The 56899-nt window shown below is 72.8% G+C and carries 47 protein-coding genes, 1 pseudogene and 1 riboswitch (1 of these 49 cut by a window edge); of the genes and pseudogenes, 31 read left to right on the forward strand and 17 right to left on the reverse strand.

Features of this window, described 5'->3' with window-relative positions:
* Nucleotides 1-308: 308 nt before the first annotated feature.
* On the reverse strand, nt 309-1718 hold the full coding sequence (locus tag AC0ZLC_RS31150; protein WP_476755287.1) for a uracil-xanthine permease family protein: 1410 nt from the start codon (nt 1716-1718) through the stop codon (nt 309-311).
* 222 nt (nt 1719-1940) lie between these two features.
* Here AC0ZLC_RS31150 and AC0ZLC_RS31155 point away from each other — a divergent pair, with 222 nt between their 5' ends.
* The gene (locus tag AC0ZLC_RS31155; protein WP_476755288.1) at nt 1941-2402 is read left to right on the forward strand and encodes an acyl-CoA thioesterase; all 462 of its coding nucleotides are present in this window, start codon (nt 1941-1943) and stop codon (nt 2400-2402) included.
* Here the strand turns inward: AC0ZLC_RS31155 and AC0ZLC_RS31160 are convergent.
* Nucleotides 2362-3573 carry an MFS transporter gene (locus tag AC0ZLC_RS31160; protein WP_476755289.1) on the reverse strand — a complete coding sequence of 404 codons (1212 nt, stop codon included), beginning with the start codon at nt 3571-3573 and terminating at the stop codon, nt 2362-2364. The genes AC0ZLC_RS31155 and AC0ZLC_RS31160 overlap by 41 nt on opposite strands.
* A gap of 132 nt (nt 3574-3705) precedes the next feature.
* Between AC0ZLC_RS31160 and AC0ZLC_RS31165 the strand changes: the two genes are divergently transcribed.
* From AC0ZLC_RS31165 to AC0ZLC_RS31210, 10 genes are all read left to right on the forward strand, one after another.
* Nucleotides 3706-4914 (forward strand): ROK family transcriptional regulator, encoded by a 1209-nt coding sequence (locus AC0ZLC_RS31165; RefSeq protein ID WP_476755290.1) that lies wholly within the window; start codon nt 3706-3708, stop codon nt 4912-4914.
* Nucleotides 4915-5232: 318 nt separating this feature from the next.
* Nucleotides 5233-5363, forward strand: a riboswitch (FMN riboswitch).
* Nucleotides 5364-5519: 156 nt separating this feature from the next.
* Nucleotides 5520-6155, forward strand: a complete 636-nt coding sequence (locus tag AC0ZLC_RS31170) for a riboflavin synthase (protein WP_476755291.1) — start codon at nt 5520-5522, stop codon at nt 6153-6155.
* On the forward strand, nt 6152-6796 hold the full coding sequence (locus AC0ZLC_RS31175; RefSeq protein WP_476755292.1) for a nicotinamide mononucleotide transporter family protein: 645 nt from the start codon (nt 6152-6154) through the stop codon (nt 6794-6796). The genes AC0ZLC_RS31170 and AC0ZLC_RS31175 overlap by 4 nt, the downstream gene beginning before the upstream one ends.
* Nucleotides 6793-8082: a bifunctional 3,4-dihydroxy-2-butanone-4-phosphate synthase/GTP cyclohydrolase II gene (locus AC0ZLC_RS31180; RefSeq protein ID WP_476755293.1), complete on the forward strand. Its 1290-nt coding sequence runs from the start codon at nt 6793-6795 to the stop codon at nt 8080-8082. The genes AC0ZLC_RS31175 and AC0ZLC_RS31180 overlap by 4 nt, the downstream gene beginning before the upstream one ends.
* A gap of 45 nt (nt 8083-8127) precedes the next feature.
* Nucleotides 8128-8613, forward strand: a complete 486-nt coding sequence (ribH, locus tag AC0ZLC_RS31185; RefSeq protein WP_358852666.1) for a 6,7-dimethyl-8-ribityllumazine synthase — start codon at nt 8128-8130, stop codon at nt 8611-8613.
* Nucleotides 8614-8647: 34 nt separating this feature from the next.
* Entirely contained in the window at nt 8648-8920 is a 273-nt protein-coding gene (locus AC0ZLC_RS31190; RefSeq protein ID WP_121404457.1) for a phosphoribosyl-ATP diphosphatase, read from the forward strand.
* 53 nt (nt 8921-8973) lie between these two features.
* Entirely contained in the window at nt 8974-9831 is an 858-nt protein-coding gene (gene hisG / locus AC0ZLC_RS31195; RefSeq protein ID WP_476755294.1) for an ATP phosphoribosyltransferase, read from the forward strand.
* A gap of 20 nt (nt 9832-9851) precedes the next feature.
* Nucleotides 9852-10307, forward strand: a complete 456-nt coding sequence (locus AC0ZLC_RS31200; protein WP_476755295.1) for a PH domain-containing protein — start codon at nt 9852-9854, stop codon at nt 10305-10307.
* Nucleotides 10308-10540: 233 nt separating this feature from the next.
* Complete coding sequence (locus AC0ZLC_RS31205) at nt 10541-11875, forward strand: hemolysin family protein (RefSeq protein WP_476755296.1); 1335 nt, start codon at nt 10541-10543, stop codon at nt 11873-11875.
* Nucleotides 11872-12960 (forward strand): hemolysin family protein, encoded by a 1089-nt coding sequence (locus AC0ZLC_RS31210; RefSeq protein ID WP_476755297.1) that lies wholly within the window; start codon nt 11872-11874, stop codon nt 12958-12960. The genes AC0ZLC_RS31205 and AC0ZLC_RS31210 overlap by 4 nt, the downstream gene beginning before the upstream one ends.
* A 208-nt stretch (nt 12961-13168) precedes the next feature.
* On the opposite strand, the gene AC0ZLC_RS31215 is transcribed toward AC0ZLC_RS31210, so the two are convergent.
* Complete coding sequence (locus AC0ZLC_RS31215) at nt 13169-13885, reverse strand: TetR/AcrR family transcriptional regulator (protein ID WP_476755298.1); 717 nt, start codon at nt 13883-13885, stop codon at nt 13169-13171.
* Nucleotides 13886-14062: 177 nt separating this feature from the next.
* Between AC0ZLC_RS31215 and AC0ZLC_RS31220 the strand changes: the two genes are divergently transcribed.
* A complete protein-coding gene (locus tag AC0ZLC_RS31220) occupies nt 14063-15691 on the forward strand; it encodes a CocE/NonD family hydrolase (protein WP_476755299.1) in 1629 nt (542 codons plus the stop codon).
* Nucleotides 15692-15932: 241 nt separating this feature from the next.
* Here the strand turns inward: AC0ZLC_RS31220 and AC0ZLC_RS31225 are convergent, their stop codons facing one another.
* Nucleotides 15933-17795, reverse strand: coding sequence for an AAA family ATPase (locus AC0ZLC_RS31225; protein ID WP_476755300.1), 1863 nt, complete (start codon nt 17793-17795; stop codon nt 15933-15935).
* A 435-nt stretch (nt 17796-18230) separates the two neighbouring features.
* On the reverse strand, nt 18231-18884 hold the full coding sequence (locus tag AC0ZLC_RS31230) for a uridine kinase family protein (RefSeq protein WP_476755301.1): 654 nt from the start codon (nt 18882-18884) through the stop codon (nt 18231-18233).
* 275 nt (nt 18885-19159) lie between these two features.
* On the opposite strand from AC0ZLC_RS31230, the gene AC0ZLC_RS31235 reads away from it, so the two are divergent.
* The 5 genes from AC0ZLC_RS31235 to AC0ZLC_RS31255 all read left to right on the forward strand — a co-directional run bounded on the left by AC0ZLC_RS31235 (nt 19160) and on the right by AC0ZLC_RS31255 (nt 24580).
* A complete protein-coding gene (locus tag AC0ZLC_RS31235; protein WP_476755302.1) occupies nt 19160-20116 on the forward strand; it encodes a hypothetical protein in 957 nt (318 codons plus the stop codon).
* 55 nt (nt 20117-20171) lie between these two features.
* A complete protein-coding gene (locus tag AC0ZLC_RS31240) occupies nt 20172-21713 on the forward strand; it encodes an amino acid permease (RefSeq protein WP_476755303.1) in 1542 nt (513 codons plus the stop codon).
* A gap of 232 nt (nt 21714-21945) precedes the next feature.
* Nucleotides 21946-23298: a peptidase C39 family protein gene (locus AC0ZLC_RS31245; protein WP_476755304.1), complete on the forward strand. Its 1353-nt coding sequence runs from the start codon at nt 21946-21948 to the stop codon at nt 23296-23298.
* 273 nt (nt 23299-23571) lie between these two features.
* Entirely contained in the window at nt 23572-23718 is a 147-nt protein-coding gene (locus AC0ZLC_RS31250) for an SCO1431 family membrane protein (protein ID WP_358852656.1), read from the forward strand.
* 166 nt (nt 23719-23884) lie between these two features.
* On the forward strand, nt 23885-24580 hold the full coding sequence (locus tag AC0ZLC_RS31255) for a TetR/AcrR family transcriptional regulator (RefSeq protein WP_476755305.1): 696 nt from the start codon (nt 23885-23887) through the stop codon (nt 24578-24580).
* Nucleotides 24581-24631: 51 nt separating this feature from the next.
* Here AC0ZLC_RS31255 and AC0ZLC_RS31260 read toward each other — a convergent pair whose 3' ends face one another.
* A complete protein-coding gene (locus AC0ZLC_RS31260; RefSeq protein ID WP_476755306.1) occupies nt 24632-25891 on the reverse strand; it encodes a glycoside hydrolase family 18 protein in 1260 nt (419 codons plus the stop codon).
* Nucleotides 25892-26268: 377 nt separating this feature from the next.
* On the opposite strand from AC0ZLC_RS31260, the gene AC0ZLC_RS31265 reads away from it, so the two are divergent.
* On the forward strand, nt 26269-27441 hold the full coding sequence (locus AC0ZLC_RS31265) for an acyl-CoA dehydrogenase family protein (RefSeq protein ID WP_476755307.1): 1173 nt from the start codon (nt 26269-26271) through the stop codon (nt 27439-27441).
* Here the strand turns inward: AC0ZLC_RS31265 and AC0ZLC_RS31270 are convergent.
* Together AC0ZLC_RS31270 and AC0ZLC_RS31275 are read right to left on the reverse strand one after the other, a co-directional pair.
* Entirely contained in the window at nt 27404-27673 is a 270-nt protein-coding gene (locus AC0ZLC_RS31270; RefSeq protein WP_388790033.1) for a hypothetical protein, read from the reverse strand. The two genes, AC0ZLC_RS31265 and AC0ZLC_RS31270, sit on opposite strands and share 38 nt — an antisense overlap.
* A 232-nt stretch (nt 27674-27905) precedes the next feature.
* A complete protein-coding gene (locus tag AC0ZLC_RS31275; RefSeq protein WP_476755308.1) occupies nt 27906-28343 on the reverse strand; it encodes a hypothetical protein in 438 nt (145 codons plus the stop codon).
* A gap of 264 nt (nt 28344-28607) precedes the next feature.
* Here AC0ZLC_RS31275 and AC0ZLC_RS31280 point away from each other — a divergent pair, with 264 nt between their 5' ends.
* The 4 genes from AC0ZLC_RS31280 to fxsA all read left to right on the forward strand — a co-directional run bounded on the left by AC0ZLC_RS31280 (nt 28608) and on the right by fxsA (nt 32740).
* Entirely contained in the window at nt 28608-29048 is a 441-nt protein-coding gene (locus AC0ZLC_RS31280) for an Lrp/AsnC family transcriptional regulator (protein WP_476755309.1), read from the forward strand.
* 66 nt (nt 29049-29114) lie between these two features.
* Nucleotides 29115-30737 carry an amidohydrolase gene (locus AC0ZLC_RS31285; RefSeq protein ID WP_476755310.1) on the forward strand — a complete coding sequence of 541 codons (1623 nt, stop codon included), beginning with the start codon at nt 29115-29117 and terminating at the stop codon, nt 30735-30737.
* A 572-nt stretch (nt 30738-31309) separates the two neighbouring features.
* A complete protein-coding gene (locus AC0ZLC_RS31290) occupies nt 31310-32101 on the forward strand; it encodes a polyprenol monophosphomannose synthase (protein ID WP_476755311.1) in 792 nt (263 codons plus the stop codon).
* 72 nt (nt 32102-32173) lie between these two features.
* Nucleotides 32174-32740 (forward strand): FxsA family membrane protein, encoded by a 567-nt coding sequence (gene fxsA, locus AC0ZLC_RS31295; protein WP_476755312.1) that lies wholly within the window; start codon nt 32174-32176, stop codon nt 32738-32740.
* Between the two features lie 152 nt (nt 32741-32892).
* On the opposite strand, the gene AC0ZLC_RS31300 is transcribed toward fxsA, so the two are convergent.
* The 3 genes and pseudogenes from AC0ZLC_RS31300 to yczE all read right to left on the reverse strand — a co-directional run bounded on the left by AC0ZLC_RS31300 (nt 32893) and on the right by yczE (nt 34460).
* A complete protein-coding gene (locus tag AC0ZLC_RS31300; protein ID WP_003977404.1) occupies nt 32893-33267 on the reverse strand; it encodes an RNA polymerase-binding protein RbpA in 375 nt (124 codons plus the stop codon).
* Nucleotides 33268-33639: 372 nt separating this feature from the next.
* A pseudogene (locus AC0ZLC_RS31305) lies at nt 33640-33801 on the reverse strand (glycerophosphodiester phosphodiesterase family protein); the annotation flags it as partial.
* On the reverse strand, nt 33798-34460 hold the full coding sequence (gene yczE / locus AC0ZLC_RS31310; RefSeq protein ID WP_476755313.1) for a membrane protein YczE: 663 nt from the start codon (nt 34458-34460) through the stop codon (nt 33798-33800). The gene yczE and the pseudogene AC0ZLC_RS31305, both read right to left, overlap by 4 nt.
* Nucleotides 34461-34565: 105 nt before the next feature.
* Between yczE and AC0ZLC_RS31315 the strand changes: the two genes are divergently transcribed.
* The gene (locus AC0ZLC_RS31315) at nt 34566-36065 is read left to right on the forward strand and encodes an SCO1417 family PLP biosynthesis transcription factor (RefSeq protein ID WP_476755314.1); all 1500 of its coding nucleotides are present in this window, start codon (nt 34566-34568) and stop codon (nt 36063-36065) included.
* A 75-nt stretch (nt 36066-36140) separates the two neighbouring features.
* Here AC0ZLC_RS31315 and AC0ZLC_RS31320 read toward each other — a convergent pair whose 3' ends face one another.
* Nucleotides 36141-37808: a hypothetical protein gene (locus tag AC0ZLC_RS31320; protein ID WP_476755315.1), complete on the reverse strand. Its 1668-nt coding sequence runs from the start codon at nt 37806-37808 to the stop codon at nt 36141-36143.
* Between the two features lie 37 nt (nt 37809-37845).
* Nucleotides 37846-38040, reverse strand: a complete 195-nt coding sequence (locus AC0ZLC_RS31325; RefSeq protein ID WP_358852643.1) for a hypothetical protein — start codon at nt 38038-38040, stop codon at nt 37846-37848.
* A 334-nt stretch (nt 38041-38374) separates the two neighbouring features.
* Here AC0ZLC_RS31325 and AC0ZLC_RS31330 point away from each other — a divergent pair, with 334 nt between their 5' ends.
* From AC0ZLC_RS31330 to AC0ZLC_RS31345, 4 genes are all read left to right on the forward strand, one after another.
* Nucleotides 38375-38767 (forward strand): ankyrin repeat domain-containing protein, encoded by a 393-nt coding sequence (locus AC0ZLC_RS31330; RefSeq protein ID WP_476755316.1) that lies wholly within the window; start codon nt 38375-38377, stop codon nt 38765-38767.
* A gap of 301 nt (nt 38768-39068) precedes the next feature.
* Nucleotides 39069-40487, forward strand: coding sequence for a HEAT repeat domain-containing protein (locus AC0ZLC_RS31335; RefSeq protein WP_476755317.1), 1419 nt, complete (start codon nt 39069-39071; stop codon nt 40485-40487).
* Nucleotides 40488-40624: 137 nt separating this feature from the next.
* Entirely contained in the window at nt 40625-41749 is a 1125-nt protein-coding gene (locus AC0ZLC_RS31340; protein WP_476755318.1) for a glycosyltransferase family 4 protein, read from the forward strand.
* The gene (locus AC0ZLC_RS31345) at nt 41746-43002 is read left to right on the forward strand and encodes a glycosyltransferase (RefSeq protein WP_476755319.1); all 1257 of its coding nucleotides are present in this window, start codon (nt 41746-41748) and stop codon (nt 43000-43002) included. The genes AC0ZLC_RS31340 and AC0ZLC_RS31345 overlap by 4 nt, the downstream gene beginning before the upstream one ends.
* A gap of 80 nt (nt 43003-43082) precedes the next feature.
* On the opposite strand, the gene AC0ZLC_RS31350 is transcribed toward AC0ZLC_RS31345, so the two are convergent.
* The 3 genes from AC0ZLC_RS31350 to AC0ZLC_RS31360 are packed head-to-tail and all read right to left on the reverse strand — an operon-like array spanning nt 43083 to nt 45324.
* Nucleotides 43083-43955: a 5-oxoprolinase subunit C family protein gene (locus AC0ZLC_RS31350; RefSeq protein WP_476755320.1), complete on the reverse strand. Its 873-nt coding sequence runs from the start codon at nt 43953-43955 to the stop codon at nt 43083-43085.
* The gene (gene pxpB / locus AC0ZLC_RS31355; RefSeq protein WP_476755321.1) at nt 43952-44569 is read right to left on the reverse strand and encodes a 5-oxoprolinase subunit PxpB; all 618 of its coding nucleotides are present in this window, start codon (nt 44567-44569) and stop codon (nt 43952-43954) included. The genes AC0ZLC_RS31350 and pxpB overlap by 4 nt, the downstream gene beginning before the upstream one ends.
* Nucleotides 44566-45324, reverse strand: a complete 759-nt coding sequence (locus AC0ZLC_RS31360) for a LamB/YcsF family protein (protein WP_476755322.1) — start codon at nt 45322-45324, stop codon at nt 44566-44568. The genes pxpB and AC0ZLC_RS31360 overlap by 4 nt, the downstream gene beginning before the upstream one ends.
* A gap of 229 nt (nt 45325-45553) precedes the next feature.
* On the opposite strand from AC0ZLC_RS31360, the gene AC0ZLC_RS31365 reads away from it, so the two are divergent.
* From AC0ZLC_RS31365 to AC0ZLC_RS31375, 3 genes are all read left to right on the forward strand, one after another.
* Entirely contained in the window at nt 45554-47080 is a 1527-nt protein-coding gene (locus AC0ZLC_RS31365) for a hypothetical protein (RefSeq protein ID WP_476755323.1), read from the forward strand.
* A gap of 736 nt (nt 47081-47816) precedes the next feature.
* The gene (locus AC0ZLC_RS31370; RefSeq protein WP_476755324.1) at nt 47817-48695 is read left to right on the forward strand and encodes a hypothetical protein; all 879 of its coding nucleotides are present in this window, start codon (nt 47817-47819) and stop codon (nt 48693-48695) included.
* A gap of 39 nt (nt 48696-48734) precedes the next feature.
* Entirely contained in the window at nt 48735-53399 is a 4665-nt protein-coding gene (locus tag AC0ZLC_RS31375; RefSeq protein ID WP_476755325.1) for a hypothetical protein, read from the forward strand.
* Between the two features lie 260 nt (nt 53400-53659).
* On the opposite strand, the gene AC0ZLC_RS31380 is transcribed toward AC0ZLC_RS31375, so the two are convergent.
* Nucleotides 53660-54373, reverse strand: coding sequence for a hypothetical protein (locus AC0ZLC_RS31380; RefSeq protein ID WP_476755326.1), 714 nt, complete (start codon nt 54371-54373; stop codon nt 53660-53662).
* A gap of 434 nt (nt 54374-54807) precedes the next feature.
* Here AC0ZLC_RS31380 and AC0ZLC_RS31385 point away from each other — a divergent pair, with 434 nt between their 5' ends.
* A protein-coding gene (locus AC0ZLC_RS31385) for a sensor histidine kinase (protein WP_476755327.1) crosses the window boundary here: on the forward strand, nt 54808-56899 show its 5' portion. It continues 836 nt past the right edge of the window; only the first 2092 of its 2928 coding nucleotides appear in the window; its start codon is at nt 54808-54810; the stop codon falls past the right edge of the window.

Consider the following 56899-nt stretch of genomic DNA (forward strand, 5'->3'; position numbering starts at 1 on the left):
CACGAACCGCTCATGCAGAGCGTCCAGCTCACCCGCCCACAACCTGACACCAGCAAGGTCCCCACCCATAACCACCCCAACGAGCGAGATGGCCAGCAGTCACGGCAAGCACCGTTGCAGTACTAGGGCCTGTCGTTTGGATCAGGCCGGCGTCGCGGGGTCTGGCGCGCACATCTGCGGCGTTGTCGTCGGTCGCCGACGCTCCGCGTCGACTCCCTCCTGCGCCTTGCAGCTGCACGCGCCAGACCCCGCTCGGGTCGATCAGGACGAACCGTCGGTCACAGCCGGCCTGATCCAAACGACAGGCCCTAGGAGCCGGCGTGCCGGGCCTTCGCGTCCGCGGCGGAGCCCTCGTCGTAGGAGGAGGTGCCGGAGTCGAGCAGCGGCTCCTGGGTCTTGAGGTGGGCCGGTGCCATGGCCCGCAGGGCGTGGTAGCCGGTGATCACGACGAGGGTGCCGAGCGCGATGCCGCTCAGCGAGAAGGTGTCGGTGAACGTCAGGGTGACGTTGCCGACGCCGATGATGATGCCCGCGGCGGCCGGCACCAGATTGAGCGGATTGCGCAGGTCCACGCCCGCGTTGAGCCAGATCTGGGCACCGAGCAGGCCGATCATGCCGTACAGGATGACCGTGATGCCGCCGAGGACGCCGCCGGGGATGGCGGCGACGACCGCGCCGAACTTGGGGCAGAGGCCGAACAGGAGCGCGAAACCGGCGGCGGCCCAGTAGGCGGCCGTCGAGTAGACACGGGTCGCGGCCATCACGCCGATGTTCTCCGAGTAGGTGGTGTTCGGCGGGCCGCCGACCGCCGTGGAGAGCATCGAGGCGACACCGTCCGCGGAGATCGCGGTGCCCAGCCTGTCGTCCAGCGTCTCGCCGGTCATCTCGCCGACCGCCTTCACATGGCCGGCGTTCTCGGCGACCAGCGCGATCACCACCGGCAGCGCGACCAGGATCGCCGACCACTGGAAACTCGGGCCGTGGAAGGACGGCAGACCGACCCAGTCCGCCCGGCCGACCCCGGAGAGGTCCAGGCGCCAGTGGTCGGTGATCTTGCCGCTCGCGTCCGCCGAGTGGATCCGCCCGAAGACGCGGTCGAAGACCCACGAGACCGCGTAGCCGAAGACCAGGCCGAGGAAGATCGCCACGCGGGACCAGAAGCCGCGCAGGCACACCACGGCCAGTCCGGTGAACAGCATGACCATAAGCGCCGTCCACTGGTCCTGCGGCCAGTACGTGGTCGCCGTCACGGGTGCCAGGTTGAAGCCGATCAGCATGACGACCGCGCCGGTGACGATCGGCGGCATGGCCGCGTGGATGATCCGGGCCCCGAACCGCTGCACCGCGAGACCGACCAGGAACAGCGCGGCGCCGACCACGAACACCGCGCCGGTCACCGTGGCGCTGGTGCCGCCCTGCGCGCGGATCACCGCGGCGACGCCCACGAAGGACAGGGAACAGCCGAGGTAACTGGGCACCCGGCCACGGGTCGCGAGCAGGAAGATCACCGTCGCGACGCCGGACATCATGATCGCGAGATTGGGGTCGAGCCCCATCAGCACCGGTGCGACGAAGGACGCTCCGAACATGGCGACCACGTGCTGGGCGCCGAGCCCGGCCGTGCGGGGCCACGACAGCCGTTCGTCGGGGCGGACCACCGCTCCGGGTGCGGGCGTGCGCCCGTCACCGTGCAGTTTCCAGCGCACGCCGAGATCCATGGTGAGGCTTCGCTTTCTTCGTCCGTGAACGTGTCCGGACCATTGTCACGGCTGTCCGGCGGTACACGGTCACGCGGTCCCACGGCCCGCCGCGGACCCGCGGCGACGAGCAGCCGGACTCGGCAGCGGGCTGACCTGCACCGCACCGGAGGACAGCCCTGAGCGGTTGCTTAGTATGGAACGGTCCCACCGCCCCGTCCGGCACTCTCAGGAGCCCCGCCCGTGACCGTCGAAGCACCACCCGCCACGCCCGCACCCATCGACGGCCGGCTCGTCCCCGTCACCGTCCACTTCGACGACCTGGACGCGCTCGGACTGCTCCACAACGCCCGTTACCCGGTCATGGTCGAGCGCGCCTGGACCGCGCTGTGGCAGGAGCGCGGCTTCGGCTTCGACGGCGACTGGGAGGCGGCGGGCGACTTCTGCAACGCGGTCAGGGAACTGCGCATCAGCTACGACGCCCCGGTGAACCGGCCCGGCGCGTACGCCGTCCACCTCTGGCTCGAACGGCTGGGCACCACCGGCCTCACGTACGGCTTCCGCTTCTGCTCGGCCGACGGTGCCGTGACCTACGCGCACGGCAGCCGGGTCCTCGTCCGGCTCGACGCCGGCACGCTGCGCCCCACCCCGTGGAGCGAGCGGTTCAGGGCCGTGGGCCGGGAACTGCTTCGCTCGCGGGACTGACCTGCGCCGTCCTGCGGTCGCCGGCGCGCAGCACGCCCGCGAACACGACGAGCGCCAGAGCCAGCACCGTGACCAGACCGAAGGACACCATCAGGCTGGTCGCCTGGGCCAGCGTGCCGATGGCGCTCGGCGCGACCAGCCCCGAGGTGTACGTGATGGTGGCGACACCCGCGATGGCCAGGCTGGGGTTGGGGCCGCTGCGCCCCGCCGCCGCGAACGCCAGCGGCACGACGACCGCGATCCCGAGGCCCATCAGGGCGAACCCGCCCATCGCCGCGGCCGGGTTCCCCGCGAAGACCACCAGCAGCCCGCCGAGCGTGGCGAGGACGCCCCCCACGCGCACGGTGCGCACGGCGCCGAAGCGGTCCACGACCGCGTCGCCCGCGAGTCGCGCGATCGCCATGGTGAGCGTGAAGCCGGTGGTGGACGCGGCCGCGAGTCCCGCCGAGGTGCCCAGCTGGTCACGCAGGTAGACCGCCGACCAGTCCAGACTCGCGCCCTCGGCGAACACCGCGCAGAACCCGACCGCGCCGATGAGCAGCGCCGACCTGGGCGGCAGCGCGAACCGCGGCGGCGGTTCCTCGTCCTCCGTGGGCTTCAGGTCGAGCACCCACTGGCAGGCGACGAGGCCCAGCACGGTCAGCACCGCCGACGCCAGCACGTGGTGCGCACGCGCGTCCGAACCCAGGTGCGCGGCGAGCGTGCCGGCCGCCGATCCGATCAGGGCACCGGCGCTCCACATGCCGTGCAGCCCCGACATGATCGACCGGTCCATGCGGTTCTCGACCTCGACCCCGAGGGCGTTCATGGCGACGTCCGCCATGCCGGCCGTGGCGCCGTACGTGAAGAGGGCCAGGCACAGGGTGAGCAGGTTCGGCGCGAGGGCGGGCAGGACCAGGGACAGCGTCCACAGGGCGAGCAGGCCGCGCAGCGCCGTACGGGCACCGAAGGTGTGGCTGATCCGGCCGGCGAGCGGCATCGCGACGGACGCGCCGACGGCCGGGAAGGCGAGCGCGATGCCGAGCTGGCCCGCGCCGATCGAGGCGTGGTCCTGGATCCACGGCACCCGTGTCGCGAAGGAGCCGACGACCGCGCCGTGCACCGCGAAGACGGCGGCCACGGCATACCGTGCCCGCTTCAACTCGCGCTTGCTGTAGACCACTTCACTCATTCTGCCGCCGTCCCTCCCGGACGTCCTCCCGCGCTGTCGCCGTAAACTATCAGGAAGCCTGCCTGATAAATAGTCGATTCAGGGCCCGGTGGCCCGGGGCCGTGTGCCCTCCCTATCTGGAAGGATCCCGGCATGCCCGCATCTCCGAGCACCGCCCGGGCCATGAACGACCGGCTCGCCCTGCGCCTCCTCCAGCAGGAGGGCCCCCTGACGGCGAACCGGCTGAAGCAGCTCACGGGACTGTCCCGGCCCACCGTCGCCGACCTGGTCGAACGTCTCACCGCCGCCGGACTGGTCGCGGTCGTGGGGGAGTCCGGGGAGCAGCGGCGCGGCCCGAACGCGCGGGTGTACGGGATCGTCGCCGACCGGGCCCACCTTGCGGCGCTCGACGTGCGCACCGAGGGGGTGACGGTCGTGGTCGCCGACCTGCTCGGCGTGGAACTCGGCCGGGCGTCGGTCCCTATCGCCGGTGACGCGGGCACGGGGGCCGCCGTGGAGCAGGCGGTCGCGCTGGTCGAGCGGACGGCCAAGGAGGCGGGCGCGGAACGGCTGCACACGGTCGGCATCGGCGCGCCCGGCCTGATCGACCCGGCCACCGGTGAACTGCGCGACTCCTCCGGGCTGCCCGAGTGGCACCGCCGCCTGGTCGCGGCCCTCCAGGAACGACTGCCGGCCCGCGTCCTGGTGGAGAACGAGACCAACCTCGCGGCCCTGGCGGAACAGCGCGACGGCGCGGCCCGCGACCGGCGGACCTTCGTCCTGCTCTGGCTCGGCCTCGGCACCGGCGCCGCCGTCGTCCTCGACGGGGCCCTGCGCCGCGGCGCCTCCGGCGGCACCGGTGAGATCGGCTTCCTCCCGGTCCCCGGCACCGGGATCCTCCCCTCGGCGACGGACTGCGAGGGCGGATTCCACTCCCTGGCGGGGTCCGCGGCCATCGCGGCGCTCGCGGCCGGGCACGGCATCACGGCGGACGCCGCCGCGCACGAGCCGCACGCGGCGGCGCTCGTCAGCCGGGCCGTGGCCACCTCACAGGCTGCGGAGTCCGCGCGCTTCCTGGACGTCCTCGCCGACCGGATCGCCATCGGCGCCGCGTCCGTCATCGCGGTGCTGGACCCCGGCTGCGTGGTCCTCGGCGGTGAGACCGGGCAGGCGGGCGGGGACGCGCTGGCCTCCCGGGTCGCGCGGCGGCTCGTCCGGATGTCGCCGCTGCCGACCGAGGTGCGGGCCGGGGCGCTGGGCGGCGGAGCGGTTCTGCGCGGGGCGCTCCTGACGGCCCGCGACGGCGCGCAGGACGAGGTGTTCGCCCCGGGGGCCCGCCCGCGGACCCCCCTGCCGCACTGACGCGCCCGCTCCGGCCCGCCGACGCCGCGGCGGGCCGGAGCGGCCCGGGTGGGGAGACCCGGCGGCGGGGCAAGGGCCTCCGTCACCGCCGCCGGGTCGCTGTGGGGGCGGGCTCGACGAGGTCGTGATCGCCGACCCTAAGAGGACTAGACCAAAGCGTCAATAGGTATGGACCAATGCGGGCCGACCTCGCCGTACAGCCGTTCACCTGCCCGGGTACACGCAGACAAGTCCAGGGAAACCTCCTGTGAGCCAGCCCACAGGGACTCACCCGTCTGGACGTCGATCAGGCGTGGCACACTGGCCCTGTACCAGAAGCAGCGCACTCCGGGGTCGGTGTAATTCCGAACCGGCGGTTACAGTCCGCGACCCGGCCGCATCCAGTGGCCGGTTGACCAGGTGAAATTCCTGGACCGACGGTGAAAGTCCGGATGGGAGGCAGTGCGCGGCGGGCGGGCATCATGCACGCCGCCGTAGTAGGTCTGTGCCGTTTCCGAGCGGCCGGGCCTCCGTCCGGCGTCGCCCCTGATGTCGTCGTCCGTTGATTCTGTCGTCATCGACAGGCCCCGGAGTCCGTGCCCCAAGAGGCAGGGAGGACCCGGGAAGTGTTCACCGGAATCGTCGAAGAGCTGGGTGAGATCACCGCCGTCGAGAACCTCGGCGACGCCTCCCGCTTCAGGCTCCGCGGACCAGTAGTCACCCAGGACGCCAAGCACGGCGACTCCATCGCGGTCAACGGCGTCTGTCTGACGGTCGTGGACCACGAGGGCGACGAGTTCACCGCCGACGTCATGGCGGAGACCCTCGACCGCTCCAGTCTCGGCGCCCTGTCCGTCGGCTCCCGCGTCAACCTCGAACGCCCCACCGCCGTGGGCGCGCGTCTCGGCGGGCACATCGTGCAGGGCCATGTCGACGGCACCGGCGTCGTCCTGGAGCGCAGTCCCTCCGAGAACTGGGAGATCGTCAGGATCTCCCTCCCCGCGGACCTCTCCCGCTACGTGGTCGAGAAGGGCTCCATCACGGTCGACGGCATCAGCCTCACCGTGGTCGACGCCGCCCCCGACCACTTCACCGTCAGTCTCATCCCCACCACCCTCGCGCTGACCACGCTCGGCCTCAAGCAGGCCGGCGACCCGGTCAACCTGGAGGTGGACGTCATCGCCAAGTACGTCGAGCGGCTGCTCGGCGCGCGGGCGGACCAGCCGGCCGCACGGCCCGGCGTCCAGGGGGCGGCATCGTGAACTGGCTCAACTCCGAGGCATTCACGCTCCTCGGCCAGCACATCAGGTGGTCCGACATGATCGGCAACACGATCGGTCTGATCGCCCTCGCGCTCGGCTGGCGCCGCTCGATATGGACCTGGCCCGTCCAGTTCCTGTCCGGCGTCATCCTCCTCGCCGCCTTCGCCACGGCCCACCTCTCCGGCAGCGCCGGGAAGCAGCTCGTGGTGATGGCCGTCGCCCTGTGGGGCTGGTGGCAGTGGAACCGCGGCCGGGGACAGGCACAGGACGGCTCCGTCGCCGTACGCTTCGCCACCTGGCGCGAGCGCGCGTACCTGGCGGGCGGCGCCGCGGTCGGCACCCTCGCGGTCGGCGGCCTCTTCACCGCCTACCCGACGCTGTCGTGGGACCCGTGGCCCGACGCGTACATCTTCGTCGGCACCATCATCGCCATGTACGCCCAGGCGCGCGGCATGGTCGAGTTCTGGTTCGCCTGGCTGCTGGTCGACCTGGTGGGCGTCCCGCTCAACTTCGCCAACGGCTTCGCCTTCTCCGGTTTCGTCTACGTCGTCTACGGCGCGCTCGTCCTGTGGGGCCTGCGCGACTGGTGGCTGCGCTCCCGTCGGAGCCCGCAGCCCACTCTCGAAGGAGCCCCGGCATGACCACGGCGCCCGTCTGGTACAGCACCGACAACATCGAGGACTTCGCGCTCGACCCCGTCGAGCGGGCCATCGCCGACATCGCGGCCGGCCGCCCGGTCGTCGTCGTCGACGACGAGGACCGCGAGAACGAGGGCGACCTCGTCATCGCGGCCGAGAAGGCGACCCCCGAGATCATCGCCTTCATGATGAGCGAATGCCGCGGACTGATCTGCGCGCCCATGGAGGGCGAGGAACTGGACCGCCTCCGGCTCCCGCAGATGGTCGACGACAACACCGAGTCGATGAAGACGGCCTTCACGGTCTCCGTCGACGCGAGCGGCGCCCACGGCGTGACCACCGGCATCTCCGCGGCCGACCGCGCCACCACCCTCCGGCTGCTCGCGGACGGCCGTTCCGAGGCCGGCGACTTCGTGCGCCCCGGCCACATCTTCCCGCTGCGGGCCCGGTCCGGCGGCGTCCTGGTCCGCAACGGCCACACCGAGGCCGCCGTCGACCTCGCCCGCCTCGCCGGCCTGCGCCCCGCCGGCGCGATCGTCGAGATCGCCGGCGAGGACGGCCACATGCTGCGCCTGCCCGAGCTGATCCCCTTCGCCCGCAAGCACGGCCTGACGATCATCTCCATCGAGGACCTGATCGCCTACCGCCGCACCGCCGAGCCGACCGTGCGCCGCGAGGCCGAGGTCCAGCTGCCCACCGCCTTCGGCGAGTTCACCGCGTACGGCTACCGCTCCACCGTGGACGGCGTCGAGCACGTCGCCCTCGTCCACGGGGAGATCGGCGAGGGCGAGGACGTCCTCGTCCGCATCCACTCCGAGTGCCTCACCGGCGACGTCTTCCACTCGCTGCGCTGCGACTGCGGCCCGCAGCTGGAGGCGTCCCTGCGCGCCATCCGGACCGAGGGCCGCGGAGTCGTCGTCTACCTGCGCGGGCACGAGGGCCGCGGCATCGGCCTGCTGTCCAAGCTGCGCGCCTACGAACTCCAGGAGCGCGGCCGGGACACCCTCGACGCCAACCTGGAACTGGGCCTGCCCGCGGACGCCCGGGACTACGCCGCCGGCGCGCAGATCCTCCAGGACCTCGGCGTCCGCAGCCTGCGCCTGATGACCAACAACCCCGAGAAGAGCGAGGCACTCGTCCGGCACGGCCTCGACGTCGTCCGCCGGGAGCCGATGCCCGTACAGGCGGGCGAGCACAACCTCCGCTACCTGCGCACCAAGCGGGACCGGATGGGGCACGACCTGCCCTGGCTGGACACGGCCGCCGTGTCCGCCTGCAACAGCCAGTAACAGCACGAGAAGCACAAGAGCACGAACAGAACGCTGAGGAGAGACGTGAGCGGCAAGGGTGCACCCGAACTGTCCGTACGCAACTGCGGGGACCTGCGCGTCGCGGTCATCGCGGCACAGTGGCACGAAAAGGTGATGGACGGCCTCGTGGACGGCGCGCTGCGCGCCCTGCACGAGCTGGGGATCGACGAGCCGACCCTCCTGCGGGTCCCCGGCAGCTTCGAGCTCCCGGTCGTCGCGAAGGTCCTCGCGGGCCGCGGCTACGACGCGATCGTCGCGCTCGGAGTCGTCATCCGCGGCGGCACCCCGCACTTCGAGTACGTGTGCCAGGGCGTCACCCAGGGACTGACCCAGGTCTCCATCGAGACCGGCGTCCCAGTCGGCTTCGGCGTGCTGACCTGTGACACCGAGGAGCAGGCGCTCGACCGCGCGGGCATCGAGGGCTCCCGCGAGGACAAGGGGCACGAGGCCGTCACCGCCGCCGTGGCCACAGCGGCCACGCTGCGCTCGGTGTCCGAACCCTGGCGCTGAGGCACGGACGCTTGCGCGTAGGGTAGGCAGCACCATGTCCAAGAAGACTTTCGAGGAGCTCTTCACCGAGCTCCAGCACAAGGCCGCCAGCGGCGACCCCGCCACTTCCCGCACCGCCGAACTGGTCGGGAAGGGGGTTCATGCCATCGGCAAGAAGGTCGTCGAAGAGGCCGCCGAAGTGTGGATGGCCGCCGAGTACGAGGGCAAGGAAGCAGCCGCCGAGGAGATCTCGCAGCTGCTCTACCACGTCCAGGTGATGATGGTCGCCCGCGGCATCACCCTCGACGACGTCTACGCCCACCTCTGAGCCGTACCCCGCTCCCGCTCCGTACGCACGAACGAACGAAGGAAGCCGACCTCATGCTGCGCATCGCCGTCCCCAACAAGGGTTCCCTGTCAGGCCCTGCGGCGGAGATGCTGCATGAGGCCGGCTACCAGCAGCGCCGGGAGTCCAAGGAACTGCGCATCGTCGACCCGGTCAACGAGGTCGAGTTCTTCTACCTCCGCCCCCGCGACATCGCGATCTACGTCTCCTCCGGGCGCCTCGACATCGGCATCACCGGCCGCGACCTGCTCATCGACTCCGGGGCCAACGCGGAGGAGATCCTCCCGCTCGGTTTCGCCCGCTCCACCTTCCGCTTCGCCACCAAGCCCGGCACGGCCGCCACGGTCGAGGACCTGACCGGCATGACCGTCGCCACCTCGTACGAGGGCATCGTCGACAAGTACCTCGCCGACAAGGGCGTCGACGCCTCCGTGGTCCACCTCGACGGAGCCGTCGAGACCGCCATCGAACTCGGCGTCGCCGAGGTCATCGCGGACGTCGTGGAGACCGGCACCTCGCTGCGCAACGCGGGCCTCGAGGTCTTCGGCGAGCCGATCATGAAGTCGGAGGCCGTCGTCGTCCGCCGCGTCGGCGGCGACGTGGACGAGAACGCCGAACCGAAGGTCCAGCAGTTCCTGCGCCGCCTGCAGGGCGTCCTGGTCGCCCGGACCTACGTGATGATGGACTACGACTGCCGCGCGGAGCACCTGGAGCGGGCCGTCGCGCTCACCCCGGGTCTGGAGTCGCCCACCATCTCGCCGCTCCACAACGAGGGCTGGGTCGCCGTCCGCGCCATGGTTCCCGCAAAGGAGGCCCAGCGGATCATGGACGACCTGTACGAGCTCGGCGCGCGGGCCATCCTGACCACCGCCATCCACGCCTGCCGGCTCTGACCGGAGGACGGACCACACCCATGACGGACCTGCCCGTCCTCCCCGTCACCTTCCGGCCGTCCCGCACCCGGGCCGTGCTGCTCACCGCGGGCGTCGCGATCCTCGTGGTGATCACCACCGTCGCGATGCTCCTGGAGCAGCTCAGCCCGGGCGAGCGCCTCAGCTTCGTCCTCACCGGGGCGCTGCTGTGTGCCGTGCTCGTCCTGCTCGCCCGGCCCAAGGTGGTCGCCGACGAGAGCGGGGTCACCGTCGTCAACATCGTCAGCAGGCGGCGCCTGTCCTGGCCGGAGATCATCCAGGTAAATCTCCGTCCCGGCGACCCCTGGGTGTTCCTCGACCTCAGCGACGGCACCAGCCTGCCCGCCCTCGGCATCCAGCCCGGCATCGCCAGGCAGCGGGCAGTCGAGGACGCCCGCGCCCTGCGCGCGCTCGCCGAGACCCGCTCGGTCCACGACCCCGGGCAGCCGGAGGGGTAGACCGAGAGCCGTTTCACAGGCAATCGGGGCCGACTCGGGGATCCTCCCCTGACGTACCGGCCCGTGTCTTGATTAATCTGGTGACGGAGGCGTTTTCGTTGCGCCTCCGCCCCTGTGGTGCCGACCGGCTCCCAGGGGCTCCTGCTACCCGAGGAGTGATTCCCTCCAGCGATGGACGGATCGTCCTGTAGTACCTGCGCCGCCCCCTCCCGACCCAGCGAGGCGGCGGCATCATGACCATCCCCCTGCTGCTCCTCGGGGCGGCGTTCCTGCTCATTCTCGCCAACGGCTTCTTCGTCGCGGCCGAGTTCGGGCTCGTCACCGTGGACCGCCCCGACGCCGAGCGCGCCGCGGCCGCCGGCGACCGCCGGGCCCGTACGGTCGTGGACTCGCTCAAGGAGCTGTCCTTCCAGCTCTCCGGCACCCAGCTCGGCATCACCATCACCTCGCTCGTCGTCGGCATGCTCGCCGAACCGGCGCTCGCCGAGCTGCTGCACGGGCCGTTCACCGCGATCGGCGTCCCCGAAGGCGCCGTCCCCGGCGTCGCGGTGGTCGTCGGCATGCTGTTCGCCTCGGCGGTGCAGATGGTCATCGGCGAACTCGTGCCCAAGAACTGGGCGGTGTCCCGTCCGCTGCAGGTCGCACGTTTCGTCGCGCGCCCGCAGCACGTCTTCTCCGGCCTGTTCCGTCCGGTGATCGCCGCGCTGAACACGGTGGCCAACCGGCTGGTGCGCGCCCTCGGCGTCGAACCCGCCGACGAACTGGCCTCCGCCCGCACCCCCGGCGAGCTCGTCTCGCTGGCCCGGCACTCGGCCCGGGCGGGCGCCCTGGAGCAGAACACCGCCGACCTCTTCGTGCGCACCCTGTCGCTGGGCGAGCTGACAGCGCAGCACGTCATGACCCCGCGCGTGAAGGTCAGCGCGCTCCAGTCCTCGGCGACCGCCGAGGACGTCGTCAACCTCACCCGGGCCACCGGCCTGTCCCGCTTCCCCGTCTACCGGGAGCGGATCGACGAGATCGTCGGCATGGTGCACCTCAAGGACGCCCTCGCGGTGCCCGCGCACGACCGGCTGCGCACCCCCGTCGGCCGGATCGCCCAGGCCCCGCTGCTCGTCCCGGAGACCCTGCCCGTGCAACCCCTCCTCAAGCAGCTCCGCAGTCAGCAGCCGATCGCCGTCGTCGTCGACGAGTACGGCGGTACGGCCGGCGTGGTCACTCTGGAGGACATCGTCGAGGAACTCGTCGGCGAGGTCCGTGACGAGCACGACGCCAAGGACCTGCCGGAACTCGCGGTGGCGCCGTCGGAGGACGGACGGCCCGCGTGGGACGTCGACGGCAGCTGCCGGGTCGACGTCCTCCAGCGCATAGGCCTCGTCGTGCCCGAGGGCCCCTACGAGACCGTGGCCGGACTGGTCGCCGACCTGCTCGGCCGTATCCCGGCCCCCGGCGACAAGGCGGAACTCGACGGCTGGCGTCTGTCGGTCCGTCAGGTCGGCCATTACCGCGCCGAGCGCGTCCGGCTGGTGAGGACCGCGGACGCCGCGGTCGCCGCGGAGGGCGTCCGATGATCCTGCTCCAACTCCTGTTCGCCGTTCTGCTCGTCCTCGCCAACGGCTTCTTCGTCGGCGCCGAGTTCGCGCTCGTCTCCGTGCGGCGCAGCCAGATCGAGCCACTGGGCACCGCTCGCGCCCGCCAGGTGCTGTACGGCCTGGAGCGCCTGCCGCAGATGATGGCGGCCGCCCAGTTCGGCATCACTGTCTGCTCGCTGACCCTCGGCGCGGTCGCCGAGCCGACCGTCGCCCATCTGCTGGAGCCCGCCTTCGAGGCGGCCCGGCTGCCCGAGGGAATGATCCACCCCCTCGGTTACGTCATCGCGCTCGCCCTCGTCGTCTTCTTCCACCTCGTCATCGGCGAGATGGTCCCGAAGAACCTGGCGATGGCGGCGCCCGAGAAGACCGCGCTGTGGCTGAGCCCGGGACTGGTCGCCTTCGCGCGCCTGTGCCGGCCGGTCACCGTGGCCCTCGGCGCCTGCGCGCGCGTGATCCTCCGGCTGTTCCGGGTCGAGCCCAAGGACGAGGTCGAGGCGGTCTTCACGAGCGAACAGCTCAACCGCCTGGTCGAGGACTCGGGCCAGGCCGGACTGCTGGAACCCGAGGAGCAGGAGCGCCTGGAGGACGCGCTGGAGCTGGGCTCCCGCCCGGTCACGGACGTCCTGCTGGACGCCGGCTCCCTGGTGACGGTGGGCCCCTCGGTCACCCCCGGCCAGGTCGTCGCGCTCACCGCCCGCACGGGCTACTCCCGTTTCCCGGTGGCCGCGGAGAACGGCGCCTTCATGGGCTATCTGCACGTGAAGGACGTGCTCGACCTCGAGGAGTCCCAGCGGGCGGTGCCGCAGCACGTCTGGCGTCCCATGACGACGCTCCGGGCGGAACTCCCGCTGGACGACGCCCTGACGGTGATGCGCCGCGCCGCGACGCACCTCGCCCAGGTCGCCGACGCCTCCGGCAAGGTGCTCGGCCTGGTCGCCCTTGAGGACGTCCTGGAGCTCCTGGTGGGCGAGGTCCGCGACCCTGCCCACCGCGACGCTCCGCAGGCCGCCCGCGTCACGGACCCGCGGCTGAGCGCGCCCCAGGAGGAGGCCCTGGCGAGCTGACACACGCGAAGACCGGAGGGGCTGGATTCTCACGAGAGAACCCAGCCCCTCCGGCGTTCGACGGGTGTGAGTAGTCGAGGTACAGGAAATCCTGGTGGGACGGATCTTGCTGGAGTTCCCCAGCGGTGCGGTGGGGCGGCATCAAGGCGTTCGCAGAACTCTCGCACCTGGTCATTCGTGAGAACGGGCACGGTGCGGCGGAGCGGGATCAGTCGGTGTCCAGGCCGTCGACCAGGCGGTTGAGGAACCGGGTGAAGGTGGCTTCGGGGGTGAGGGGGCGTCCGGGGGCGGCGAGGGCTTCGGCGAGTTCCGGGTGACGGCCGTCCGCGGCGACAGCGGCGAGGTAGCGGGCTTCGGCTGCGACTCGGTCGGGGGACTGCAAGGCCGCGGTCCCCGCAATCTCATGGGTGACGTGCCCCGCCACGAATGCGGTGAGTTGGGCGAAGACCTCCAGCTTCGCCGCACCGTCCAGCCCGGTGGGCCGCAGGGCGGCAAGCGCGCGTTCCAGGAAGGCCAGGGTGTTGGGGCCGGGGGTGCGGCGGCCGGCCAGAGCGGCGGGCAGCCAGGGGTGTCGCAGCATGTGGGCGCGCTGGAGGTGAGCGATGGCTTTCAGCTCGGCACGCCAGTCGCCGGTGGGCGTGTTCTCGGCCGGCAGTTCGCCGCTGACGTGGTCGACCATCAGTTCCAGCAGCGTCTCCTTGTCGGGGGCGTAGCTGTACAGCGACATGGCGCCGGCTCCGACCTCCGCGGCGACTCTCCGCATGGTGACCGCTTCGAGCCCCTCCGCGTCCGCCAAGGCAACCGCTACCGCCGTGATTGCCTCTCGGCTGTACGAGGGCTTGCGGCCCCTGCGGGGCTGGGCGGAACTCAGCCAGAGCTGCTCGGGGTCGACGCCTGGGGTGCCGGCCTTGCGTGAACGCGGCATGGCCCACCCTCCCTCCGTTGATCGAGGCGGCCCTTGCGGGTCGCATCCAACCATGGTTTATTCTCGTACATCGTACGGATAAACAGGAGGGGAACGATGGCAGCACGCACGCACGGTCCTGGGGCGAGGCCGACCTGGGCACCGCCTTCCGGTAGGCCGCCACTGGCCGCACGGATCATGAGGGCGACCTGGCGCGGCCTCCCGGTCAAGCGGCACGATGTCGGGTGGGAGCCGGGGCTGCCGGTGCTGGCGGCCGACGGTAGCCCGCTGATCACGGACCACTACTTCCCACGCGCCGAGGGTGACTTCCCCACCCTCTTGGTGCGCTCGCCCTACGGCAGGGGCCTGCCGTGGTCCCCCATGTACGGCGTGCTCTTCGCCGAACAGGGCTTCCACGTGGTGCTGCAGAGCTGCCGCGGCACCGGTGGTTCCGGCGGCGAGTTCGACCTGTGGCGCAACGAGGCCGCCGACGGCCGGGCCACCGTGTCCTGGCTACGCGAGCAACCCTGGTTCAACGGAACACTGGGGACCGTCGGCCCCAGCTACCTGGGATACGTGCAGTGGGCCCTCGCCGTGGACCCGCCACCGGAGCTGAAGGCGATGGTGGTGCAGGTGGGGCTGCATGATCCTCACGCACTGTTCCACGCACATGGCGCGCTCCGCCTGGAGAACGCTCTCGCCGTCGGCGTCGGTATGACGTACCAGCACCAGGGGATGGCACCGTTCGTGAGGGCGACCCTGCGTCTGCAGCGACGCCTGCGTGATGTCACCACCGCGCAGCCGCTGCGCGGGGCCTACGTGTCCGCCCTCGGGGGCCATGTGCCCTGGCTGGACGGCGTGATGTCGCACCCGGATGCCGAGGACGCGTACTGGCGCGGTGCGTCGTTGGCAGCGGCGGCGGAGCGGCTGACGGTGCCGACCAGTTTGATCACCGGGTGGCACGATGTGCTGGGCGACCAGACCTTCGAGCAGTACCGCCGACTACGTGAGGCCGGGTGCGAGACCGCCTTGCTCGTCGGCCCCTGGACCCACACGTCCGCGCTGCAGCAGGGGTGGCCCGAGGTGTTCGCCGAGAGCCTCGCCTGGCTCCGCGCGCACCTGTACGCCGATCCCTGCGACCTCCGTCCCACAAGGGTGCGCGTACACGTCGGCGGCGAAAACGACTGGCGGGACATCGACGACTGGCCGCCGGCCACGGTCGTCAGCCCGTGGTTTCCCACCGCACAGGGGTACCTCACCCAGCAGGCTCCCACGGAATCCGCACCACTCATGTCGTTCCGCTACGATCCGAGCGACCCCACCCCCTCTCTCGGCGGACCGCTGCTCTCCCGTACGGCCGGTCCTCGCGACAACAGCACCCTGGAGACGCGGGACGACGTACTGACCTTCACCGGCCCGCCGCTGACCGAGCCCCTGGACATCCTCGGCCCGGTCTCCGCACGGCTGAGCATCTCCACGGACACCGGCCACGCCGACGTCTTCACCCGCTTGTGCGACGTGGACACCCAAGGCCGCTCCGTCAACATCTGCGACGGGCTGGGCCGCCTGCGGACGGCCGGGCAGGATCCGTCGCAGATCACTGTGCCGATGAGTCACACCGCCCACCGCTTCGCCGTGGGTCACCGCATACGCTGGCAGATCAGCGGAGGCGCCCATCCGCGCTACGCCCGCAATCCCGGCACCGGGGAGTCGCCGGTGGACGCCACCACCTTCACACCGGTGCGCATCACGCTCCATGCGGAATCAGCACTGATGCTTGCGGCACTTGCCCACAGTTCCGGGCCCAGCCGCACGGGGAACAGCTGACAGGCCAAGCCTCGACGGGTGTTGGAGAACACCGCCCGCTTCCACGTCGCAGGCACCGGCTCGGCATCGACTTCGCCCGGCAGCAGCGGCCGGTCCTGACCCGGCGGCGCGACAGTGGGGGCAGGAGGCGTACCGCCTTCAACGGGCGCCGCCCGGCCGGGGACGCGTCCAGTGCGTCCGACTCAGCACGAGAGGGGCGGAGGGCCGAAGGCACGCGAGCGCAAGCCGGGCCCCCGGGGCGTCACAGGGCTGAAGGATCCTGCGGCCCCCGCCCGGACAGCACCTCCCCGTACGCCTGCATCAGATCCGGCAGCCGCAGGGTCGACAGGTCGTCGCGCGACAGGCTCCCGGGGTACCCCGTGAGCCGCAGATCGCGGTACGCGCAGCTCTTCTCGTACAGCGTGCGCAGGAACCGCCCGTTGCCCAGCTCGTCGATCCAGCCCTGGTCGACCACGTGCCCGCTGATGGAGCGCAGTTCGTCCAGCGCCTCCTCGTCCCAGACGTCACCGTTGTCGGCGGCCAGCACCTCACCGATGGCGGTCAGTTCGAGGGGACGGTACGAAGGGAAGTCGACGCGGGTCGTGAAACGGGAGGACAGGCCCGGGTTGGCGGCGAGCAGGCGGTCCATGCCCTCCGGATAGCCCGCCAGGATGACGACGAGGTGGTCGCGGTTGTCCTCGGCACGCTTCAGCAGCACCTGAAGGGCCTCGTCGCCGTACGCGTCGCCCTTGCCGTAGCCCGAGTTGGAGAGCGAGTACGCCTCGTCCACGAACAGGACGCCGCCGATCGCCGAGTCGATCAGTTCGTTGGCCTTGACGGCCGTCTGGCCGAGGTACTCGCCCACCAGGTCGGCGCGCTGGGCCTCCACCAGATGGTCACCGCCGAGCAGTCCGAGGGCGTAGAAGACCCGGCCCAGGATGCGGGCCACCGTGGTCTTGCCGGTGCCCGACGGGCCGGAGAAGACGAAGTGGCGCTTGGGCGGCTGCACGGGTAAGCCCTGACCGGCCCTGAGCCGGGCCATGTTCAGCTGCGCGGACAGTGCCTTCACCTGGCGCTTGACCGGTTCGAGGCCGACCATTCCCTCGAGCTCGGCGAGCGCCTCCTCCAGGAGTGCCGGATCGGTCGGTCCGGTCGGCGGCGGCTGCACCGGGATCACGGCCTTCTCCCGCACCGCGTCCCGCTCGGGAGGCAGCACCCCCGAGGGCGGCGGATCCGGCTCCGAGAGCTTCAGCTCCCGTCCCTCCGCACCGAAGAGTGGGTCCACACCGTCCGGCCCCTCCAGCACGTCCTGTCCGGCCCCGGCGAGGGTGACCGCCGCGAAGTCGGCCGCGTCGTCGTACCCGTCGCCCTCGGAGATCGCCGCCAGCCGTGCCGAGGTGTCCATGAAGGCGGGGTCCACCCGGTGCACCGCCCGGTACAGCGGCAGGGCCGCGGCCGACCGCCCGGTGCCCTCGTGCGCCCGGGCCAGCCAGTAACGCAGTTCCTTGCGCTGCGGCTGCTCGCTGCGGCAGCGCATCAGCGCGGACGACAGGAGCGGCTCCGCGTGCCCGTACATCTCCAGCCGGACCCGGGCCATCCCGCCGAACAGGCCCGCCTCGATGCCCAGCATGGGGTCGTCGATCAGCGGATCCGTGTGCCGGACCAACTGCTCCCAGTCCTTGACCAGATAGGCGCGGCAGGCGTGCAGGAAGCGCACCTGCGGGTCGGCGTCGACGGGCGGCAGGCTCGCCAGCGCCCGGTCCAGCTCCGGGACATGGCGGCCGTCGAGCCAGTGCGAGGCGTGCGCCAGCAGCAGATCGCGCGGGCTCTCCAGCACCGGCTGCACCCACCAGCCCAGCCAGTACCAGGAGTTGAGGGTGCGCCGGTGACGGGAGCGCTGTTCGCCGAAGCGGTCCCGGTGGCGGAACATGCGCAGCAGCGCGGTGGTCGTGTCCACCCGCAGCGCGTGCAGTCCGAGCCAGCCGTCGGCCATCCCGGGATCGATCCGGACCGCGGCGCGGAACTCCTCCTCCGCCTGCGGGTAGGCGCCCATCGTGTAGGCGTCGACGCCTCGCAGCCAGGCGAGGTCGGCCGGGGCCGGTGGGCCCTGCGTGCCGAAGTCCATCACGTCCCCCACAAACCGTGCCCCCGATGGGTGTGCCGACGGGCCGGTGCCCGCCGACAGCCTTCGTCGAACCGCTGTGCTGCGGACGGGAGTTGACCCGGTGCGCAGAGCAGCCGTCCGATGGTCGCACCGAAAGGCATCGTACCTGCGGGGCAGTGGTGGGCCGTAGGGTGCCGCACGCTCCGTTCTGCGAGGCGGGAGCGGACGGGGCGCACTCGCTCTCGGTGACCCAGGGTGAGCAAACAAGGGTTCGCAGCGGGTGGAAACCCGGTCCGGGGCAGAACGAAGCCCCCGATCACGGGGGAACAATCGGGGGCTTCGCGTCTGAGGGCAACCTCGAAAGGCCGCACATTCAGAACGTAAGACCTGTACGGCCCCTGGGTCAAGCCGAGTTGGGGCACTCGGACAGGTTCGCCCGTAAGGGTCTTCACAAGTTCAGCACACAGCGGACGGTCCGTCACCGTGAGTGAGGATCCGGGCGGGTCCGTCGGTCCCGGCAGGCCCCGGGAGCACCTCGTATCCCCGCGGGCACTGTCGTACCAGGAGATCTGCGAACGGCCGTGCGGGGTCCTCGGTGAAGTGCCGGCGTTCCGCCTGGACCCATCCGTCCCAGAACGCCTCCTGTGCCTCCCCGTCCCGTACTCGCCCACGGGCCCAGGCCTCCTCGCGGGGCAGCTCCATCCACAGCAGCCCCGCCAGACGGGAGCGCAGCGCCCGGCGCCCGGCGCCGACCCCCTCCAGCAGGACGACGGGCGCGGGCGGGAGCGTCCGGGCGGGTCCGAAGTGCCGCGCGTGCCAGTCGTAGGGGCGGTAGTGCGCCGTCTCGCCGCGGCTCAGGGGGCCGAGCACCTCGCGATCAAGTCGCCCGGTCCAGGCGAAGAGCTCCTCGTGGGTGGCGATGTCGTCGAGGTGCAGGACGGGTGCGTCGCCGAGCGCCGCCGCCAGCCGCCCGGCGAAGGTCGTCTTCCCGGAGCCCGCGTGTCCGTCGACGCCGAGCAGGCGCACGGGACCGCAGGAGGGCGGCAGCAGGCGGATGCGGGACGCGAGGTCGTCGATGGTGGTTCCCGGGGCGGATCGAGGGAGTGGCATATTCCAGTCGCACATTCTACAGCCGTCGATACCGGTTGAATCCGGAGGAATGCGGATGGTGTCGAATTGAACGAATCGGCGTCCGTCCATTCCCGTGGGCCTTCGCGACAGGACGGGTACAACCTGCCTTTTCGGAAGTGGCGTTCCTGTCCTGCTTGATGCTGAGTAGTGTTCGGTTTGCTGTCCGTGCGGGGCCGGCCGGGCCCTTGACCGAAATTCAGCACGGGCGGCACAGGAGCACCGCTGTGGTGTAGTACGGGGACGGACAGGGGAACATGACCACGGGGTTATTCGAGGGGCAGTACGTGTGGCACCCGGCGGCCGACGACCGCAGGCTCGCGAGTGTGTGCACGGACGTGCGGGCCGGCCGCTATCTGAGTGCGCACGAGGCACTGGCCGAGTCGCGCCGGGACTTCGGACTGCGCGCCCATCGCTCTCTGGTGCTGGCGTCGGAGGCCGCCGACTCCGATCTCGCGGAGCGCTGGCTGGCCGAGGAGCCGACCCCGGAAGCCGGCCTGCTGTGGGCGCGGGTCGCCGTCCTGCGGGCACTGCGCGCCGCCGACGCCCGGGACGAGCGGGCCGAGGCGCTGGAGCGCATCGCCGTGACCGCCTGCGACCGGGCCTCCGCGATGGCGCCGTACGACCCGACGCCTGCGGTGGCGAAACTGGCCATGGCCCGGCTGCACGAGATCCGCGAACCCGCCCCGCAGGGACTGCTGACCGCGCCGCCCGGCCCCTGGCAGCTCTTCTCGCACATCCTGCGGCTCGACCCGTGGAACCGTGAGGGCCACCACCGCTTCCTGGCGTTCTTCTTCACCCGCCACGGCGGCTCGGTGAACGCGGCCTGGGACGTCGCGGCCTTCCTGAGCCAGCGGGCGCCCGCCTCCTCCCCGCTGCGACTGCTGCCGCTGGTCGCCCTGGTCGAGAGCTACGACCCCTCCCAGCTCCTGGCCGACCGGGTCTGGGAGCAGCCCCAGTGGCGGTCCACGGCGCTCGGCATCTACCAGAACTGGCTTCCGCACGTGACGGGCTACCAGTTCACGCCGGTGATCGACCTGGCGTACCTGGCGCACGCGCTCTTCATGGCGCAGCGAGAGTTCGAGGCCCGTGCCGTCTTCACGGCCATGGGCCCTTACGCGTCAAGGATGCCCTGGTGCGTGTTCGGCGACCCCGAGGAGCAGTTGTCCCGCGCCCGGCGGTCCTGTGGGCTGCCCGTGCCCGGAGCCGCCTGACCCGCCCTTCCCCGTCCACCCGGCAGATCTCTCTTCCCCCAGGAAAGGTCCGGTTGTGTCAGAACGGATAACGGCCCCTCGCACGAGAGCACGCGGCCGTGAGGTCCCCGCGGAGCTCGACGACGACGCGACGCTGCATGCGATGGGTTATCCGAGAAAGCTCACGCGTCGATTCAAGGCGTTCGACAATTTCGCGATCTCGTTCACCATCATCAACATCATCTCGGGTATCTTCTCGGCTTTCGGATTCGGAATGAACGCGGGCGGACCGCGCATTCTCGTATTCGGCTGGATCGGGGTGTCCGTCATGGTGCTCTTCATCGGCGCCGCCATGGCAGAGGTCGCTTCCGCCTATCCCACGAGCGGCGCCCTCTATTTCTCCGCGGGCAAACTCGCCAAACGGCACAAGGGCGCCTGGTCCTGGTACACGGGCTGGCTGAACTTCGTCGGCCAGGTCGGCGGAACGGCCGCCACCGGATACGCGGCCGCCACCTTCATCCAGGCCTTCATCGCGCTGCAGTGGTCCTCGTACGAGCCGACAGCCCACCAGACGGTCCTGATCACGGCGCTGATCATCGTGCTCCAGGGGCTCGCCAACACCTACACGGTCCAGGTCGTCGCGCTGCTCAACCGCATCTCGGTGTGGTGGCTGCTGATCGGACTCGTCGTGATCGTGAGCACACTCGTCGTGATGCCCGACGATCACCAATCGGCGTCTTTCGTCACTCATTTCGCGAACAACACCGGTTTCACCAACGGGCTTTACGGGGGCATGCTCGGTCTGCTGGTCACCAGTTGGACCTTCACCGGCTTCGACGGCAGCTTCCACATGTCCGAGGAAACGGTCCGGGCCACCGTCAACGCGCCGAAGGGGATCATGCGGGCGATCGGCTATTCGGCGATCACCGGACTCGTCCTCATGCTCGCGCTCGTGTACAGCGTCCAGGATTACGACCGGGTCGCCGGCTCCTCGGCGCCGCCCGTGCAGATCCTCCTGGACGGACTCGGTGAGGGTACCGCGAAGGTGATCCTGCTGATCGTGATCGGCGCCATGCTCTTCTGCGGTCTGGCCAATCTGACCAGCAACACCCGGCAGATCTTCGCCTTCTCCCGGGACGGCGCGATGCCGGGCTCGCGCTGGTGGCACTCGGTCTCGCCGCGCACCCGTACCCCCGTGAAGGCCGTCTGGCTGGCGGTCGGCTGCTCGCTCGCCCTGGTGCTGCCCGGCTGGTGGTCCCACACCGCGTTCACCGCGATCGTCAGTGTCAACGTGGTGGGGCTGTACCTCGCCTACGCCGTGCCGATCTTCCTGAGGCTGCGGCTCGGCGACGAGTTCCGGCCCGGCCCCTGGAACCTCGGCCGCTGGAGCAGGCCCGTCGGCATCCTCGCCGTGGTCTGGATCCTGCTCAGCAGCGTGCTGTTCATGCTGCCCCAGGCCTCCCCGATCACCGTCGACACCTTCAACTACGCCTCCATCGCCCTGGCCGTGGTGCTGGTGATCGCCACGGTGTGGTGGTTCGCCACCGCGCGCCGCCGCTTCCAGGGGCCGGTCAGCTACGGCCGCCCCGACGAGGTCGCCGCCATGGACCTCATCTGACCCCCCGTCGGGGGCCCCGGCGCACGGCACTCCTGTGCGCCGGGGCCCCGGCGCGTCCGGCACGCCCAGGGCGGCCGGCTCGGGGACGCGCAGGTCGTGCCAGTGGTCCCGACCAATATTGGTGGGCGCGGCGAGGCCCGAAGTGCTGGCAGAAGCCGGCCTCCGGCATCCATAGTTGGGCCACAGCCGTGCTGTTGAACCGCCCCTTCCGGACAACTGGGGGTCACCACCCATGACCAGAGCTTCCGAACCGTCCCGCAGAACCGTCCTCGCCGCAGCCGTCGCGGCGGCGGCCGCCGGGGCAGCGGGACCGGCTGCCGCCGCCACTCCGACGCGCTCGGCGAAAGCCCCGAACAGCCTCGTGGACCTCCACGCCTGGACCTCGTACCCCGACTGGCGCTCGGGCGCCGCCCGGGGCACCCGCGCGGTCGCCGGCGCCCGTCCGGGGCTGGAGATCGCCACCCCGGCCGGCACCACCGACTACACCGACCCGCACACCCAGAGGACCGCCGCCTGGGAGTACGCGACCTGGACCTCCCCGGTCCACCGGCTCACCGTCCCGGCCACCGAGGTCATCGCGTCCTGGAACGCGCACACCCCGGCCGGCACCTGGCTCCAGGTCGAGCTGACGGGGACGTACTCCGACGGCGCGGACACCCCCTGGTACGTGATGGGCCGCTGGGCCGCCGGCGACCAGGACATCAGGCGGACCTCGGTCGACGGCCAGAGCGACGGCAGGAGCAGCATCTGGACGGACACGTTCGCCGTCGACGACACCGCCTCCGGCCTGCGCCTGGTCTCCTACCGGCTGCGGCTGACGCTGTACCGGACCCCGGGCACGCAGCACACGCCCACCGTCTGGCGGGCCGGGGCGATGGGCTCCGACGTCCCCGACCGCTTCACCGTCCCGGCCTCCACGCCCGGCCTCGCCCGGGAGCTGCGGGTCCCGCGGTACTCGCAGGAGATCCACGCGGGCCAGTACCCGCAGTACGACAACGGCGGCGAGGCCTGGTGCAGCCCCACGTCCTCGCAGATGATCATCGAGTACTGGGGACGCAGGCCCACGGCGGAGCAGCTCGCCTGGGTGGACCCGTCCTACGCGGACCCGCAGGTGTGCCACGCGGCCCGCTACACGTTCGACTACCAGTACGACGGCTGCGGCAACTGGCCCTTCAACGCAGCCTACGCGGCGACGTACAAGGACCTCCAGGGTGTGGTGACCCGCCTCGGCTCGCTCACCGACCTGGAGACGCTGATCGCCGCCGGCATCCCGGCCATGACGTCCCAGTCGTTCCTCAGGACGGAGCTGACCGGCGCGGGGTACGGGACCTCGGGCCATCTGATGACGGTCATCGGCTTCACCGCCGACGGCGACGTGATCGCCCATGACCCCGCCTCCCCGAGCGACGACGCGGTGCGCCGCGTTTATGCCCGGAGGGAGTTCGAGAACATCTGGCTCCGTACGAAGCGCTACAACGCGTCCGGGAAGGTCGTCTCCGGCACCGGTGGCGTCTGCTACCTGTACTTCCCGGCGCACCCCACCGCGCGTCAGCGCAAGGCGCTGACGGCGGTGGGCGTCCGCTAGAGCCCCGGGGCGGCCCTCTTCACCACGCGAGGGGGCCACCCGCTCGACGGCGGCCGGCCACCGCGGTGGCTGCCCGGACGGGCCGGTCATGGCCGTGTGAGGAGACGCACAGCCCCGCGCGCCGTGGTGGAGTCCCGGGCCTTTGGCACCTCGCCGGTGCGTTCGCGTGACCAAGCTCTCTACCGCGAGGGGCCGGTCCGGTGGCAAGGTGGTCGGGTCGGCGGGGAGCCGGCGGGGCGGGGATCCACTGCAGCACTACGTGAGCGAGAAGCCATGACCGCGACCTCCGCCACCACGGCCCCTGTCCGCGCCCGCACCGGCGGCCCCGGGGAAGACGGGCCGAAGATCCTCGAGCACGCCCTCGGGTGGACCCTCGTCGTGGTCCTGGCCATGCTGGTCGCCCAGCTCGGCCTGCTGTGACCCGAGCCGGCCGGCGGTGAGCCGAGCCGGACCGCGCCTGTCGTGCAGCCCCTCGGCCCAACGCCCGCGCAGGGCGACGGAGTTGTCGATCCGAGTCGAACAGGCAGGTGACGGGGGTCTGCCATACTGCCGATGTCCCGCCGGCAGTTGGAGACCAGGGCCGACATTGAACAGCAGCCGACAGCGCGGCCTCGACCGCCCACGCACGCGCGGCACCGACCGCTCGGTGGCACGCCGCGCCGAACTCATCGCTGTCGGAAGGAAGTTGTTCGCCGACCGGTCCTACGACGCGCTGTCGATGGACGACATCGCCAAGCAGGCGCAGGTGGCGAAAGGGCTGATCTACTACTACTTCCAGTCCAAGCGCGGCTACTACCTGGCCATCGTCGAGGACGCGGTGGCCGACCTGACAGCACGCGCGGCCGACGGCCTCGGCCTGCCCCCCGAGCAGCGCGTGCACCGCACCGTCGACGGTTACCTCCGTTTCGCCGAGCACCACCAGGCCGCGTACCGCACGATCATCAGCGGCGGGGTCGGTTTCGACGCCGAGGTGCAGGCCATCCGGGACGGCGTCCGCGAGGCGATCATCACGACGATCGCCGAGGGAGCCTGGGGCCCCGCCCGCACGGACCGGGCCGGGAGCGGAGGAGGCCGGCAGCGGGTCCGGCCCCTGCCCCGGGCGGCACTGCTCGCCTGGCTGTGCAGCGTCGAGGGGGCCACCCTGGACTGGATCGACCGGCAGGACCTGACCCGCGACACCATGCGCGAACTGCTGGTGAAGATGCTGGGCGGCGCACTGCGGGCCGTCGAGGAACTGGACCCCTCGTACGTGGCACCCGCGCCCGCCCGCCGGGACGGCTGACCAAGGGGCGGGAGCCGCCGGACCCCCGCCCCAAGTTCTGTGCCCGATCGATCAGTTGATCGCCTTGATCAGCTCACCGTTCGAGGTGTCTCCGCTCAGCTCCCAGAAGAAGGTGCCTCCGAGACCCTGCGCGTTCTTGTAGTTCATCTTCCCGGCGATGGTCGACGGGGTGTCGTAACTCCACCAGTTGCTTCCGCACTTCGCGTACGCCGTGCCGCCGACCGTGCCGGTCGCCGGGCACTTCGCCTTGAGCACCTTGTAGTCGTCGATGCCCTGCTCGTACGTTCCCGCCGCCGGGCCGGTGGCCGAGCCGCCGGGGGCCGACTGGGTGACTCCGGCCCAGCCGCGTCCGTAGAAGCCGATGCCGAGCAGCAGCTTGGCGGCCGGGACACCGAGGCCCTTGAGCTTCGCGATCGTCGCGGAGGTGTGATAGCCCGCCTTGGGGATCCCCGTGTAGGAGGTGAGCGGGGAGTGCGGAGCCGTGGGACCGGTCGCGTCCCAGGCGCCGAAGAAGTCGTACGTCATCGGGTTGTACCAGTCGACGTACTGGGCGGCGCCCGCGTAGTCGGCCGCGTCGATCTTGCCGCCGCTGGTGGCGTCGGCCGGGATAGCCGAGGTGAGGAGACTGCCGCCGCCGAACTTCGCGCGCAGCGCCGCCATCAGGTTCTTGTAGGCCGCCCTGCCGCTGGTGTCGCAGCTGAGGCCGCAGGTGTTGGGGTACTCCCAGTCGATGTCGATGCCGTCGAAGACATCGGCCCACTTGGAGTTCTCGACCAGGTCGTAGCAGGACTGCGCGAAGGCGGCCGGGTTCTTGGCGGCCTCCGTGAAGCCGCCCGACCAGGTCCAGCCGCCGAAGGACCACAGGACCTTGAGATTCGGGTGCAGCTTCTTGAGCTTGCGCAGCTGGTTGAAGTTGCCGCGCAGCGGCTGGTCCCAGGTGTCGGCGACGCCGTCGACGGACTGGGCGGCGGTGTACGCCTTGTCCGTCGCCGCGTACGCGTCGCCCATGGCGCACTTGCCGCCGGTGACGTTGCCGAACGCGTAGTTGATGTGGGTCAGTTTGGCGGCCGAGCCGGACGTCTCGATGTTCTTGACGTGGTAGTTCCGGTCGTACACGCCCCATTCGGTGAAGTAGCCGACGACCTTGGAGCCGGCCGCCGCGGCGGTGGTCTCCCCGGCGGTGGTGGCGGTACCGGACTCGCCGGCCGCCGCGGCGCCCGCGCCGGCGAGCAGTCCGGCGCCGAGGGCGGCGCAACACGCGGCGGACAGGAGCGCCCGGAAGCGGGCGCGGGTGCGGTGCGGTCTGAACATCGTTGCTCCTCGTGGGGGAGGGGAACGTGTGGGGGCCGTGCTGCCGGGTCTGCGGGCGGGCCTGGGCCGCCGCGGGGACGTCCGGTCGCCGACCTCCTCGTACCGTTTGGCATGAACGCGGTGAGGCGTTGCGGGAACAGTAGGAGGACTAGACCAGTGCGTCAATGGTTCGGACCAATTTCCCCATCTTTTAGTAAGCGGTCGTTAACTGGTGACTCGGTGCCTCCGATCGGGCATACTCACAGCGCCACAGCCGCTGATCAGCACCTTCCGCGACCCGGACGGGCAGCATCGGCTGGGCACTGTGAGACCCGGTGGACCCGCCCCATCCCAGGCGTGCGTCCGCCGCTGTGCCCGACAGGGAGGAGAGCGTCGACATGCCCGACCGCGCCCCGCAGCCGGTGGACCGGCAACTGCCCACGGACGAGGCCCGGGATCTGATCTCGCTCGTCCGCGACATCGCCCAGCGTGAGATCGCGCCCGGGGCGGCCGAGGAGGAGGACGCCGGGCGGTTCCCGCGTGACGTGTTCGGACTGCTCTCGGAATCGGGCCTGCTCGGACTGCCCTACGACGCCGAGCACGGCGGGGGCGACCAGCCGTACGAGGTCTACCTCCAGGTCCTCGAAGAGCTCGCCGCGGCCCGCCTCACGGTCGGCCTCGGCGTCAGCGTCCACTCCCTCGCCTGCCACGCGCTCGCGAACTACGGCACCAAGGAGCAGCGGACCGAGCATCTGCCCGCCATGCTCGGCGGCGGTCTCCTCGGCGCCTACTGCCTCTCCGAGCCCTCCTCCGGGTCCGACGCGGCTTCCCTGCGGACCAAGGCCGTCCGGGACGGCGACGACTGGGTGATCACGGGCACCAAGGCCTGGATCACGCACGGCGGGATCGCCGACTTCTACACCGTGCTGGCGCGCACCGGTGGTGAGGGCGCCCGGGGCATCTCCGCTTTCCTCGTGCCCGGCGTCGCCGAGGGGCTGAGTGCCGCGCTGCCCGAGAAGAAGATGGGCATGAAGGGCTCGCCCACCGCCCAGGTCCACTTCGACGGCGTCCGGGTCGGCGACGACCGGCGCATCGGCGACGAGGGACAGGGCTTCGCGATCGCCCTCTCCGCGCTCGACTCCGGCCGGCTCGGCATCGCGGCCTGCGCCGTCGGCGTGGCCCAGGCGGCACTGGACGAGGCCGTCGCGTACGCCACCGGGCGGCAGCAGTTCGGGCGGCCGGTCTCGGACTTCCAGGGGCTGCGCTTCATGCTCGCCGACATGGCGACCCAGATCGAGGCGGGCCGGGCGCTCTACCTGGCCGCCGCCCGCCTGCGCGACGCCGGGCGGCCGTTCGCCAAGCAGGCGGCCATGGCCAAACTGCTCTGCACGGACACCGCGATGAAGGTCACCACGGACGCCGTGCAGGTCCTCGGCGGGTACGGCTACACCGCCGACTTCCCGGCCGAGCGCTACATGCGCGAGGCCAAGGTGCTCCAGATCGTCGAGGGCACCAATCAGATCCAGCGCATGGTCATCGCCCGTCACCTCGCGGGTCCGGAGTCACGCTGAACGGATCCCGCCCCGTACCGAACTGGCTCAGGCCGGCCGGGGGCGCCGCCAGCCGCGCCCACTCCGGGTCGTGCTGCCCCGGAAGGGTACGGCCGCGGTCGGCCCAGGTCCGGATCAGCGCACGGTAGATGGGCGGGTCCTGGTACTGGGAAGGCCCCGGGGGAACCGGTGCTGCCGGGGGCGGGACGTAGATGCGGCGCCGACGCCCGGTGGCCGGGAAGGTAGGGGTCATACCAGGGCAACGCGCGCACGGGCGCACAGGTAACCGGCGCGGGCATTCGGGCTTGAGTTCGCGCTCAGCCCGTACGGGGGTGTCGGCGGGTGCCGCCCCAGGCGGCACCGGGCACCCCGATCCCTCACCACGGCACCTGACACGCAAGTCCCTCACCGCGACGCCGGACACGCAGGTCCCGCACCACGGCCCGACCCGCGGGCCATGGTGCAGGACGGCTACGAGAACCGGCTCAGGCGGCGTGACGCCGCATGCCGGGGACCCTCATGGGGCGCGAGCCCGGTCCGCCGACGTGCGAGAACGGCTGCTTGCGCCAGTCGAGTCCCTGGGGGAGCGTCAGCAGCAAGGCGGTGTCCTGCTCCTGAGGCTCCGTCGACTCGTCGGCGGGACGCGCGTCGGCCGCCGCCCGGCCCGTACCGGCACAGGCCGTGAGCCCGAAGGGATTCCACGGAGAGGCGCACAGCGCGTGCTCCGGCAGGGTCTCCTCGTCCGCCAGGAGCGCGATGGGCTGTGCGCAGTCCGGGCAGATCACCCGGTACATCTCGAAAGTGTCGTACGCGTCGAACTCCTCGCCGTCCAGGACGTCCGGTTCGACGCCCTCCGGCTCGGGTTCCAGGACCGGCTGCTGCCTCTTGGGCGTGGTACGACCAGGGCGCTTGAGACTCTGCATGGGTTTCTCCCCCTCGGGTGGGCCGACAAGGCGCTGCGACCTCGACCACAGCAAGCACTTCCCACCAGGCCTGCGAGGTAATCACGAGAACATCACGGACCCTGACGCGGGTCTGTGGTGTTCGTCACACGTCCTTCACGGGTGCCGGGCCCGGCGGGTTCCTCCCCGGGCGGCGCACCGGCCGCACCGGTCACATCACGAACCGGGTATGACCTGGGCCGCCGAGGTATCCGCCGGGATCAAGGGCCCTGTAGGTTCTGCGCCATGGAGGACCTGGATCGACGGATCGTGCAGTTGCTCGTCGAGGACGGGCGGATGAGCTACACCGACCTGGGCAAGGCCACGGGCCTGTCCACGTCGGCCGTGCACCAGAGGGTGCGCCGGCTGGAGCAGCGCGGTGTCATCCGCGGCTACGCGGCCGTCGTCGACCCCGAAGCCGTCGGGCTGCCCATCACCGCCTTCATCTCGGTGAAACCGTTCGACCCGAGCGCCCCGGACGACATCGCGGAACGGCTGGCCGGCGTCCCCGAGATCGAGGCCTGCCACAGCGTCGCCGGCGACGAGAACTACATCCTCAAGGTGCGCGTCCCTACCCCGCACGAGCTGGAGGAGCTGCTCGCCCGCGTGCGCTCCCTCGCGGGCGTCTCGACCCGCACCACGGTGGTGCTCTCGACGCCGTACGAGGCACGGCCGCCCCGGATCTGACGACGCCCGCTCCTTTCCCCGCCCCCGCGCGCGAACTGGCTGCCCGAAGCAGCGAGACTGTCCCTCATGAGTGAGAGCACCGCCCCGACGGACACCGTGCTGCTGCGCGGTGGCGAAGTCCACAGCCCCGCCGACCCCTTCGCCACCGCGATGGTCGTCGAACGCGGGCAGATCGCCTGGGTCGGCTCCGAGGGCGCGGCCGACGCCTTCGCGAGCGGGGTCGACGAGGTCGTGGACCTCCAAGGTGCCCTCGTGACGCCCGCGTTCACCGACGCACACGTCCACACCACCGCCACCGGGCTCGCCCTCACCGGCCTCGATCTGTCCGGCGCCCCCTCCCTGGACGCGGCCCTCGCCCTCGTCCAAGAGTTCGCCGCCGCCCGCCCCGCCGACCGGGTCCTGCTCGGCCACGGCTGGGACGCGGCCCGCTGGCCCGACGGACGGCCGCCGGCCCGCGCCGAGCTCGACGAGGCGACCGGCGGACGCCCGCTCTACCTCTCCCGCATCGACGTCCACTCCGCCGTCGTCACCACCGCCCTCCTCGACCTCGTGCCGGGCATCACCGGACGCGCCGGGTACGCGGACGGCCCGCTCACCCGCGACGCCCATCACGCCGTGCGCGCCGCCGCGTTCGCTGCCGTGACCGCCGCCCAGCGCACCGAGGCGCAGCGCGCCGCACTCGCCCACGCCGCTTCCCTCGGCATCGGCTCCGTGCACGAGTGCGCGGGACCCGAGATCTCCTCCGAGGAAGACCTCACCGGGCTGCTGCGCCTCGCAGGCGCGGAGGCGGGCCCGCGCGTCGTGGGCTACTGGGCCGAGGCGGGCGAGGAGGGCATCGCCCGGGCGCGTGCCCTGGGCGCGGTCGGCGCCGCCGGTGACCTCTTCGTCGACGGGGCGCTCGGCTCGCACACCGCCTGTCTGCACCGGCCGTACGCCGACGCCGGGCACACCGGTACGGCCTACCTCGATGCCGACGCCGTCGCCGCCCATGTGATCGCCTGCACCGAGGCGGGCCTCCAGGCCGGTTTCCACGCCATCGGGGACGCCGCCGTGACCGCCGTCGTCGACGGGGTGCGCGCCGCCGCCGAGAAGGTCGGCCCCACCCGCGTGCGCGCCGCCCGCCACCGCGTCGAACACGCCGAGATGCTGACCCCGCACACCATCGCCGCCTTCGCCGAACTCGGGCTCACCGCCTCGGTGCAGCCGGCCTTCGACGCGCTGTGGGGCGGCGAGGACGGCATGTACGCCCAGCGCCTCGGCGCCGAGCGGGCCCGCACGCTCAATCCGTACGCGGCCCTGCTGCGGGCCGGCGTCCCGCTCGCCTTCGGCTCCGACAGCCCGGTGACCCCCCTCGACCCGTGGGGCACCGTCCGGGCCGCCGCCTTCCACCGGACCCCCGCGCACCGGATCTCGGTACGGGCCGCGTTCACGGCGCACACGCGCGGCGGGTGGCGGGCCGTCGGACGGGACGACGCGGGTGTTCTGGTCCCCGGGGCTCCCGCGGACTACGCCGTGTGGCGCACCGAGGACCTGATCGTCCAGGCCCCCGACGACCGCGTCGCGCGCTGGTCCACCGACCCCCGCTCCGGCACGCCCGGGCTGCCCGACCTGACCCCCGGCGCGGACCTCCCGGTCTGCCTGCGCACGGTCGTCGGCGGCCGGACGGTATTCGTACGGCCGGAGGAGTGATGTCCCGGGACGGCGCGGCCCCGGCCGATGCGGGCCGCCGCGCGGCGCGACCTGCGCATCCTGGGCACTGACCAGGCGGTTGGTCGAATAGTCGCAGGTCAGAGGGGTGTTGACAGTCGACAGTGAAGGGCGGGTAGGTTCGGCCGGGTCCACCACCGGACGTCCGACCGGGGAACTTCACTCAGTCCGCCGCAGCGCCGCTGGGTCAGGGATGGTGTGCCGCACCGGCACACCACCACCGGGTGCCAGGCCCAGCGCCCGCGCCACGGGGCGGGGGAACGTTCCGGCCGGATGGGTCCCTCCCCGCTCCGCAGGAGCGCGGAGGAAGGTGCGACCCGGGTGGGGCCCGGACGTCCAGTAGACAACGGCTTTCGGTCGACCCGCAGCCAGCGGGTCCCTGGTCGGCCCGAAGGGCGCCGGGCCCCGATCCGCAGGGTTCGTCCGGCAGGGGGGCGGCGCCTCGCCCGCACGGCTCCGGCGGGAACGGACACCCCGTACGCGTACGTGCGACACGGCAGCGCAGGCCGCGGCCACTATGGTGGTCCCCTGCGTACGGACATGAAGGGGCAGTGGTGAACGACGGCGACGGGACCCTCGCGGCAGGAGCCCAGGGGAGACAGTTCGGCCCCCTCGGGAAGGCCTTGGTGATCATTCCGACCTACAACGAGGCGGAGAACATCAAGAAGATCGTCGCCCGGGTGCGGGCCGCCGTGCCCGATGCGCACGTTCTCGTGGCCGACGACAACAGCCCCGACGGCACGGGCAAACTCGCCGACGAGCTGGCCGTGGGCGACGAGCACGTCCAGGTGCTGCACCGCAAGGGCAAGGAAGGCCTCGGCGCCGCCTACCTCGCGGGCTTTCGCTGGGGCATGGAGCACGGCTACGACGTACTCATCGAGATGGACGCCGACGGCTCCCACCAGCCCGAGGAACTGCCCCGGCTGCTGACCGCCCTCAAGGGGGCCGACCTCGTTCTCGGCTCCCGCTGGGTGCCGGGCGGCCGGGTCGTGAACTGGCCCAAGTCCCGGGAGTTCATCTCGCGCGGCGGCAGCCTCTACTCGCGGGTCCTGCTCGACGTACCGATCCGGGACGTCACCGGCGGCTACCGCGCCTTCCGGGCCGGGACCCTGAAGGGCCTCGGTCTTGGCGAAGTGGCCTCGCAGGGTTACTGCTTCCAGGTCGACCTGGCCCGTCGCGCCGTGAAGGCCGGCTATCACGTCGTCGAGGTGCCCATCACCTTCGTCGAGCGGGAACTGGGCGACTCCAAGATGAGCCGCGACATCCTCGTGGAGGCCCTGTGGCGGGTCACCAGCTGGGGCGTGCGGGAGCGGGCCGGCAAGGTCCTGGGCCGCAAGACCCTCTGAGCGGCACCGACGCACAGTCCGGCTGATCCTCCCCTTATCCCGTGCTGAGCCGGGCCCGGGCACACTGGGTGCATGACGACTGGCGTTCCGACCCCCGCGCACCCCGTCCGGCCCCGGCGCTCCCGGCTGCGTACGTTCCTGCCGCTCGGCATCGCCGCCTGGCTGGTGCTGGAGATCTGGCTGCTGACCGTGGTCGCGGGCGTGGCGGGCGGCGGCGCGGTCCTGCTGCTGGTCGTCGCCGGGTTCGTGCTCGGCGGTGTGGTGGTCAAGCGGGCCGGGCGCCGGGCCTTCAGCAATCTGAGCGAGACGCTGCAACAGCAGCAGAGCGGTGTGCCGCCCACCGGCGGCAGCACCCGGGGCAACGGCCCGATGATGCTCGGCGGTCTCCTGCTGATGCTCCCGGGCCTGATCTCCGACGTCCTGGGACTCCTCCTGCTGGTCCCCCCGGTCCAGAAGGCCGTGAGCGCCTACACCGAGAGCGCCGTCGAGCGCAGGATCCGCGCGACCGTCCCGGGCAATTTCCAGGACGCCTTCCAGCAGTCCCGGATGCACCGCCCCGACGGAAAGGTCGTCCCGGGCGAGGTCATCAGGGACGAGGGCCCGCGGGATCAGGGACCGACGCCGCCGCTCGGCCGCTGAGCTTAGCCCCGCACGCTCCGGCCGGGCCTCGCCGCCCGGCCGGAGCGTGCGGGCACCGTACAGAACGCACGACGACCGCGGGCACCGTACAGAACGTACGGTGCCCGCGGTCGTGGTGCGTGTGTCGGTATGCCGCCCAACCCCCGGAGGGATTACGCGGACTTGCGGCTGTCCCGCGGATGTACCGCGATGTTCATCGCGCCTGAGCGCAGAACGGCCAGGCGCTCCTCGAGGACCTCTTCGAGTTCCTCTCGGGTACGCCGCTCCATCAGCATGTCCCAGTGCGTACGCGCGGGCTTGGCCTTCTTTTCCTCAGGGCCGTCGCCGTCCACCAGGAGTGCCTGGGCCCCGCAGACCTTGCACTCCCACTCGGGCGGGATCTCCGCCTCGACCGAGAAGGGCATCTCAAACCGGTGCCCCTTCTCGCATGCGTACTCCACGGCCTGGCGCGGGGCCAGGTCGATGCCGCGGTCCGTCTCGTAGCTGGTCACCACGAGGCGCGTGCCGCGAAGAGCTCGCTCACTCATGAATCGTGCCTCCCGGGCTTGTCGCCCACAGGACAGGTGTCGCTGTCGTCGTCATCCGGTCAACGTCCGGTCGGCGGTAAAGATTCCCGTTGGGGGTCATGCGTCGCCGTCGTAGCCGCCCCTTGTTGTACCCACCAGCACCCGGTTTGTCACATCTATCAACAGATGTGACCCCGCGTTTCGTCGTCTTTGACGCGCAGTAACGGTACGCCAGGCAGGCCAAAGGCGTACACTACCGGCCTTTGGCGTTGCGCGCTAAATCCTGGCGGGTTCGGGGGCGAGCCGGCTCGTGCCGCGGTCGCTCATCCCGTACTCCAGGTGCACGTGCGGACCGTGAACGAACCAGAGCGTGGGCGGTGGCGAGGCGGGGCCGGCCGTGGCGTGCACGTCCGTCTCCGGGTAGCGGCAGCCCGCCTCGACCGTTCGCCGGAACTGGAGCAGGGTGTTCTCCAGGCCGTCCGGCGCGCCGCCCCGGTGCGCGAAGGCGATCGGGCCGGGGTGGTCGAGGTGGGCGTGACGCGGTTGCGTGCTCACCGGGGCAGTATCGCGCCCTCCGGTCGACCTGCGGCAACGACCGTGCTGCCGGGGGGTGCCGGCGCGGCGGCGAAGACGCGCAGGAAGAGCTGGGCGAGCGGGCCGATGGCCAGCGCGTACAGGACGGTGCCGACGCCGACGGTTCCCCCGAGGGCGAAGCCGGTGGCGACCACGGTCACCTCGACGCCGGTGCGCATCAGGCGGATCGAGCGGCCGGTGCGCCGGTGCAGGCCCGTCATCAGGCCGTCCCGCGGACCGGCACCGAAGCCCGCCGTGATGTACAGGCCCGTCGCCATCCCGTTGAGCACGATGCCCGCGCCGAGGAGCGCGACCCGGACGGCCGGGCCGTGCGCGTCGGGCACCAGGGCGAGGGTGCCGTCCATGGCGACGCCGACCACGAAGACGTTGGAGACCGTGCCGAGCCCGGGCCGCTGGCGCAGCGGTATCCACAGCAGCAGGACGCCCGCCCCGACGATGATCGACACGACCCCGATGGTCAGCCCGGTCAGTTCGGCCAGGCCCTGGTGCAGCACGTTCCACGGCTCAAGTCCGAGACCCGACTTCACGAGCAGCGCGGAGCTGGCGCCGTACAGCGCGAGGCCGGCGTACAGCCGGACGAGTCGGACCGGGAGCCGCCGCCGTCCGGACTCGGAACGCATGGACAACGGAAACCCCCGGGTGGTCGCAGTGGCCTGACGCGTGACACTCTGTGGCTTGGCAACAGACGCTATCCATGGCCAATTCGGGGAAGGTGGACTGGAATCATGGCGCAGTGGACTTCGGCGGTGGGGGCGGCGCAGCTCGCCCGGCTGCTCACCTCCCAGCAGGAGCGCCCCGCCGGACCCGGCACCCGCCGCCCCCCGGCCTACCGCGCGCTCGCCGACGGCATCCGGCTGCTGGTGCTCGAGGGCCGGGTGCCGGTCGCCGCCCGGCTGCCCGCCGAGCGCGAACTCGCGCTGGCCCTGTCGGTCAGCCGCACCACGGTCGCCGCCGCGTACGAGGCGCTGCGCGGCGAAGGGTTCCTGGAGTCCCGGCGGGGCGCGGGCAGCTGGACGTCGGTACCGGCGGGGAACCCGCTGCCCGCCCGCGGCCTCGAGCCGCTGCCGCCCGAGGCGCTGGGCTCCATGATCGACCTCGGCACGGCGGCACTGCCCGCGCCCGAACCGTGGCTGACCCGCGCCGTGCAGGGCGCCCTGGAGGAGTTGCCGCCGTACGCGCACACCCACGGCGACTACCCGGCCGGGCTGCCCGCGCTGCGCTCGATGCTCGCCGAGCGGTACACCGCGCGCGGCATTCCCACCATGCCCGAACAGATCATGGTGACCACCGGCGCGATGGGTGCCATCGACGCGATCTGCCATCTGTTCGCGGGACGCGGCGAACGTATCGCCGTCGAGTCGCCGTCGTACGCCAACATCCTGCAGCTGATGCGGGAGGCCGGCGCCCGGCTGGTGCCGGTCGCCATGGCCGAGGGGCTCGCGGGGTGGGACCTGGACCGCTGGCGGCAGGTGCTGCGGGAGGCCGCGCCCCGGCTGGCGTACGTGGTCGCCGACTTCCACAATCCGACCGGTGCGCTGGCCGACGAGGACCAGCGGCGCCGGCTGGTGGACGCGGCGCGTTCCGCGGGGACCGTGCTGGTCGTCGACGAGACGATGAACGAACTGCACCTGGACGCGGACGTCGACATGCCGCGCCCCGTCTGCGGGTTCGACCCCGCCGGGTCGACGGTGATCACGGTGGGATCGGCCAGCAAGGCGTTCTGGGCCGGCATGCGCATCGGCTGGGTGCGGGCGGCCCCCGACGTCATCCGCAGCCTGGTCTCCGCGCGCGCGTACGCCGATCTGGGGACACCCGTCGTGGAGCAGCTCGCGGTGAACTGGCTGCTCAGCACCGGCGGCTGGGAGCAGGCCGTGGAGGTGCGCCGGGAGCAGGCCCGGGAGAACCGCGACGCGCTGGTCTCCGCGGTCCGCCGGGAGCTGCCCGACTGGGAGTTCTCCGTCCCCCGCGGCGGCCTCACGCTGTGGGTGCGCACCGGAGGCCTGTCGGGCTCGCGGATCGCCGAGGCGGGGGAGCGGGTCGGGGTGCGGGTCCCCTCGGGCCCGCGCTTCGGGGTGGACGGTGCCTTCGAGGGGTATGTGCGGCTGCCGTTCACGGTGGCGGGCGCGGTGGCCGAGGAGGCGGCGGTGCGGCTGGCCGCGGCGGCCCGGCTGGTGGAGACGGGCGCGAGCACCGGGTCGGACGCACCGCGCACCTTCGTGGCGTAGGCCCGGCGCGGGGCGTCGGTCCCGGGTCGGCCGGCGCGCGGCCGGCTCCGGACGTGCGGCCCCGGTTCGGGACCCTCAGCTCTCCGCGGCGGCGACCTCGGTCGTCATGGGCTCCAGCACCGGGACGGAGCGGGGCTCCGCCTTCCCGACGGGCTTCTTCTCCAGGTCCTTCTGCAGCTCCTTGTCCATCTCCACCTCCGCCTCCACCGGGACCACGTGCTCGGGACCGACCGGAGACGTGTGTTCCGGGAGCAGGTCGAGCACCGCGCGGCGATGGGCCTCGCTCGTCGCGTCGTCGTACGGGTCCGGGGTGGCCGGGACCTGGAGGCGGTGGACCGGTCCCGAACCCAGCCGTGCGTAACCCCGCCCGGCCGGCGTGTCCGCAGTGGGCGTGGTGTGCGGGGGCACCCCCAGGACCGCCTGGAGCTGCGAGGCGGACGCCGGGCCGAGGACCACGCGCGCCCGGGTGTGCCGGCGCACCGCGTCGGAGAGTGCGTCGAGGCTGTCGAACTGGTCGGCCACGACGACCGTGACATTGGCCGCGCGCCCGTGCCGGAGCGGAACCTGGAGCAGCGACTGGGGATCCTCGCGGCCGTCGGCGGCGGCCGGCGGACCGAGCGTGCTGGGACGGTCCACGAGGATCCACAGCGGACGCCTGATGTCGTCCGGCGCGGGACGGCCGGCCTGCCGCGCGCGGTTCGCGGCGGCGAGCCGGCGCTCCGTCTCGTGCGCAGCCCATTCCAGGCTGGTGCACGCGCCGGTCAGGCCGCATTCGACGGCCAGCACGCCGTTGCGGCCGGTCAGGCAGGCGAACTCGCCGGTCCCGCCGCCCTCGACGATCAGGACGTCGCCGTGCTGGAGCGCCTGCAGCGCGATCGAACGCAGCAGCGTGGTCGTGCCGCTCCCCGGCTCGCCCACGACCAGCAGGTGCGGCTCCGTCGAGCGGACGCCCGTGCGCCACACGACGGGGGGAACGTCGCGCTGCTCCTCGCCGTGGGTGAGGGGGAGCGTACGCGGGACGTCGCCCGGGTCGGTGAAACCGAGGACGGTCTCGCCGGGCGCCGTGACGAAGCGCTGGGCGGCGATGTCGGTCGGCAGCGGGGACAGCACCGAGACCGACAGTTCGTTGCCCTCCTCGTCCCAGACGAAGTGGTACTCGCGGCCGCGCCCGGACTTGGTGTGCAACAGCTGCTCGATGCGGGCGCGGGACTCCGCCTCGCCGTCGGTGAAGTACGCCGGATAGCGGACGAGCAGCCGCGAGACCCGGCCGGTGCCGTCGAACTCGTACGACGGGAAGGCCTGCTCCCACTCGCCGCCGTGGGCGTACAGGGGAGCGGGGTCCTCCGCGGCGGAGAAGTACGGGACGAGCGCCTCGTACAGCGACTGCAGGCGCTTGGTCTGCGGCTCGTCGGGGCCCTCGGGCTCCGACGACCGCGGTTCGCGGCCCCTCCAGGCCGCTGCCGCCATCACCGTGGTGACGGCCAGCAGCGGCCCGTACGGCACGAGAGCCACGACCAGGACCACCGAGGCGCCCAGGAACAGGAGCGGCCCGCGCCGGTCCTTCGGTGTCTCGGCCCACCTGCGCCGCCCGGCCCCCGCCAGCCGGCGCAGTCCACGAGTGATCGTGATCAGTGGGTGGAGGACGTCGGTGGCGCTGTCGGCCGCCGTCCGGGCCAGCTCCCGGCTCCGGGCGATCTGTGCGCTGCCGTTGCTCAGAATGCGGGGAAGGGGGCGCCGCGCCACTGCTGTCTCCTGATCGTGCGTGCGTAGGGGAGGGGCGTCAGAACCTGATGCCGCCGAGGAGGCCCGCCAGGCTCTCGCCGCCCGCCTTGATGCTCGGCGCGAGGGCCGTGCTGGCGAGGTAGAAGCCGAAGAGCGCGGAGACCATGGCGTGCGACGCCTTGAGGCCGTCCTTGCGGAAGAAGAGGAAGACGATGATCCCGAGGAGGACGACGCCGGAGATGGACAAAATCATTTTTGGCTCCTGGTTGTGGGGACAGTCACCATGAGTTCTTCCAGGCTCACAGCATGTATCCATACGATAAAAGGTGCAACTGAGTGAAATTCCCCAGATTTCCCCCGGACGGCTGAGCCGTCGGAGCCACCCGAGGTGCGCTGACGCGTCCGGCGGTGTCCGGGGTGATCTTCGCCCCGGGCGGCACCGCTCATGTGCTCCCGGAGCCAGTACGCTGACGATTCACCCGTACGGCCGCGCCGCCCGCCGTCGTACCCTCCCGGCACGACGGCGGCGCGCGCTGCCGTAAGCTCCCGCAGTCCCGAAACAGTCGTAGTGAGAGGCGGTCCGGCCGATGAGTGAAGCCCCCGACCCCGAGGTCGTGGAGCTGGCGACCAAGATCTTCGATCTGGCGCGCCGCGGCGAGACCGAGGCGCTCGTGTCGTACGTCGACGCGGGCGTCCCCGCCAACCTCACCAACGACCGGGGCGACACCCTCGTGATGCTCGCCGCCTATCACGGCCACGCGGACGCGGTGCGCGCCCTGCTGGAGCGCGGCGCGGAGGCCGACCGGATCAACGACCGGGGCCAGACCCCCCTCGCCGGAGCCGTATTCAAGGGCGAGGAAGCCGTGATCCGGGTGCTCCTCGACGGCGGCGCCGATCCCGCCGCGGGCACGCCGTCGGCGGTCGACACCGCCCGGATGTTCGCCCGGGCGGAACTCCTCCAGTTGTTCGGCGCGCACTGATCTCAACGCCCTGACCAGGCAGAACACAAAAAACGGGGGAGGCGGTACGGGGCCGCCGGAAATGCGGTCGCGGCAGGAAGAACCGCTGGGTCATCATGACGTCGTGATTCACGGACGCGATGGCCGGGCAGGTGTTGCCGCACCGCGCGGGCCGTGACGCGGCCCGCACGGGCCACCGACGAGAGGCAGAGGAAGATGGTCTACAGCAAGCAGGAAACGGCGGGCGCCCCGACGTGTTGTCACGCGGCCAGGTAAAGCACGATCCCCGGTTGCGTCGACGCTTGATGTGAGGCTGTTTCCCATGTTCGATCCGGTCATAGCGCCCAGCGGTACGCTGCTCGGCCTGCTCCAGAGGGGCCGCGGCGACGGCACGCTGCACGCGCTCACCGCACCGCGCGCCGAAGCGCTCGCGGCGCTCAACCACTGTGTGCTGCGCGACCCCCGCCACGACTGGCAGGTGGAAAACCGCTCCCTCTACTACGCCCGGCTCTACCTCGACCTGAGCGGTGAGCTCGACGCGATCGAGCGGCACCTCTTCGACACCGAGGACATCCTCGACACCTGCGAGTCACGCACGGGGCTCGCCCTCGCGGTCCTCGGCCACCTCGCCTCGTACGGCAGGCGCGACGCGCTGGAGCTGCTCCGCAGGTACGCGGCCGCCGGCACCAACTGGGCCTGGGCCCTCGACGAGCTTGCCCTGCGCGACGACGACGCGGGCCTGCGCAGCCTCGCCGCCCCCGTACTGGCCCGATTCCCCGCCGACGCGGCCGGCGACGCCGAACTCGCCGCGCACGTGCGCGACGCCTTCGAGCCCCGGCCCTGGCGGCTGTGGGCCGAGGATCCGCGCGCCTCGATCGGCGCACGCGTGCGTGCCGCTCAGGAACAGGGCTCCTTCGACCGCTGGCAACGCCAGATGCGACCGGCCGGCCCACGGCCCGGCTGGAGCGTGCAGGCCGTCTTCCACTGGGCCCAGGAGGGCCTCGAACGCGGAGCCGCGCTCCACGTCCCCGCCGCCCGCTGCCTGTCCGCCGTCGCGGGACCGGAGGACCGTCCCGGAATCGTCGAGGCCGCCCGCACCGGCGGCGACGGAGCCCGCTGCACCGCCCTGCGCTACCTCGCCGACAGCAATGATCCCGGCGCCCTCGATCTGATCGAAGGCGCCGCGGCCGCCGGCACGGCACTGGTCGTGGACGCCGCCGTGGACGCCTTCGAGCGGATGCGCAGTGCCGTCGCCATCGACCGGGCACGAAGCTGGGCCCACCGCCCCGACGCCCTGGGAGCCGCCGCCGGACGGATGCTCGCCTGCCGGGGCGGCGCACAGGACAGCGACCTGGTCCTCGGGGCGCTGCGGGAAGCGGTACGGGGCGAGGGGCCCGACGCACCGACCCTGTGGACGCTCGTCGACGGCGCCGGACGCCTCGGCATCGCCTCCGCCGGGCCCGTCCTGCGCCACGTCTACCGCGAGACCGCCTCCTCCCAGCTGCGCGGCCGGGCCGCTCGCGCCCTGGCCGCCACCGACCCGTCCTTCCCCGCCGGATTCGCCGTCGAATGCCTGTGGGACTGCGAGGAATCCACCCGCGAGGTCGCCGCACGGCACGCCGAGACCGGCGACACCCGCGTCGTCGACCAGCTGCGCCGGCTCGCCGCGGACCCGGCCGAGGAGGCCGAGGTGCAGACGGCCGTACGCAGCCGGATCGGGCCCGACATGCCCGCCGTGTGAACACCGGATGACCCGGCGGCGGGCGTTCCTGGCCGCCGGCCGACCGCCCGGGTGCGCAGCGCAACGCTCATGGGACGTTCCTCGCCAGGAAAGATCGACGTTGACGTGGCCACGTCCGGCGCGACGACAACACCGGTATGCGTGTCGTCATCGTCACCGAGTCCTTTCCCCCCGACGTCAACGGCGTGGCCCACTGCGCCCTGCAGACCGCCCGGCATCTCGCCGACCGCGGGCACACCCCCCTCGTCGTAGCCCCGGCCACCGCGGCCGGGAGCGGGCCCGACGCGCTCGCGCCGTGCCCCGTCGTCCGGGTCCCCTCCCTGCCGCTGCCCGGCTACGCCCAGGTCCGGGTCGCCCTCCCCAGCCGACGCGTCGCCGCGGCGATCACCGACCACCGCGCCGACCTCGTCCACCTGGCGGGCCCCTTCGTGCTGGGCGTGCGCGGCATGGCAGCCGCCACCCGGCTCGGCGTCCCCGCCGTGGCCGTCTATCAGACCGACCTCGCCGGCTACGCCCGTACGTACATGGGGGCGGGGGAGGCCGCCGCCTGGCGGCGCATCCGCTCCGTCCACGCGGCCGCCCACCGCACCCTGGCCCCCTCCAGCGCGGCCCTGCACGATCTGCGGGCGCACGGGGTGCCCCGGGTGCGGCTGTGGCCGCGCGGAGTAGACACGGACCGCTTCCACCCCGGGCGGCGGGACGAGGCACTGCGCCGGGAGCTGGCGCCCCACGGCGAGCTGATCGTCGGTTATGTCGGCCGTCTCGCCCCCGAGAAGCAGGTCGAACTGCTGGCCGGGGTCTGCGGGATCGCGGGCGTGCGGGTCGTGGTCGTGGGTGACGGGCCGAGCCGGCCGGCGCTCGACGCGGCCCTCCCCGGCGCCGTCTTCCTCGGCCGCCGCACCGGCGACGACCTCGCGCGCATCTTCGCCTCGCTGGACGTCTTCGTGCACACCGGGCCGTTCGAGACGTTCTGCCAGACCGTGCAGGAGGCGATGGCGAGCGGAGTGCCGGTCGTCGCGCCCGCGGCGGGCGGGCCGCTCGACCTGGTGGACCACGGACGCACCGGCCTCCTCGTCCCGCCGCGCGACCCGGCCGCGGTGCGGGACGCGGTGTGGTCGCTCGCCGCCGACCCCGCGCTGCGCACGGCCTACGGGAGCACCGGGCGGGCCGCCGTGGAGGGCCGCACCTGGGCCGCCGTCGGCGACGACCTGATCGGGCACTACACGGACGTGCTCGCGGCACGGACGGCGGTGGCGGCATGACCGCGCGCACCGTCACGGGCCGTACGGGTGGGCGGACCGGCCTGCGGATCGTACGGCTGGCGAACTTCGTCACCCCCGCCTCGGGCGGTCTGCGGACCGCGCTGCGGGAGCTGGGCACCGGGTACCGGGCGGCCGGGCACGAGCCCGTTCTGATCGTCCCCGGCGAGCGCGTCACCGACCGGGACACCGGTCAGGGCCGGGTGATCACCCTTCCCGGGCCGCTGCTGCCCGGCACCGGCGGCTACCGGGTGCTCACGGACCGGCGGCGGGTGGCCGCCCTGCTGGAGTCGCTCGCGCCCGACCGGCTGGAGGTCTCCGACCGGACCACGCTGCGCTGGACCGGGGTGTGGGCGCGGCGGGCCCGGGTGCCGGCCGTGATGGTCTCCCACGAGAGCGCTGACGGCGTGCTGCGGACCTGGGGGCTGCCCGAGGGGCTGGCCCGGCGTACCGCCGACTCGCTCAACACCCGTACGGCACACACCTACGCGCGCGTGGTGTGCACGACGGAGTTCGCCGAGCGGGAGTTCGTGCGGATCGGCGCCCGCAACGTCGTACGGGCTCCCCTGGGCGTCGACCTGGCCGGGCGGCACCCCGCGCTGCGGGACCCGGGGGTGCGGGCAAGGCACGCGCGCGTGGGGCAGACCCTGCTGGTGATGTGCTCGCGGCTCTCGGTCGAGAAACGGCCCGGCACCGCGCTCGACACCCTGGAGGCGCTGCTGCGGCGCGGGCGGCACGCGGTGCTCGTCGTGGCCGGGGACGGACCCCTGCACGGTCGGCTAGCACTGCGGGCCCGGGAGCGGGGGCTGCCCGTGACGTTTCTCGGACACGTCGCCGACCGGGCGGCTCTGGGCGCGCTCCAGGCGTCCGCCGACGTGTGTCTCGCGCCGGGGCCCGCGGAGACCTTCGGGCTCGCCGCCCTGGAGGCGATGGCCTGCGGTACGCCCGTGGTGGCCAGCGCGTCGTCCGCGCTCCCCGAGGTCGTCGGGTCCGCCGGTGCGACCGCCGCGGACGACGGGGAGTCCTTCGCGGACGCGGTGGACTCGCTCCTCGCGCGACCCGAGGCCGAGCGGAGGAGGGCCGCACGCGCGCGTGCCGAGTGCTTCGGATGGGGCGCCGCCGTGGAGGCGTTTCTCGCCGCGCACGACGCGGCGCCCCGGGTGCTCGGCCCGGCGGAGGACGGCGCCGGCGCCCCGGCACAGGGGCCGGCCGTGACGGCGACCGGAACCGAGCCGGGCACGCCCGTTCGCCGGTGATCGTGCCGGGCACGCCCGTTCGGCGGTGGTCGTGCTGGGCACGCCCGTTCGGCGGTAGTCGGGGCCGGGGTTCCGGTGGGTCAGGGGCGGTGGTGGCTCGTCATGAATCGGACTGGTGTTCCGGGCACGGCCTGGGCTGCCGCGGGGAGGTCGGGCGGGTGGACGACCGCGATCACCGGGTAGCCGCCGGTGGTCGGGTGGTCCGCGAGGAAGACCACCGGCCTGCCGTCCGGCGGGACCTGGACCGCGCCGAGGACGATGCCCTCGCTGGGCAGCTCCCCGGACACGGCCCGCTCCAGGGCGGGTCCCTCCGTGCGCAGGCCGATGCGGTTGCTCGCGGAGGACACCCGGTAGGTCCCCGCCGTGAGCGTGCGCAGGGCCGCCGCGGTGAACCAGTCGTCGCGCGGCCCCGGCGTCACGCGCAGCACCAGTTCGCGGGGCGGCGCCGGCTGCGGGACGACGTCCACGCGCGCGGGGGTGCCGCTCACGGGCCCGAGCGGAAGCACCGTGCCGTCCGTGAGGGGAGGAGGGCCGAGTCCCGAGAGCAGGTCGGTGGAGCGGCTGCCGAGCACCGGCTCGACGGCCACTCCGCCGGACACGGCCAGGTAGGCGCGGATGCCCGCGCGCGCGGAACCGACGTCCAGCAGCGCCCCGCCGGGGACCCTGACGGGTGCGCCCCAGGCGACCGGCCGTCCGTCCACCGTGACCGGACAGGGCGCGCCGCCCACCGCCACGGTGACCGCGGAGCGCGGCCGCACGGCACAGCCGTCGAGCGTGGTCTCCAGGACGGCCGCGCCGGGCGGGTTCCCGACGAGCCGGTTCACCAGGGCGGCGGCCGGCGCGTCGAGCGCTCCGGAGCGCGGTACGCCGAGGTGGGCGTGGCCGGGGCGCCCCCGGTCCTGCACCGTGGTCAGGGCGCCGGCGCGGACGACGGCGAGGGCGCGGTCCGTCATGAGCGCCCCGCGGGTACGAAGCGGACGCGTGCGCCCGGGGCCAACAGCGCCGCCGGCTCCCTGCGGTGGTCCCACAGGACCGCGTCCGTGGTGCCGATCAGCTGCCAGCCCCCGGGCGACGAGCGCGGGTACACGCCCGTGTAGGGGCCCGCGAGGCCCACGGATCCCGCGGGGACCGCCGTCCGCGGGGTCGCACGCCGGGGGACGTCGTACCGGGAGGGGAGCCCCGAGAGATAGCCGAAGCCGGGCGCGAACCCGCAGAAGGCGACGCGGAACTCGGTGGCCGCGTGAATCTCCGCGACCTCACGGGGCGGCACCCCCCACCGGGCCGCGACCTCGGCCAGGTCGGGACCGTCGTACCGTACGGGGATCTCCACGGCCTGCTCCGTGCGCGCGGGCAGCGGCGGGATCTCCCACGCGGCGAGCCGCTCCGCGAGCAGGGCGGGGTCCGGCACGCCGTCCAGGAGGACCGTGCGCGCCGCGGGCACGATCTCCCCCGCGCACAGGTCACCGTCCGCGCGCCTGCGCAGCAGCTCGGCGTGCAGGGCCTGGGCCGCCTCGCCCGAGGAGACCTCGACCAGCAGGGCGTGGCCCCCCACCGTGAGCGCCCTCACGTGAACGCCTCCACACGGACACCGGAGGCCTCCAGGCCGACGCGGACCCGGCGGGCGAGGTCCACCGCGCCCGGGGTGTCGCCGTGCAGGCACAGGGAGCGGGCCCGGACCGCGATCCGCTCCCCGGAACGGGACGCGACCACACCGGAGCGGGCCAGCTCCACCGACCGCTCGACGACCGCGTTCCCGTCCGTGATCACCGCGCCGTCCTCGGTACGGGGGACCAGAACGCCCTGCGAGGTGTACGCGCGGTCGGCGAACGCCTCCGTGACGGCCGGCAGCCCCGCCTTCCGCGCCAGGTCGAGCAGGCGGGAGGACGGTAGGCCGAGGACGGGGAGGGCGGGGTCCACGAGCAGGACACCGGCGACGACCGCGCCCGCCTGCTCCTCGTCGTGCACCACCCGGTTGTAGAGCGCCCCGTGCGGTTTCACGTACGACACGCGCGTGCCGGCCGCCCGGGCGAAGACCTCCAGGGCGCCGATCTGGTAGGCCACTTCGGCCGCCAGCTCGTCGGGCGGCACGTCCATCGCGCGCCGCCCGAACCCCGCCAGGTCCCGGTAGGAGACCTGGGCGCCGATCCGCACGCCGCGACCGGCCGCGAGCTCGCACACCCGCCGCATGGTGATCGCGTCCCCGGCGTGGAAGCCGCAGGCCACGTTGGCGCTGGTGACGACGGACAGCAGCTGCTCGTCGTCGGTCAGCCGCCAGCGGCCGAAGCCCTCGCCGAGGTCGGCGTTCAGATCGATCAGGTTCATAACTCTTCCGTTCTCCTGTTCAGGCTACGCGGTACCGCTCTCCGAGTGGTGCGGGTTCACCGGAGGCGGAGGCGGAGGCGGAGGCAGAGGCGGGGGCGTCGGCTGAGCGGGCGGCGGCCAGGTCCTGGCGAGGCCCGCGGGCCCCGACGGGGCGGGTTCGCCGTCCGGCCGCGTGGGCGCTTCTGAGCCGTTTCGACCGTTGTCAGACCGAGGACCTAGTCTGTGCACCGTGACTTCGCCTGCATCGACGGACCGTGTTCCGCCCCAGCTCAGCGCGGGGCCGCGCCCCGCTCCGGGTCCGGCCGCCGACGAGGGTCTGGCGCGGCGGCTGCGCGCGCTCGCCTGCACCGCGCCGCTGCACGACCTCGACGCACGCAAGGCCAACCTCGCGGGCGAGTACTCGGTGTACGGGATGGCGGAGGTGGCCCTCGCCGCCATCGATCTCATCACGCTGAACATGGATTTCGACACGGGCGCCGACCACGACCAGATAGTGGCCCGCCTCATCCCCCGCGTCGCGGCCCAGGCCCCGCAGCGGCCCGTCGCGGAGCACGAGCGCGTGGCCCGCTGGGTCCTGGAGAACCTGATCAACGTCGGCAGTGTCGACCGCGGCTTCCGGGCCGTGTACGGCACGTTCGCCTCCGACGGTTCGTACGTCCGGCGAGACTACGACTTCAAGCTGATCGAGGAGGTGCCCGGTTACGGGGGAAGTGTCTACCTCCGTACGACCGACGAGGCGGTCAACGTCCTCGTCGGTGCCCTCGACACGGACGTCACCAGCGCGCAGATCGCCGCCGAGGTCAAGCTGGAGGTGCTGATCAGCCGGGGCCGGCTCGCCGACGCCCAGCTGGCCGCCGAGCAGGCCCGGTACCGCACCGTGCAGTACTCGGAGACACTGCGCAGGGCCCTCGACGCCACCCGGCGCAACGTGCGCGCGGTCGACTGGCTCCGGGCCGTCCCCGACATGATCGCGGAGGCCCTGGACCACGTCGCCGACCGCTACCGCCACGAGAACGCGATCCTCACCAACATCCGCAAGGCCCGCGACGAGTCCGAGGACCCCGAGCAGAAGCGGCGCGCCGCCGAACTCGTGGACATCGTCAAGGACTGCATCCGGCGGCACACGCAGTTGCAGTCCCGGCTGCTGGAGGCGGGACCGCTGTTCCGCGCCGAGCAGGACCGGCAGGCCTTCGCCACCCCCATGACCACCTCGGGAATCGACCTCTACGGTCACCTGGTCGCCCCCGTCCTGCCGCTGCCCGTGGAGCAGGCGACGCGCGTGACGGACGCCTTCTTCGCACGCGGGACGGGGCTGCGCACGCCCGTCTCGGTGCGGGTGGGGGACCTCGTCGACATACTGCTGACGCCGCCCGTGGAGCGCGAGCACCTCGGCGCCGAGATGCCCGAACCCGACCTGATCGCCACTCCGGACGACAGCCGCTTCAGCGAGGAGCAGCTGGCCGCCGCCATGCAACTGCTCGAACTGCCCGCCGACGCGCCCCGACGGCTGTCCGGGCTGCTCGCCGAGGCCCGCGACAAGGACCCCGAACTGCCTTATCTGGTCGCCCTGCTGGCCGTGCACGCGGCCAGCCCGCCGGTCGGCACCGCCTACCGGCAGGGCGAGGAGAAGCTGCTGTTCGCGGTGGACGACGGGACCGAGCTGGACGATCCCGAGTTCGGCGGCGCGGACCTCATCGTCGGGACGGCTTTGCTGGACGCGGCCGGGATGGCGGCCGGCCGGACGGAGGCGGCGTGAACGCCATGCCCGAACCGGCGGTCGTCCGCCCGCCGGTGGGCTGCATGTCGGCTGTCCGTACGTCGATGGGCCGGGCGTCGGGTGCGCGTGAGCCTGCGGATTGCGCGTCGGCCGTTCGTACGGGGGCGGACCGCTCGCCGATCGGCCGTCCGGCGCTGGGCTGCACGTCTGGTGTCCCCACGCCGGTGGGCTGCATGTCGGGTGTGCGCAGGCCCGTGGACCGCACGTCGGCCGTTCGTACGTCGGCGGGCTGCACGTTGGGTGTCCCCACGCCGGTGGGCTGCATGTCGGGTGTGCGCAAGCCGGTGGACCGCACGTCGGCTGTCCGTACGTCGGCGGGCTGCACGTCGGCCGTCCGTACGGCGATGGACCGCACGTCGGCCGGTCGCGTGCCGTCCGTCCTCGGTCGCCCCGCCGGCCCGTCCGACGGGCCGTCCGCTGCCTTCCACCGCGAGCCCGGGCCCGGGCGGAGCGGGAGACCGGGCCGACCGGGACCCCGTCACGGTGGCACGCGCCCGCGTGGCGGGGCCGCCCGATGGCGCACCGCGCGTCCCTCGCCGAGGCGGCACCCCCGCCAGGCCCGTCCACCGTGGCGGTCGTCATGACCCGGTGGCCCCGTGAACGTGGTCTGCCGGCCCGTGTGCCGTGTCCGTGCCCGGGTCCGTCCGATGCCGTACCGCGCGCCCCTCGCCGGGGCGCCGTCACCCCCGTAACGCCGAATCAAGGAGCCTGAGCCGTGACCGAGCACGTCGAGTGGAGTGAACCGGAGGCCGCCGCCGCTCCGGCGAGCGCCGCCGTCACCCCCGCCGACGCCGCCGACGCGGCGCGGCTCGTCGCCTTCGGGCTCCAGCCGAAGCTGCAGCCGGCCCGTGACCAGGAATACGCGGAACTGCTGCGCCGCTACCGCGAGGACCCGCCGTTCGCCCGGCTCGCCGACGCCGTGGCGACGGGTCTGGGGCTGATCGTCCTGGAGGTGTCCCCCCGGGCCGGGATGGCCGTGACCGCCGCCGAGGACTCCGTGTTCGCCGTCCGCATGGGCGACTACGCCCGCCGGACGTCCGCGGACTCCGGCGACCGGTTCCTGCACGGCCTCGCACATCTCGCCGTCGCCGCCATGGCGTTCCCCCGCCCCGAGGACCTCGCCGACGACGGCTACATCGGGCGCGTCACGGTCAACGGCGTCGACGCCTTCGTCCGGCAGGCCTGCCGCCGCCTGGAGGAGCGGGCCGACGAGCAGGGGCAGAACACCGACCCGGCGACGGACGCGCCGGGACTCGAGGCCGCCTGGCGGATCTGGGCGCGGCGCAGCGCGGCCGGCGCCACCAAGGACGCGCGCAGACTGGCCGGTTCCACCACGGGCATCGTCGGCAAGGCCGTCGCGTTCCTCACCGACTCCGGCTTCCTCCAGCGCACCGGCGACGACTCCGGAGGGACGTACCGGACCACCGCCCGCTATCAGCTCCAGGTCCGTGACATGGCGGGCAGCGCGGCCATGGCCGAACTCCTCGAGCTGGGCGTGGTCCCGGTGACCGACGGCACGGCGACCCTGCTGCCCGCCGAGGACACCGACGACCTGGAACTCGTCGCCGACGCCGGACTGCCGTTCCATTCCTGACCGCTCCGCCCCCCCACACGATCACGAGAGTCCGCCGCCATGTACGAGCTGTCCCGGGTCCGCCTCTACTCCATCGGGCCCGCCGGTGCGCGCTACGCCGACACCGTCCTGGACCTGAGGGGCGTGGGCGAGCCCGTGCCCGACCCCGCGCCCACCCAGGCGGAGTTCTTCCAGGACGAGCCGGTCGGCCCGCCGCGCCGCCCCGCACCCGCGGGCGTGCTCTTCCTGGAGAACGGCGGCGGGAAGTCGGTCCTGCTCAAGCTGATCTTCTCGGTGATGCTGCCGGGCCACCGGAACACGCTGGGCGGCGCCAGCTCCGGCGTCCTGCGCAAGTTCCTGCTCGCGGACGACTGCGGGCACGTCGCGCTGGAGTGGCAGCACACGCTGACCGGGGAGTGCGTCGTCGTCGGCAAGGTGAGCGAGTGGCGGGGCCGGCAGGTCTCCAACGACCCGCGCAAGTTCGCCGAGGCCTGGTACTCCTTCCGCCCCGGTCCCGGGCTGAGCCTGGACAACCTGCCCGTCGCCGAGGCCACCGCCGTCCGCCCGTCCGTCGAGGGGGTCTCCGGCGCGCAGGGGCGGCGGCGCACCATGAAGGGCTTCCGGGACGCGATCACCGAGGCCGGCAAGGCCTACCCGCACCTCGAAGTGCACTGGGAGGAGATCCACGACCGCTGGATCGAGCACCTCGGCGACCTGGGACTCGACCCCGAACTCTTCCGCTACCAGCGCGAGATGAACGCCGACGAGGGCGAGGCCGCCGGTCTCTTCGCGGTCAAGAAGGACTCCGACTTCACCGACCTGCTGCTGCGTGCCGTCACCGACACCCGGGACACGGACGGGCTCGCCGACCTGGTCAGCGGCTTCGGCAACAAGCTGGGGCGGCGCGCCGAACTGATCGCCGAACGGGACTTCACGGCGGGGTCGGTGGACCTGCTCACACGCATCGTCGACGCGGCCGAGGCCCGCGGCCGGGCACGGGACATCCACACGGCGGCCGAGCGGCGCACCCGGACCCTGGCCCGGCGCCTGTCCGCCCGGTCGGTCCGGGAGCGGCACCGTGTGGGCGACCTCGCCCGGGGGGTCACGGCCGCCGCGCACACGGTCACCGAAGCCGAGGGCGCCCGCTCCCGCAGCGCGCTGATCTCCGCCGAACTGGCCTACCGGCACGCCTCCTTGGCGCTCGCCGGGGCCGAGAGGTCCGCCGCCGCCCAGAAGCGGGAACTCGCCGACGCGCGGACGCTGCACGCCGCCTGGCAGGCCGCCGAACTCGTCCTGCGGCACCGCTCCGCGGCCGACCGCTCCGCCCGCGTCGCCGCGGCGATCCGGGAGGCCGAGCGGGACGCGGCGCCGGCGCTCGCCGCGCGGGCGAAGGCCGCCGTCGACCTCGTACGCGCCCTGCACGGCGCCGCCGAAGGAGCCGAGGCGCTCGCCAACGAGGAGGAGGAGCGGTCCGCCGCCCTCCAGGAGGTCGGCGAGGCCGCGCACCGCGACGCGACGGCCGCCGCCACCGAGGCGCAGCGCGCCCGCAGCGAGGTCGGGCACCTGCGCCAGCGGCTGGCCGAGGTCGAGCAGGAGACGGCCGAGGCGGTGCGCGCGGGCTGGCTGGACGACAGCGCCCCGGACGCCGATCCGGCGCGGGCCGCGCTGGCCGCCAGCGACGCCGAGAAGTCCGCCGTGGCGGCCTGGGACACCGCCCGGGACGCCGCGCGCCGCGCCGCGGAGCACGCCCGGGAGGCGGCCTCCGCCGAGTCCCGCGCGGAGCTGACGGCGGCGCGCGCGGCGGACGCGGCCACGGCGGCGGAGCGCGCCCACGACGCGGAGCAGCGCACGGCACACGCGCTGGCCGGCGAGGAACGGCTCACGGAGCTGCTCGGCCTGCCGGGCGCTCCTGCGCGGACGGGCGTTCCGCAGCCCCGGCGCGACGAGAGCGCCGGCGAAGCGGGCCCCATGGGGGGAACCCCGCTCACCCCGGAGCAACTGGACCGGTACGCCGACGAGCTGCGGGAGCTGCTCGACGAAGGCGTCGCCTCCGCCGAGCGCCAGCTCTTCGAGCTGCGGACGGCCGCCGCCGACGACGCGCGGATCCTCGGCGCGCTCGGCGACGGTGGACTGCTGCCGCCCGGCCCGGACGTGCTGGCCACCGTCGAGTTCCTCGGCGAGCACGGCATCCCCGCGCTGCCCGGCTGGCGCTACCTCGCGCAGGCCGTCGACCCCGCCGACCACGCGCGCGTGCTGACCGCCCGCCCCGAGCTGGTCGACGGTGTGATCATCACCGATCCGGACACCCACGCCCGGGCCCGTCAGGCGCTCGGCGAAGCCGCGCTGCTGCCGCGCTCCGCCGTCGCCGTGGGCACCGCCGCCGCGCTGCTCGCCCCCACCCCGGCCCCGGGGGACGACAGCGGAGACGTCTTCCTCGTACCGCCGAACCCGGCCATGCACGACGAGCACGCCGCCGACGAGGAGCGGCAGGCGCTGCGCGGCCGCGCGGGCCGCCGGGACGAGGAGATCCGCACGCTCGCGGCCCGGCTCGGCAAGGACCGGGAACTGGCCGCGCGGCTGGCTTCCTGGCGCGCCGGGTGCCCGGCGGGGCGGCTCGTCGAGCTCGCCGCCGCGGCCCGCGACGCACGCGCGTTCGCCGAGGAGACGGAGGCCGAACTCGCCGAGGCGCGGGCCGTCCGCGCCGAGGCCGACGAGGAGGCTGCCGAGGCGGTCCTCGTGCGGGACGAGCGGCAGGAGGCCGCCCAGCGGGCCCGCCGTGCCGCCGACGCCCTCGCGGGGCTCGCCTTCCGGCTGCGCGAGCGCGCCGGCTGGCAGGTCAAGCTCCGTGAACTCGCCGACGAGGCGGCGGAGTCGGAGACCCGCGCCCAGGTCTGCCTGGAGCGCGCACGCGCCGCCGACGAGGACCGCCGCGCCGCCCAGCGCGCCGCCGACGACGCCCGCCGCACGGCCCGGGCGCTGCGCGCCGAGCGCGCCGAGATCGCGGGCGTACCCGACGACGTGAAGGACAAGGGCGAGGACGAGGACGGCAGGGTGCCCGGAGCCGCCGACAGCACCCCCCGGTCCTCCCTGCCCGCCCTCCGGGAGGCCTACCGGGCCGCCTCCCAGCTCTACGAGAAGGTCGGTGTCGGCGCCGATCTGCGCGCCGAGCAGGCACGCGCCGAAAGCGACGAGAGCGCGGCGATCGCCGAGTTCGACCGGCTCAGCAACAAGGTGCGGACCCGCGCCGCACAGCTCCTGGAGTCGCCGGACGGCTCCGACGGCCCGTCCCGGCAGGCCGCCGCCGCCCGCGCCGAGGAGCTCGTCCAGCTCCTGGAGACCCGGATGTCGACCGCGAGCGAGCAGCTCGGCCGGCTGCGCGGCGAGACCGAGCGGCACGCCCCACAGGAGGGCGAGGCCCACACCGCACTGCCCGAGGAACTGACCCCCCGGGACGCCGAGCACGCCCAGGCGCTGCTGCGCACCGCGACCGGTGAACTCGCCGCGCGCACCGAGGCGGTGAGCCGGGCGCGCGAGGCTCACGCCGAGCTGCTCGACGCGCACCGCGCGGCGGAGGACGCCGCCGGCGGCTTCGAGGAGACGGCGGCCCTGCTCCGGGACCTGCTGCGCGAGACCTCCGAGGAGGAGCAGCAGGAGACCGAGCCGTACCCCGGCACGCTGGAGGAGGCGCGGCACGCCGCCACCGAGACCCGCCGCTCGCTGCGCGGCTGCGGCGCCGACCTGTCCGCGGCCGAGGCCGCCGTGCGGGAGGCGAGCGACATTCTCGTACGGCACGCCAACTCCACGCGCTACGAGCAGGTGCGTACCCCGGCCCGGCAGCAGATCCGTGAGCTGCCCGCCGCCGCGCTGCCCGAGCACGCGCAGAAGTGGGCGGACGCGTTCGCACCCCGGCTGCGCGTGCTCACCGACGAGTTGGCACAGCTGGAGCGGAACCGGGACTCGATCGTCGACCGGCTGCGGGGGCTCGTGGAGTCCTCGCTCGCCACGCTGCGGTCCGCGCAGCGGCTCTCCCGACTGCCCGAGGGGCTCGGGGAGTGGTCCGGGCAGGAGTTTTTGCGGATCCGCTTCGAGGAGCCCGACCAGGCCACGCTCACCGAGCGGCTCGGCGAGGTCGTCGACGAGGCCACCCGCGCCGCCGTCAAGAAGAACTCGGACATGCGCCGCGACGGCACGTCCCTGCTGCTGCGGGGCGTCAGCGCCGCCCTCCAGCCGAAGGGCGTTGCCGTCGAGATCCTCAAGCCGGACGCCGTGCTGCGTGCCGAGCGCGTCCCCGTCGGACAGATGGGCGACGTCTTCTCCGGCGGCCAGCTGCTCACCGCGGCCATCGCGCTGTACTGCACGATGGCGGCGCTGCGCAGCAACGACCGGGGCCGCGACAAGCACCGGCACGCCGGCACGCTCTTCCTCGACAACCCCATCGGGCGCGCCAACGCGACGTATCTGCTGGAGCTCCAGCGTGCCGTGTCCGACGCGCTGGGCGTGCAACTGCTGTACACGACGGGCCTGTTCGACACGACCGCGCTCGCCGAGTTCCCGCTCGTCATCCGGCTGCGCAATGACGCCGACCTGCGCGCGGGGCTGAAGTACATCAGCGTGGAGGAGCACCTGCGGCCGGGACTGCCGCGGGAGGCCGCAGCCGGGGAGCCCGGGCACAGCGAGATCACCGCGACTCGCATGTACAAGCGTCCGGCGCCCAGCGCGTCGTAGCGGACGGCGGTGGCGTCGCCGCGGGCAGGACGCGCCCGCGGCGACGCCACCGAACGACCGTCCCTGGCGGTCCGACTCGTCAGGCCCGCGTCCTTCTCACCGGTCGCCACTCCGAGCCGGGAGGTCGATCCGCGCCCGGCTCGTCCGTACGACCGAGCTGGGAGTGAACTCCGCGCTCGTCCCGGACGTGCGTGCTAGCCGAGCACCCGCTTCGCGGCCGCCGGGCCGGGAGCCTCGCCGCCCGCTTCGACTGCTTCGTCCTACGAGTGCGACAGCCGGCGTGCGCCGCCCCGGCGGCGTATCCGCCCCTGGGGCCGCTCCGTCGCCCGGGCGTGCCGCCGGGCCACGCGGCGCTCACGCCTGAGCGCGCGTGCCGTGCTGCTCGGTACGGACACCACTCCGTGGCGTTGATTCCACACCTGGCGGGTCACCCAGACGTCGAGGGCGGCCCAGGTGGCGACCACCGTGCAGGCCACGCTGCTGAGCACCATCGGGAACGCCAGCCAGGAGCCGGCCAGAGTGCACAGGAAGGCGATCACGGCCTGCGTGAGCGTCACCGCGATGATGATCACCGCCCGCACCGCCGCCGTACGCACCGGATCCGGCAACCGCCGCCTGCGCGCGGGCTCCTCGACCCACAACGGCCGGTAGTAACGCTCCTCACCCTCCCGGGTGGCGGCCCCGCCGTCCGCCGCGACTCGACGCGCGCCCGAGCGGTCCGCCGCCGGGGCGGACCTGCGCCCGGCCGGGGAGCCGTCCTCCGAGGCGACCCGGCCAGCGGCGGCGTCGTCCCCCCGCGTGGTCGAACCGCGCGGGTCCGTGAACTCGACCGCGGCGTGGGGAGCTTGCCGCCCGGCCGTCGTCGCACGGCGCTCGCTCGCCGGGGTGCCGGGGTCGGGTGCCCGCGGGCCCCGCCGTGCCGCCACCGGCGCCGCAACGCCGCTCCTGAGCGCCTCGCGCTCCACCGTGCCCATCAACACGTCACTCCCCATCCCCAGCAGACCGCTTGCCCTGTGTACCCCGAGACCTCCGAAGACTCCCGCTTCCCAGTGGCTGCCCGGTTTGCGCTGTTCTACGCGGCCTGGGCGCGGCATGCGACGCCTTGTGGCCGATTCCGCCCCTCATTCCCGTACAGAAAGACGAACCACCTCCCGCAAAAATTCCCGATCACCGAAGAATTCCGGCCAACCAGCAACCCGCGCCCACGGGTTGCGACGCGGGCGCAGATGCCGGAACAGGGGAGGCAATCTCCCGCAATGCACCGACAACTACTGATGTCCCGTTCAGTTCACGGCAGATGCGGGTTCGGACAGCCCTTCGAGATACCTGTGTGTCGGTAGTAGGCTCACGCCGTTTGTTGACGCACATGTGTGCCCCCGGACCAGCGGGGGTCGAGCTGGGGGAGGCCATGCGCTTTCGCGGGAAGTCCATCCGCCGGAAGATCGTGGCGCTGCTGCTCGTGCCGCTGGTGTCCCTGACCGCGATCTGGGGCTTCGCCACCGTGCTCACCGGACGTGAGGCGCTCCACCTGTTCGACGTGTCGGACGTCGTGGAGAAGGTCGCCTTCCCCACCGAGGACACCATCGGCGTCCTCCAGCAGGAACGCCGTCAGAGCCTCGTGTATCTCGCCGACCCCCGCGCCTCGGACGCCCGTGCGGCGCTCGGACGCAGCCGGGCCGCCACCGACAAGGCGGTCGCGAAGGTCCGCCGGAACGCCCAGGACCACGACATACGGGCGGCGATGAGCGAGGGGACCGGTGAACGTGTCACCTCGATCCTCGACGCCCTCGGCGGACTCGACTCGCTGCGGGGCAGCATCGACGAGGGCACCGTCGACCGGACCCAGGCCCTCGGCCTCTACAACCAGCTCGTCGACCCCTGCTACGTCCTCATGGCCAACCTCCACGTGCTCGACGACGTCGAGATGGACAAGCAGGGGCGCGCCCTCGCCAACGTCGCCCGCGCCCGGGAACTGCTCTCCCGTGAGGACGCGCTCCTCGGATCCGCGCTCGTGGCGGGCCGGCTCACCGACGACGAGATCCGGGACGTCTCCGACCTCGTGGCCCAGCGCGGCCTCCTGTACGACACCAGCCTGCCGCTGCTGCCCGCCGCCGAGCGCGTCCGCTTCGAGCGCTACTGGAAGAACGCCGTCACCGCTCCGCTCCGCAACGCCGAACAGTCCGTCATCGGGTCGGCCCCCGGCGCCCCCCGCGGGGTCACCGCGAAGAGCTGGGACGAGACGGCCGGACGGGCACTCGCCGAACTGGACCGGCTCGGTGACGAGGCGGGCGACCGCTACCAGGACCGGGTCCACCCCCTGGCCGTCAACGTCATCGTCAAGGCCGCCATCGCCGGCGTCCTCGGTCTGGCCGCCCTGCTCGTCTCCCTGTTCATGTCCGTGCGCATCGGCAGCAGCCTGATCCGCGACCTGCGCAGGCTGCGCCTGGAGGCCCACGAGGCGTCCGGCGTCCGGCTGCCCAGCGTCATGCGCCGCCTCTCCGCGGGCGAACAGGTCGACGTTGAGACGGAAGTGCCGCGCCTGGAGTACGACAGGAACGAGATCGGCGAGGTCGGCCAGGCGCTCAACACCCTGCAGCGGGCCGCCGTCGAGGCCGCAGTCAAGCAGTCCGAGCTGCGCGAAGGCGTCTCCGACGTCTTCGTCAACCTCGCCCGCCGCAGCCAGGTCCTGCTGCACAAGCAGCTCACCCTGCTCGACACCATGGAGCGCAGGACCGAGGACACCGACGAACTCGCCGACCTGTTCCGCCTGGACCACCTCACGACGCGCATGCGCCGCCACGCCGAGGGCCTGGTCATCCTCTCCGGAGCCGCTCCCTCCCGGCAGTGGCGCAAGCCCATCCAGCTCATGGACATCGTCCGCGCCGCCGTCGCCGAGGTGGAGGACTACGAGCGCATCGAGGTACGCCGCCTGCCGCGCGTCGCGGTCACCGGCCCCGCGGTCGCCGACCTCACCCATCTCGTGGCCGAACTCCTCGAGAACGCCACGGTGTTCTCACCCCCGCACACGGCCGTCCAGGTCCTCGGCGAACGCGTCGCCAACGGCTTCACGCTGGAGATCCACGACCGCGGTCTCGGCATGGCGGCCGAGGCCCTGCTCGACGCCAACCTCCGGCTAGCCGAGACCCCCGAGTTCGAACTGTCCGACACCGACCGGCTCGGCCTCTTCGTGGTCAGCCGGCTCGCGCAGCGGCAGAACGTCCGGGTCTCCCTGCAGCCGTCCCCGTACGGCGGCACCACCGCGGTCGTCTTCATCCCCGACGCGCTGCTCACGGACGACGTCCCGGACACGAACGGCATCGGCTTCCGCCTCGACCGCGCGGTGCCCACGAAGGAGGCCGAGACCGGGCAGGACCTCACCGCGGCCCTGTCCGAGGTCCCGGTGCGACTGCCCGGACTGCCCGCCTCGATCCTGGACGGCCCCGTCGAACTGGAGGCCCCGGTCGGTCTCGACGGCCTGGACGACCTCCCGGGAGCCCTCG

The sequence above is a fragment of the Streptomyces sp. GLSS-08 genome, from assembly GCF_056387915.1.

What these genes read in the sequence shown, in the direction of transcription:
- AC0ZLC_RS31150 (WP_476755287.1), bottom strand. Translation starts at nt 1,718, where the DNA reads ATGGATCTCGGCGTGCGCTGGAAACTGCACGGTGACGGGCGCACGCCC.
- AC0ZLC_RS31160 (WP_476755289.1), bottom strand. Translation starts at nt 3,573, where the DNA reads ATGAGTGAAGTGGTCTACAGCAAGCGCGAGTTGAAGCGGGCACGGTAT.
- AC0ZLC_RS31165 (WP_476755290.1), top strand. Translation starts at nt 3,706, where the DNA reads ATGCCCGCATCTCCGAGCACCGCCCGGGCCATGAACGACCGGCTCGCC.
- AC0ZLC_RS31180 (WP_476755293.1), top strand. Translation starts at nt 6,793, where the DNA reads ATGACCACGGCGCCCGTCTGGTACAGCACCGACAACATCGAGGACTTC.
- AC0ZLC_RS31190 (WP_121404457.1), top strand. Translation starts at nt 8,648, where the DNA reads ATGTCCAAGAAGACTTTCGAGGAGCTCTTCACCGAGCTCCAGCACAAG.
- hisG (WP_476755294.1), top strand. Translation starts at nt 8,974, where the DNA reads ATGCTGCGCATCGCCGTCCCCAACAAGGGTTCCCTGTCAGGCCCTGCG.
- AC0ZLC_RS31200 (WP_476755295.1), top strand. Translation starts at nt 9,852, where the DNA reads ATGACGGACCTGCCCGTCCTCCCCGTCACCTTCCGGCCGTCCCGCACC.
- AC0ZLC_RS31205 (WP_476755296.1), top strand. Translation starts at nt 10,541, where the DNA reads ATGACCATCCCCCTGCTGCTCCTCGGGGCGGCGTTCCTGCTCATTCTC.
- AC0ZLC_RS31210 (WP_476755297.1), top strand. Translation starts at nt 11,872, where the DNA reads ATGATCCTGCTCCAACTCCTGTTCGCCGTTCTGCTCGTCCTCGCCAAC.
- AC0ZLC_RS31215 (WP_476755298.1), bottom strand. Translation starts at nt 13,885, where the DNA reads ATGCCGCGTTCACGCAAGGCCGGCACCCCAGGCGTCGACCCCGAGCAG.
- AC0ZLC_RS31220 (WP_476755299.1), top strand. Translation starts at nt 14,063, where the DNA reads ATGAGGGCGACCTGGCGCGGCCTCCCGGTCAAGCGGCACGATGTCGGG.
- AC0ZLC_RS31225 (WP_476755300.1), bottom strand. Translation starts at nt 17,795, where the DNA reads ATGGACTTCGGCACGCAGGGCCCACCGGCCCCGGCCGACCTCGCCTGG.
- AC0ZLC_RS31230 (WP_476755301.1), bottom strand. Translation starts at nt 18,884, where the DNA reads ATGCCACTCCCTCGATCCGCCCCGGGAACCACCATCGACGACCTCGCG.
- AC0ZLC_RS31235 (WP_476755302.1), top strand. Translation starts at nt 19,160, where the DNA reads ATGACCACGGGGTTATTCGAGGGGCAGTACGTGTGGCACCCGGCGGCC.
- AC0ZLC_RS31245 (WP_476755304.1), top strand. Translation starts at nt 21,946, where the DNA reads ATGACCAGAGCTTCCGAACCGTCCCGCAGAACCGTCCTCGCCGCAGCC.
- AC0ZLC_RS31250 (WP_358852656.1), top strand. Translation starts at nt 23,572, where the DNA reads ATGACCGCGACCTCCGCCACCACGGCCCCTGTCCGCGCCCGCACCGGC.
- AC0ZLC_RS31260 (WP_476755306.1), bottom strand. Translation starts at nt 25,891, where the DNA reads ATGTTCAGACCGCACCGCACCCGCGCCCGCTTCCGGGCGCTCCTGTCC.
- AC0ZLC_RS31265 (WP_476755307.1), top strand. Translation starts at nt 26,269, where the DNA reads ATGCCCGACCGCGCCCCGCAGCCGGTGGACCGGCAACTGCCCACGGAC.
- AC0ZLC_RS31270 (WP_388790033.1), bottom strand. Translation starts at nt 27,673, where the DNA reads ATGACCCCTACCTTCCCGGCCACCGGGCGTCGGCGCCGCATCTACGTC.
- AC0ZLC_RS31275 (WP_476755308.1), bottom strand. Translation starts at nt 28,343, where the DNA reads ATGCAGAGTCTCAAGCGCCCTGGTCGTACCACGCCCAAGAGGCAGCAG.
- AC0ZLC_RS31280 (WP_476755309.1), top strand. Translation starts at nt 28,608, where the DNA reads ATGGAGGACCTGGATCGACGGATCGTGCAGTTGCTCGTCGAGGACGGG.
- AC0ZLC_RS31285 (WP_476755310.1), top strand. Translation starts at nt 29,115, where the DNA reads ATGAGTGAGAGCACCGCCCCGACGGACACCGTGCTGCTGCGCGGTGGC.
- fxsA (WP_476755312.1), top strand. Translation starts at nt 32,174, where the DNA reads ATGACGACTGGCGTTCCGACCCCCGCGCACCCCGTCCGGCCCCGGCGC.
- AC0ZLC_RS31300 (WP_003977404.1), bottom strand. Translation starts at nt 33,267, where the DNA reads ATGAGTGAGCGAGCTCTTCGCGGCACGCGCCTCGTGGTGACCAGCTAC.
- yczE (WP_476755313.1), bottom strand. Translation starts at nt 34,460, where the DNA reads ATGCGTTCCGAGTCCGGACGGCGGCGGCTCCCGGTCCGACTCGTCCGG.
- AC0ZLC_RS31315 (WP_476755314.1), top strand. Translation starts at nt 34,566, where the DNA reads ATGGCGCAGTGGACTTCGGCGGTGGGGGCGGCGCAGCTCGCCCGGCTG.
- AC0ZLC_RS31325 (WP_358852643.1), bottom strand. Translation starts at nt 38,040, where the DNA reads ATGATTTTGTCCATCTCCGGCGTCGTCCTCCTCGGGATCATCGTCTTC.
- AC0ZLC_RS31330 (WP_476755316.1), top strand. Translation starts at nt 38,375, where the DNA reads ATGAGTGAAGCCCCCGACCCCGAGGTCGTGGAGCTGGCGACCAAGATC.
- AC0ZLC_RS31335 (WP_476755317.1), top strand. Translation starts at nt 39,069, where the DNA reads ATGTTCGATCCGGTCATAGCGCCCAGCGGTACGCTGCTCGGCCTGCTC.
- AC0ZLC_RS31340 (WP_476755318.1), top strand. Translation starts at nt 40,625, where the DNA reads ATGCGTGTCGTCATCGTCACCGAGTCCTTTCCCCCCGACGTCAACGGC.
- AC0ZLC_RS31345 (WP_476755319.1), top strand. Translation starts at nt 41,746, where the DNA reads ATGACCGCGCGCACCGTCACGGGCCGTACGGGTGGGCGGACCGGCCTG.
- AC0ZLC_RS31350 (WP_476755320.1), bottom strand. Translation starts at nt 43,955, where the DNA reads ATGACGGACCGCGCCCTCGCCGTCGTCCGCGCCGGCGCCCTGACCACG.
- AC0ZLC_RS31360 (WP_476755322.1), bottom strand. Translation starts at nt 45,324, where the DNA reads ATGAACCTGATCGATCTGAACGCCGACCTCGGCGAGGGCTTCGGCCGC.
- AC0ZLC_RS31375 (WP_476755325.1), top strand. Translation starts at nt 48,735, where the DNA reads ATGTACGAGCTGTCCCGGGTCCGCCTCTACTCCATCGGGCCCGCCGGT.
- AC0ZLC_RS31380 (WP_476755326.1), bottom strand. Translation starts at nt 54,373, where the DNA reads ATGGGCACGGTGGAGCGCGAGGCGCTCAGGAGCGGCGTTGCGGCGCCG.